This is a genomic window from Planctomycetaceae bacterium, from assembly GCA_039680605.1.
Taxonomy (GTDB): Bacteria; Planctomycetota; Phycisphaerae; order SM23-33; family SM23-33; genus JAJFUU01.
In genome coordinates this window covers 1-57,671 of record JBDKTA010000041.1, presented here as the reverse complement: position 1 = coordinate 57,671, position 57,671 = coordinate 1, and the positions used below count along the sequence as shown (strand labels likewise).

Here is a 57,671-nt window from a genome sequence, read left to right as displayed (position 1 = left end):
ATGGTACAGTTGAGCGAGACGCTGGATAACCTGAACCATGATCGAATCGGTTAAATTCGAGAACTTCAAAGTCCTCCGCGATGCGGTTCTTCCGCTAAGTCGCTTGACGCTGCTGGTGGGACCCAATGGGTCTGGCAAGAGCACCGCCATTCAAGGACTGCGTGGAGCATCTACTCCAGAGAAATGGTCGCACCAGCAAGTTATTTCTGCGGCCTTGCGCAACTCGGCCGATCCTCCTGCCGTCCGTATTTCAGCCATGTGGCAGTCATCTTCCGAACGACAGAAGGTCTCTATTGCTGAATGGAAGGCAGGCGCGCCGCGTGGGAGTCGAATGGAGAGAGGGTTGACGCCTCTGGATTCAAAGAAACTCAGCAGCCTTAGATTTTTTGCCTTCGAGGCGTCACGCGTGGCCAGCACGGTGCAGCTAAGTCCGTCAGCAGAAATGGAGTCTGATGGCGCCAATCTTGTCGTGGTGATGGACCGTCTTCGAGATCGTAACCCTGAGCGATTTGAAGCCCTCAACATGGAGCTGCGTGCCTGGATGCCGGAATTCGACCGCATCTTGTTTGAGACACCTCACCCAGGGATGCGTTCCTTTCAATTGCGAGCACGGGTTGGACACCACACCATCGATGCGGCTGACCTCTCTCAAGGAACCGTATTTGCCCTTGCTGTGCTGACTCTTGCCTACATTGCTGCCCCCCCCGCGATTCTTTGCCTTGAGGAGCCAGATCGGGGAATCCATCCTCGTTTGTTGAGAGATATCAAAGACGCTTTATACAGGCTGGCTTACCCTGAGAGTTGTGGAGAGAAACGGGATCCAGTGCAGGTAGTAGCCACGACACACTCACCATATCTTCTGGATCTGTTTCGAGACCATCCAGAAGAAGTTGTCATTTGCGAGAAGCTTATTGAAGAGCGGGAACGGGAACACAACATCCGTTTCACGCGCCTGTCTGACCGTTCAGACTTGGACCAGATCCTTCAGGACGCTCATCTGGGCGATGCATGGTACAGCGGCGTCCTTGGCGGAGTGCCGGATAATCGATGAAACTGGCCGTGCTAAGTGAATCGAGCGCCGACGAGGCGATCATTCGCGCCTTTGCCGAAAACATTCTCGGCAGATAAACCCAATCTCCCGAAATGCCCAGATTGCGATCCCGCGGATGGCCTTCTGTGAAGGCATCGCTGCCGGCAGTGATCAAGCACCTTCATTATCAGACAGACGCAGATTGCCTGATCGTGGTAGCCGATTCAAATCACTCGCCCCCTCACCGAGGTGATGACTGCATCGAGAAGGGGCTATGCCGACTGTGCGCCTTGAGACAGCTTGCCGAGCATACTTCTCAATATCTTGGCGTGGTGCGTGGCCGAACTCAACTCCAAGTCATTGTTGGAGTCGCTGTTCCTGCAATAGAGGCTTGGTGCATCGGGGACATGATCCCCGACGTGAGCGAGCATACATGGGCTGCGGGATTTGAGAAAAATGAGTGGCCCTATAACAAGAACAAGCTCAAGGATGTTGTATATGGCACTGATAGGCCTTCTCTGCAATTGGAGACAGAAAAGGGCCTCACCGCCGCAAGGATCGCCTGCCAGAACCTTGGCCGTATTGAACAGCGGTTCCCTTTTGGTTTCGGGACAATGGCAGCCATGTTGCGCCGTCTCTAGTTGTGCTCCTTCCAATCATCGCACCCATCTCGCTTCCTTGACCTTCATCTCACGCGAGTTCATCGACCTTGTGCTGCAGAGGCAAATTGTCGATAATCCAGACGAGCAAAGCCCCTACGGGAGAAATGATGAGCAGCAAGCCTCACGGACTTTTTGACTGCCGATGCACCAGTTGTGGGACCGTCTTCAAGACGCAACGCCACATGGCCGGGCGCAAGACCGCCTGCCCGAGCTGCCAGGCGGTCATCGTCATCCCCCCGATGGCCTCGGAAGAAGAACTCTCCGGCGAGCAGCGCAAGCCCTTCTGGCACGAGTGCGCCAAGTGCGGCTCCATCCTTCAGTCGCTGGCCGAGGGCGGCACGGTCGATAAATGCCCCGTCTGCGCCACGCCCTTCCGCGTGCCCATGACCAGCGAAGACATCGCCCGCCGCCGCGCCGAACAGGAACGCCTGCTGCAGGAGCAGGAGGCCGCCGAGTTGCGGCGACAACAGGAAGAACAAGCCCAGCGCCAGGCCCAGGAGGCCCAGCGGCAAGCCCAGATCGCCCAGCAGCGGCTCCAGCGCCATCGCGAGCACCTGCAGATGCTCCGCCGCGAAGCCGCCCTCGACTGCGGCAGCCTCGCCGTCTCCGAAGCGCTGCATTTCGAAGACATCCGCATGGACAAGCTCTGCCGGCAGGGCTGCGACCTGCTGGGCCAGATCCGCCGAAATCACGACGAACTGCCCCATCTGCAGGACCTGATGGGGCGGATCGATCCCGACCTCGAGCGCGGGCGACTGGCCCAGACCCGCCAGCGGTTGCGCCAACTGCAGGACCTCATCGCCCGCGACACCCAGACGCTCAAAGATGCCCAGGTCGCCTTGGGGGAGATGATCCTCAAGACCCGCATCATGCCCGAGAAGTTCGGCCTGTTCTTCCAGCGACTCGATTCGCCGCAGGAAGAAACGGCCGAAGAGGCCGCCGACGAGGTGCTGCCTATCGCCGACGACGCCCAGGCGAGCCAGCCCGCCGGTCCGCTGTGGTACTGCCAGTGCCGCGGCCAGCAGTTCGGCCCCGTCGGCGAAGATCAGATCTTCCAGTGGATCGCCGAGAAGCGTCTGGCGCCGACCGACCTGGTCTGGACGGACGGAATGGCCGACTGGGCGCCGATCCTGAACACGCCGCCGTTTGGGGGTTAGCGGCGGGGCTTGCCCCGCGCGGTTGTTGGGTTCAGGGAAACAACCGCGTCGAGCAAGCTCGACCGCTAACGTTCCCAATAAAAGCGCCCGATCTTTCGACCGGGCGCTTCTGTTTTCTCACTCACCACCCGCCTTCGCCGAGGCTACGGCGGGCAGGCTCACCACTGACGCTTAAAACATCCCCACGACCTGGCCGTTGTCGTCGAGGTCGACGTCCATGAACGCCGGGCGGCTGGGCAGTCCGGGCATGGTGCGCATCGTGCCCAGCAGCGGGTAGAGGAACCCGGCGCCGGCGGCGGCCCGGACTTCCATGACCGGCACGGTGAAACCGGTCGGGACGCCCTTGAGCGTCGGGTCGTGCGAGAGCGACAGGTGCGTCTTGGCCATGCACATGGGCAGGTGGCTCAGTCCGGCCCGCTCGTAGGAGGCGATCTGCGCCTCGGCCTTGGGCGAGTAGGTCACGCCGGCGCCCTGATAGATTTCCTTGACGACGGTCTCGATCTTGGCCTTGATCGAGATGTTGTCGGGGTAGAGCAGCTTGAAGTTGGAGGGCTTTTCGCAGGCGGCCACAACCGCTTCGGCGAGTTTCTTGGCGCCCTTTCCGCCCTTGGCCCAGTGCTCGGCCACAACGGCGTCTTCGGCCCCGGCGGCGATGGCGGCCTTGCGCGCCTGCTCGACCTCGGCCTTGGTGTCGGCGGGGAAGCAGTTGATCGCCACGACGACCGGCACGCCGAACTTCTTGGCGATGGCGATGTTGCGGGCGAGGTTGCACGTGCCCTTTTCCAGCAGGGCCAGGTTCTCGGTGACGTACGCTTCGGGCAGGGGCTTGCCGGGGGTCACCTTGGGCCCGCCGCCGTGCATCTTCAGGGCGCGGATGGTGGCCACCAGCACCACGCAATTGGGCACCAGGCCCGAGGCGCGGCACTTGATGTCGAAGAACTTCTCCATGCCGATGTCGGCCCCGAAGCCGCTCTCGGTCACCACGTAGTCCGCCAGCTTCAGCGCAATGCGGTCGGCGATGATCGAGTTGTTGCCCTGGGCGATATTGGCGAAGGGTCCGGCGTGGACGAATGCCGGCTGGCCTTCCAGCGTCTGCATCAGGTTGGGCTTGATGGCGTCCTTCATCAGGACCATCATCGCCCCGGCGACGCCGAGGTCCTCTGCCGTGACGGGCTTGCCGTCCTTGTTCATCGCGACGATGATGCGTCCGAGGCGGGCGCGCATGTCTTTGACATCCGTCGCCAGGGCGAGGATCGCCATGATCTCGCTGGCCACGGAGATGTCAAAGCCGGTCTTGCGCTGCGGGCCGTCCATCCAATTCTCGCTCTGTCCGGTCTCGATGAAGCGCAGGGCCGCATCGTTGACGTCGACCACGCGGCGCCAGGTGATGGTCTCGGCGTCGATGTTGAGGCGCTTGAGCCCAGCCTTAGCCAGTTCGGCGTCGCTGGTGTGGGCCTCGTGGCGCAGGCGGGCGTCGATCGCCGCGGCCAGCAGGTTGTTGGCGATGGACACGGCGTGGATGTCGCCGGTGAGGTGCAGGTTGAACTCTTCCATCGGGATGACCTGGCTGTATCCGCCGCCGGCGGCGCCGCCCTTGATCCCGAACGTCGGGCCCATCGACGGCTGGCGGATGCACAGGAACACATCCTTGCCGATGACCCCCAGGGCCTGCGTCAGACCGACCGAGGTGGTGGTCTTGCCTTCGCCCAGCGGGGTGGGCGTGATGGCCGTCACGTCGATGTACTTGCCCTGCTTGCGGCGTTTGAGGAACTCGAGGATCTCGAGCTTGACCTTGGCTTTGACGTCGCCATACGGTTCGAGGTACTTGGCGGGGATGCCGGCCCGCTTGGCCACCTCGGTGATCTTCATCGGTTTGGCAGCGCGTGAAATATCAATGTCGGACGGAACTTTCGCCATGGAATCCATCTCCTGTTAGGTCAGCGATAAGAGCGGTAGACTACAACCGCCCGGCCCTGTGGGGCAAGAGCAAAATGCCCGCACCCGGCTGTTCCCTGTTACCCCGCGGGCGGGTAAACTGCTTAGTGCTTTTACGGGAAGGATTTTCATGAGCAAGATGATGAAGGCATTAGTTAAGGCCAAACCGGAGACAGGCCTGTGGCTGCAGGACGTTCCGGTCCCCAGCGTCGGCGTCAACGACGTGCTGATCCGGATTCTCAAGACGAGCATCTGCGGCACCGACGTTCACATCTGGAACTGGGACGCCTGGGCGCAGAAGACCATCCCCGTCCCGATGACCGTCGGGCACGAGTTCGTCGGCAGGATCGAGTCGATCGGCGCCAACGTCAAGGACTACCACAAGGGCGATCTCGTCAGCGGCGAAGGGCACGTCGTCTGCGGGCGCTGCCGCAACTGCCTGGCCGGGCGGCGCCACCTCTGCCCCAACACCAGCGGCGTCGGCGTCAACCGCGACGGCGCCTTTGCCGAATATCTCTCCCTGCCGGTGACCAACGTCTGGCCGGCCGAGGCGTCCATCCCCCTCGAGGTCACCAGTTGCTTCGACCCGCTGGGCAATGCCACGCACACGGCGCTGTCCTTCGACCTGCTGGGCGAGGACGTGTTGATCACCGGCGCCGGTCCCATCGGGATCATGGCCGTGGCCATCGCCCGCCACTGCGGGGCGCGGCACGTGGTCATCACCGACGTCAACGAGTACCGCCTGGACCTGGCCAAGCGCATGGGCGCCAGCGTGGCACTGAACATCCGCGAGGGCAAGACGCTCAAGCAGGCCCAGGCCGACCTGGGCATGCGAGAGGGATTCGACGTCGGCATGGAGATGTCCGGAAACCCCAACGCCTTCCGCGACATGCTGGCCAACATGTGCCACGGCGGAAAGATCGCCCTGCTGGGCATCCTGCCCACCACCGAGATCGACTGGGACCTGATCGTCTTCAACAGCCTGACGATCAAGGGAATCTACGGCCGCGAGATGTACGAGACCTGGTACAAGATGACCTCGATGATCCAGACGGGCCTGGACATCACGCCGGTTATCACGCACCGCTGCGCGTACACGGACTTCGAAGAAGGCTTCACCGTCATGCGAAGCGGCAAGAGCGGCAAAGTCGTCCTGACCTGGTCGGAGTAATGCCTTGCGGCGATTTGGCCGTCCTGAAAGGCCCGCGCCGTTCTGCGGCCTGAAGGGCCGCCGGTCGTCAGCCCAGGGCGAAGCCCTGGGTACGCGACGCGCTGTTCCCGCGGCCTGAAGGGCCGGGACTTGCGCGGCGACACGAGGAGAACAAACAATGGGGCAATCACTCTCGAAGGTACTCGTTCACCTGATCTTCAGCACCAAAAACCGCCAGGCGCTCCTGGCTGATTCCGTTCGCGAGGAGCTGAAGGCGTACCTGATCGGCATCCTTCGAAATCTCGATTCGCCATCGCTCCAACTGGAGGCTGTCGAGGACCACGTCCACATCCTGTTCCTGTTGTCCCGCAAGACCAGCCAGAGCGAAATCGTGGAACATCTCAAGACGGCGTCATCTAAATGGATCAAGACCAAGGGCCGCCAGTACGCAGGGTTTCATTGGCAGAACGGATACGGGGCATTTTCCGTGAGCGAATCCTCAATTCGGCAGGTGAGAGACTACATCCTCAACCAGCCTGAACACCACGAGAAGATTTCCTTCCAAGACGAATACCGAGCGTTTCTCAAACGGCATAACATCGAATATGATGAGCGCTATGTCTGGGACTGAATATCTGCCGCCCTTTCAGGGCTTGGGTCATGTGGGGGATTGCCACCCAGGGCTGCGCCCTGGGCTGACGAATACCGGCCCTTTGGGCCGGGGAAGAACCAGGCTCACGCCGAGGGGCGATGGCCCTTTGCGCGGTTGCCCCGGGCTGGCGCATGCCGGCCGTTGGGCTGGGGAAATATCGTGAGAGTTGCCAAACGATACGTGTGGAGAAACCGTTGTGTTTGATTCCATGAAATCGCACATTGCGCAGGTGTTACAGGACATTCGCTCGCAGGGGCTGTACAAGGACGAGCGGGTGATCGTCTCGCCGCAGGGGGCGGTGATCGCCGTGGCGCCGGACGGGCGGCAGGTGCTCAATTTCTGCGCGAACAACTACCTGGGCCTGGCGGATGATCCGCGGGTGATCGAGGCCGCCCGGCGGGCCCTGGAGAAATGGGGCTACGGCCTGTCCAGCGTGCGGTTCATCTGCGGCACGCAGGAGTTGCACAAGCAGCTCGAGGCCGCCCTGTCGCGATTCCTCGGCTGCGAGGATACCATCCTCTATAGCTCCTGCTTCGACGCCAACGGCGGGCTCTTCGAGACGCTGCTGGGCGAAGAAGACGCCGTCATCAGCGACCAGCTCAACCACGCCAGCATCATCGACGGCATCCGCCTGTGCAAAGCCCAGCGCCTGCGATACGCCCACTGCGACATGGCCGACCTCGAGGCCCGCCTGCGCGAGGCCGCCGGCGCACGCCTGCGCCTGATCGCCACCGACGGCGTGTTCTCCATGGACGGAACCGTCGCGCCGCTGGATGAGATCTGCGACCTGGCGGACAAGTACGATGCGGCCGTCATGGTCGACGACTCGCACGCCACGGGCTTCTTCGGGCCGACGGGGCGCGGGTCCATCGAATATCGCGGCGTCATCGGGCGCGTCGACATCGTGACCAGCACGCTGGGCAAAGCCCTCGGCGGCGCCAGCGGCGGGTTCACGGCCGCCCGGCGCGAGATCGTCGAACTGCTTCGCCAGCGCAGCCGCCCGTACCTGTTCTCCAACACGCTGGCCCCGGTGATCGCCGCGACGAGCCTGGCGGTGCTGGAGATTCTCAGCGCCTCTACCGCCCTGCGCGACACGCTGGCCGCCAACACGAAACACTTCCGCGACGGCATGGCCGCACGCGGGTTCAACATCGCCGCCGGCGACCACCCCATCGTGCCCATCATGCTCGGCGAAGCCGCCCTGGCGACAAAGATGGCCTCGTTGATGCTCGCCGAAGGCATCTACGTGATCGGCTTCTCGTATCCGGTGGTGCCGCAAGGCCAGGCCCGCATCCGCGTGCAGATTTCAGCCGCCCACACCACCGAGCAACTCGACGCCTGCATGGACGCCTTCGCCAAAGTGCGCCAGGCCTGCGCGAAGTGACGCACGCCCATGGCGACCCAATTGGAAATTCCAAATTGGAAATTGGAAATTGCTACGCCTGCGTCAGCGTGTCGCGGATCTGCTGGGCGGCGGCGCGGGGGTTGTCGGCCTTGATGACGCTGGAGCAGACGGCCGCCCGGGTGGCGCCGGCGGCTCGGACTTGCGCGACGTTGGCGGCCGTGATTCCGCCGACGGGCACCACCGGCACCTGCACTTCGGCCAGAACCTGCTTGAGCAACTCGACGCCCACCGGCGGTCCGGCGTCTTTGGTCGCCGTGGCGAAGATGGGGCCTACGGCGATGTAGTCGGCGCCTTCGGTCACCGCGGCGCGGGCCTGTTCGATGGTGTGCGTGCTCTTGCCGACCAGGGCGCCCGGTCGCAGCAGGCGCCGGGCCTCGGCGACAGGCAGGTCGTGCTGCCCGACGTGCAAGCCGTCGGCGCCGACCATGGCAGCGATGTCCGCCCGGTCGTTGATGATAAGCATCTTGCCCGTCTCGTCGGTCAGGTCGCGCATCTCTGCCGCCAGGGCCAGGAACTGCGCGTCGGGGATGTTTTTCTCGCGCACCTGGATGACGTCGGTCTGCCCGGCGATGGCGGCGCGGGCGATCTCGCGCACCGACCCGCGGCACATCGAGCTGTCGACCAGCACGTACAGGTGAATGTCGGCGAAGAACCGCCGCACGAACAGCCGCCCCAACAGGCGCTGCTCGAGCGTGTAGGCGTTGTACCGCATGCGCTCGACGTCGAGCGTCTTGGCCGGGGCGACGACCTTGCTGTATTCCTCGATCGACCGCAGCGATTCGCCCAGGCGCTTCATCGCGGCGATGGCCACGTCGCTCATGTCGGCCCGCTTGAGTTCGGTCGGGCTGGTAAGATCCGTGCCGATGTCGCCGGGGGTGTCGCGGCTTGCCACCATCTCCATCAGCGGGATATCGCTCAGCAGCCCCTGCAGGTCGCTGCGCATGTGCTTGGCCATGACGGTGATCGCCACGTCGTTGAGGGCGAATCGCCCGCAATCTTCGGCCACGCGAAGGGCTTCGCGGGCCCGGTTGAAATTGGCGTCCAGGATTCGGTAGATCTCACGCATGTCGGCCTCGTCACGTAGCAGGTGGCACAGCCTTTCCAGGCTGTGGGCCACAGGCTGGAAAGCCTGTGCCACGACTAATAGCTGCTGTTGGGCACGGGATGGGCGCGGCAGATTTCTTCGACGCCTTCGCTCACCTTGGTAATGATATCTTCGTTGCCGCCGCTGGTCAGGATCTGGTCGATCCACGCAGCGATTTGTTTCATGTCGCGCGGGGTCAGGCCGCGGGTGGTCACGGCCGGCGTTCCCAGGCGGATGCCCGACGGTCGCAGCGGCGAGCGCGTGTCGAAGGGGATGGCGTTCTTGTTGCACACGATCGACGCCTGCGACAGCCAGATCGCGGCCATGTGTCCGTCGATGTCTTCAAAACGGCTGCGCAGGTCGATCAGCACCATGTGGTTGTCGGTGCCGCCGGTGACCAGGCGCCACCCCAGGCTCATCAGCGCCTCGGACAGGGCCTTGGCGTTGGCGATGATGGCCGAGGCATAGTTCATGAACGTCGGGTGCGACGCTTCTTCCAGCGCGACGGCCTTGGCGGCGATCACGTGCTCCAGCGGTCCGCCCTGGATGCCGGGGAAGACCGCCGCGTCGAGCTTGTCGGCCCAGATGGCCTTGGAAAGGATGATGCCGCCGCGCGGGCCTCGCAGGGTCTTGTGGTTGGTCGTGGTGACGAAATCGCTCACCGGCACCGGGTCCGGGTGTACGCCGCCGACGACCAGGCCCGCAATGTGGGCGATGTCGCACAGCAGCGGACAGCCGACCTCGCGGGCGATCTGCCCGAAGGCCGCGAAGTCGATCGTGCGAGGATAGCTCGACGCGCCGCAGACGAGCATGTCGGGCTTTTCCTTCAAGGCCTGCTCGCGCACGAGGTTCATGTCGAGCGTCTCGGTGCCCTCGCTGACGCCGTAATGCACCGCCTTGTAGAACATGCCCGAGATGTTCTGCTTGCGGCCGTGCGAGAGGTGCCCGCCGTGGGCGAGGTTCATGCCCATGATTTTCGCGCCGGGCTGGAGAGCGGCCATGTAGACCGCCAGGTTGGCGCTGGTGCCGCTGTGTGGCTGCACGTTGGCGTGCTCGGCGTGGAAAAGCTTCTTCGCGCGGTCAATGCAGAGCTGCTCGATGGAGTCCATGTTCTCGCAACCGCAGTACCATCGCCGCCCGGGGTAGCCCTCGGCGTACTTGTCGGTCAGGACGGTGCCCATGGCTTCGAGCACGGCCGCCGAGACGTGGTTCTCGGAGGCGATCAGTTCGAGCGTCGTCGCCTGGCGTTTTCGCTCGGCATGAATGATCCGCGCCACTTCCGGGTCGACCCGTTCCAGAAAGTCCATTGCACGTTCTCCTCTGTCAGAGTTCAGTCCGGCAGTCTACCGCGCCTGCGGCGGCACGCAAGACCCTGCGAAAGTTGTGAGTGGTGAGTGGTGAGTGGTGAGAAGAAACGTGCCAGACTGGGTGCCATGGCGGCCGTTTTCAAGCCGCCATGTCCCCGACCGTTCAGCGAGCATGGCGGCTGAGAAACGACCGCCATGGCACCCGGCGCTCTCACCACTCACCACTCACAACTCACCACTATTCTTTGATCCCGCCGAGCATGATGCCTTTGACGAAGTAGCGCTGCACGAAAGGATAGACGATCAGGATCGGCATGACGGTGATGACGACGGTGGCGGCCTTGATCGTCGCGGTCGAGTAGTCGACCATCTTGGTCAGGCCCATGTCGAGCATGGCCGTGCTGCCCTGGATGACGATGCGCTGCAGGAACGCCTGGAGCATCTGGCGCGAGTCGTCGTTGATATAGATCATGGCGTCGAGCCACTGGTTCCAATGCGCCACGGCCGTCCACAGCGCCACGGTGGCCAACACGGGTTTGGCCAGCGGGACGTAGATCCGCCAGAGGATGGTCCACTCGGAGGCGCCCTCGACGCGGGCAGCCTCGCCGTAGCTCTCGGGGATCGCCTGGAAGAAGTTCTTCATAATGATGATGTTGAACGCCGAGAGCATGGTCGGCACCACCAGCGCCCAGATCGAGTTCATCAGGCCCAGGCCCTTGATGAGCAGGTACATCGGCACCATCCCGCCGCTGAAGATCATCGTAAAGAGCACCAGGAACATCACCATCCCGCGGTGGGGCAGATTCTTGCGAGCCAGCGGATACGCCGCCAGGCACGTCATGAACAGCGTCAACACCGTCCCCAGGGCAGTACGCACCAGCGAGTTGACAAAACCCGTGCGTATCTGGGTATTGCCCAGGACCACCTTGTACGCCGCCAGCGACACCTCGCGCGGCCACAGGTGCCAGCCTTCGCGGGCGGCCTCGACATTGCTGCTCAGCGAGATCGACAACGTGTAGATAAACGGATAGATCGCAATCAACGCCACGATGATCATGACGATGATGTTGAACACGTTGAAAATCTTTTCGCCTGTTGTGCGGCCGACCATTTCAACTCCACCGCCAGAAGAAGTTGTGAGTTGTGTGTTGTGAGTTGTGAGATCCCGGCCGCGGAGTCTTTCCGCTGTTTCTCACCACACACCACTCACAACTCACCACTGGTTTCACCATATTCCCTGTTCTCCGCGCGACATTCGCCGGGCGCCCCAGTTGGCCGCGACGATCAGCGCCATGCCCACCACCGACTTAAACATGCCCGCCGCGGTCGCCAGCGAGAAGTCCATCGCAATCAGCCGCCGCAGCACGTACGTGTCGATGATGTCCGCCGAGACGTACACGCTGGGATTGTACATGTTGAAGACCTGGTCGAACCCGGCGTTGAGAATCCCGCCCAGCGAGAGGATGAACAGCACGATCATCGTCGGCACCAGGCACGGCAGCGTCACGTGCAGCGTCTGCCGCCAGCGCGACGCCCCGTCGACCGCCGCGGCCTCGTACAGGTTCGGATCGATCGTTGCCAGCGCCGCCAGGTAGATCACGGCAGCATGCCCGGCGCCCTGCCAGATGCCCGTGGCCACCAGCACCACGACGAACCATACCGGGTCCGAGAGGAACTCGACGCGCCCGGCCCCCGCGCTGCGCACGGCCGAGTCGATCGGCCCCCCGCCGGTCAGCATCATGATGAAGATGCCGCCCAGGATCACCCACGAGAAAAAGTACGGGACATACGTCAGCGTCTGAACCGACTTCTTCAGCAGCGTCAGACGCAGTTCGTTGAGCATCAGCGCCAGAATCACCGGCACGAAGAACCCGAAGCCCAGCCGCAGCACGCTGATGATCACCGTGTTCCGCAAGGCGCGGAGAAACTCCGGACCGCTGAAGAGGCGGTAGAAGTTCTCCAGACCCACCCACTGGCTGGCCAGCATGCCGTCCTTCATCGCGAAGTTCTTGAAGGCGATGATCAGCCCGACCATCGGCACGTAGTTGAACAGCACGAGGACCGCCAGCGGCAAGGCGATCATCCGGATCAGCCCCGCGTGGCGGCGATACGGCGCCCAGCCGCTGCGCCGGGCAGCAAGGGTGCCGTGGCGGGAGGGCTTCAGCCCGACAGCCACGACTTCGCCGCCGCCCTTGGTGGCGCTGTCACTCATGGCCGCGCCTCCCGCGTTGCAGGCTGCGTCGCAGCGGTCGCACCGACCTGGCGATAGATGTCGCCCATGATGGCGTAGAGTTCGTTGGCCTCGCGCGTGAGCAGGTCGCCCCCCCGCTGCTTCCACTGCTCGACGAACGTGTCGAAGTCGTCCAGTGGCCTCTTGCCGCGAATGATGTCGGTATACACTTCCGTCTGCAGTTGCCGCAGGTCGTCGAGGTTCCGACCGGCAGAGTCCACCACGTCGCTCTTGCCGATGGCGTTCATCAGCCCGTACTCCGTGCGGCGGTACTTCGCGCGGAACTCCTTGATGCTCGCCGGCAGGTACGGATTCGTCACTTCCAGCGGGGCCGACGAGAACGAGTAGAACCCGTAAGCGTTCTCCAGCCCCCAGAACGCCAGCAGGTTCCGCGCGTCCTGGCCGGTCTCGCTGTAGGGATACAGCGGCACCACGCCCTGGCGGGCGTCCCACTTCCAGTGCGTCCCTTCCTCCCCGATGCGCGACTCGACAAACAACCGCCCATTGGCGGGCTTGCACAATTCCTCGAACATGTGAAGCGTCCGCAGCACCTTCTCGGGCGTCTTGGCCATGTGCTGGCCGAACCAGATCGAGTGCGCCGGCCCGCCCCAGAACCGGTAGCGACGCTTGCCGTCGATCCCGCGCGGCGGCGCGGCCGGCACCAGTTGGGCAACCGTGTTCTCCTGGCCGTTCTTTCGGCGGATCGCGTTGAGCTCCAGCAGATCGGCAAAGAGCGAGTGCGGATACGCGCTGTCGCACTGGCGGTCATCTACGTAGGTGATGTATCCCGTGCGGCCGTTCTTGAACCGGTCTATGCTCAAGTCCGTGAACGAATTGGCCGCGATGTAGTCCGGATCGATCAGTTCCTCGGCGTACCACTGCCGCAGCACCGCCAGGGCCTGCCTGGCCTCGGGCGTGACGCCGCCCCAGACGACGCGGCCGTCCCGCTCGACGAAATCCTGCGGCAGGACGTTGAACGCGGCGAAGACGTCGATGAAGGCGATCGACCAGTGCGCGCCGGGGCAGAACGCGTAGGTGTCTTTCTTGCCGTTGCGGTCGGGGTCGTTGTGGCGGAAGCGGTAGAACGCCTCGTGCATCTCATCGAGCGTGTCGGGCACCTTCGCGATGGCGACGTTGTCCAGCCAGTCCTTGCGCCACGCCATGGCCGGGGGGTAGATGTCCGACGCCGCCAGCGTCGGCACGCCGTAGTTGCGACCGCGATAGTACGTGTACAGCCACGCCTTGGGGCAGTACGTGTTGATCATCTTGACGTACTGCGGGGCGTGCTTGAGGAGCACTTCGTAGGGCAGTTCCATCACGAAGCCCTGGTCGACGTTGCGGCGGAACGGCAGCGGGTCGCCGTCCCAGACCACGTCCGGAACGTCGCCGGACATGAACATCAGCGGGCGGTTCTGCCCGAACGCCGCCCCGTCCAGAAAGATCCCGCGCAGATCGACGTTGAACGCCTTCTCCAGCCGCCGCTCGATCCAAGTGCCCTTCTTCGCCCCAGGCATGATCGGCGGCCCCAGCCACGAGAGCGTGACGCACTTGGAGCGATCGTCGGTGGCCGCATCCCACTGCTCCAGCGACAACCCCGCCGCCGGCGCCGGCGGCCGCGTGGGCACCAAAGCAATGCCACCCGCCACCGCGGCCACCACGCAGAGCAAGAAGATGATCTCATTTCGCGTCACGCGACCATTGTCGCTTCGCGGCCGCCGAAGCCGCAAGGGTGAATTGCTATTGCTGACGGAGAAAGTCTGTTAATGTCTCCAGACTGTGACCGCCTGTGAACGGGACAGCGCAAAGGACCTGCAGACCGCCTATCGTCAAGAGGTGCAGTGGCATGCCAACAGAATACGATTCCTCAAAAGGCGTCGGGGGGGAATGCGCCGAGCGGTTTGCCAATCTCTCATGCTCATGTTCGGTGGACTGGGCGGCGTTTCTGGGGCGCCACGATCTGGTCTGGCAGCGCCTGCCGGACCTCTGGACGCAAGGGGCCTTTGTCGGCAACGGGCGTCTGGGGGCCATGATCTACCGCGGCTGTGGCGAAGCCGACCCGCCCGCCGACGTGCTGGGCTGGACGATCGGCCGCAGCGACGTCTACGACAACCGCGACCGTGACTATCAGGCCAGCGAGTGGTCGATCTTCGATCACTACCGCCTGCCGATCGGGCGATTCGAGCTGTGTCCCGTCGGCCAGAGCGCCGGCGGCACGATGCGGCTGGACCTCTGGAACGCCCATGCCTGCGGCGTCATCGGCAGCGACCGTGGCGAGATCCGCTGGCGCTCGTGGGTGCAAAGCGGCGATGCCGCCCAGATCGTGGCGATCGAGCTCGACGCCGACCCGGGCCAGCGCGACGCAACCCTGCAGTGGCGGCCGTCGCGGGCGATCTGCCCTCGCATGCACAAGGCGCCCGAGCCGGGCTACGTGCCCAACCCCGACGGCCGGCTGGAAACCCGCGGCGAGACGCACGTCTGGATTCAGCCCCTGCTCGTCGGCGGCGACTATGCCACCGCCTGGCGCGAAGTGTCGCTGGGACCGGCGAAGCGTATCCTCTATGTCGCCGTTGGCTACGCCCTGTTCGCCGGCGGTGCAGCGGCCGAGGCATGCGCGGCGGTCGACCGCGCAGCCGCCGCCGGGCCCGACGCCCTGCAGCGCACGCACCGAACCTGGTGGCACGAGTTCTACCCGCGCAGTTTCCTGAGCGTGCCCGACGGCCGCATCGAGAGCCATTATTGGATCCAGCTCTACAAGCTGGCCTCGGCCACCCGCAGGGGCGGCGTGATCGTCGACACGTGCGGGCCCTGGCTCACATGCGACACCCCGTGGCCGGCGACGTGGTGGAACCTCAACGTCCAGTTGCTGCACTATCCGATCCCGGTGGCCAACCAATCGTCGCTGAGCGAACCGCTGTTCGATCTGCTCAGGCAGGAGCTGGCCAACGGCCACCTGATCGACAACGCCCCGCCGGAGATGCGGCACGACTCGGCGTACTTCGGCAACCCGACGACGACCAGCGAGATGATCAACCGCGACGTGTACTGGGAGGGCGTCAACGTCGACGGCGGGCCCAGCCGCCGCGGCGCCCGGCTCAACCAATTGCCCTGGATCTGCCACACGTGGTGGGAGCATTACCGCCGCGAGATGGACGACCGCGTCTTGCGCGGCGGCCTGTTCGAGCTGACGCGCCGGGCGTACAGCTTCATCTTTCACTTCCTGATCGAAGGCGACGACGGCCGCCTGCACGTGAAGGAAATCTACAGCTCCGAATACGGCGGCGCCGACGACGCCAACGAGGCCCTGGCGATGATCCGATGGGGCTGCCGCGCGCTGCTGTGGATGTGCGATCGCCTGGGCATCGACGACGCAGACATCCCTCGCTGGCGCGACATCCTCGCGCGACTGGCGCCCCCGCCGTGCGATGAGACCGGCCTGCGCATCGGCTCGGATGTGGCACTGGCCGTCTCCCACCGCCACTACGCGCACCTGATGGAGCTGGTGCCGTTCCGCACGTGGGACTTTAACGGCCGGGCCGCCCGCGAGCTGGCACTGCGGTCGATCAACCACTGGCTCTCGCTGTCAGAGGCCCTGGCAGGCTACAGCTACACCGGAGGATCGTCGATGTTCGCCGCACTGGGCGACGGCGCCGCGGCCCTGCGGTGCCTGCGCGAGTTCCTCGCGCGATTCGACAACCCCAACACCATGTACGTCGAGTGGGGTCCGGTCATGGAGACGCCCCCCTCCGCCGCCCGCTGCGTGCAGGACATGCTGCTGCAAAGCCACGATGTGATCCGCATCTTCCCGGCCGTGCCGCCGCAGTGGGCCGACGCCGCCTTCCACGACCTGCTGGCCGAAGGCGCGTTCCTCGTCAGCGCCGTACGCAGCGGCGGGCAGACGCGGTTCGTCCGCATCAAGAGCCTCGCCGGCGAACCCTGCCGCGTGAAAACCGACCTCGTCAAGCCCACGCTGCAAACCCCCGCCGGCCCCACGCCCATCGCCCCAGCCGCCGACGGCGTCATCACGCTTGATCTGCCAAAAGGCGCCGAGGCGGTGCTGACAGCCGCCGACTACGCCGGCCCCCTCACGATCCACCCACTCCCCCTGCCGCCGCAGGAATGCAACTATTACGGTCTGAAGTGCTGAGCGATAAGGCTTTGCGATGTAACTGATTTATTCGCAGAATGTTATACCTGAGCCCGTGTTGAATTAAGACATAAGTCATTACCAAATAATCATTTATGACTGAGATCACTAACTTTAGTGCCTTGAAGAGCGGGCGGATGGATGGGCTTCCCTGCAGATCGCTGTGAAAAGTACAACAAAGTGCAAGGAAGTGGAATTGTGGTATGGGCCGTACCGCTTTCGGCAGGCGAAGATCTTGCGACACAGAGACGCAGAGAAAACGGGGGCAGCAAAAGCTTCCTAAGTCCAGTTGCTTTTCTCGTTTTTCTCTGCGGCTCTGTGTGGCATACTCCCTTACTTCTTCTTGAACCGGTCTGCCCACTTCTTCTTCATCGCCTTCATCTCGGCGTTGAGTTTGACACCCTTGCCGGGGCATTGGGCTTTCTTGTCGATGATCCAGTTGCCGGCCGTGTCTCGCTTGACGGGCATGCGCTTGGCTACCGGCGGCGGAGTCTTGGCGCGGGTGGGCTTGGCGGCGTACCAGTACGCCACCGAGCAGACGTCGCTGGCGAGGTGGTTGCCGTGGCCGACCTCGATGGTGGCCTTGATCTCCTTCTCGAAGCGGATCGGGTTTTCCACGTGGAACACGTAGCTGGTCTGGTAGCCGCCCTGGGCCCGCCAGTCGGTGTTGGTGCCGGTGCGCCGGTCGTGCTCCCAGATCGTCGAGCCGCAGCGCCAGTACCGCGTGTCCTGCATGCCCCAGGCGTGCGAGAGGTAGTCTTCGCTGCCGGTGCCGTGCAGGTCCGGCGGCCACTTGTAGCCGTCGACCCAGATCATGTCGTCGCCCTCGCCCCACCACGTGCCGCTGAAGTTGGTGACGCTGAGGTTGCAGCCGATGTACTGCCCGCAGCCCTTGGTCTCGAGGATGACGTAGTTGTTGTCCCAGGCCTCGCGCTCGACGTTGACGATGTTGGCCTCGGCGGTGTTGACGCCGACCTCCGGCCCCCATCCGCCGAAGGGATACGCCCGGCGGAACTCGGCGTGGAAGTAGCCTGTGTCCTCGGGCATCTCGGGCACGGTCTCGTAGTCGACGTAGAACCAGAACCAGTGGTCCTGCTGGCTCTCGTTGACCAGCTCGATCTTCGCCCGCTTGGCAAAGGGCATGGGGATGTAGCAGTTGAACGCCGTGCTGCCGTTGAACTGGTACGGCATGTTCGTCGAGGAGGAGAAGAACGCCGAGTCGAAGTCGTTCACGAGGCCGTGGCCCATGCAGAAGAAGTCGCCGATGGGAGCGATGACGCTCGGGGCGGCCGCGTCGTCCCAGGTGATCTTGATGAGCACCTCGCGCAGGCGCGCGTGCTGGGCGGTCCAGATGTGGGTGATCTTGCCCGGTCCGGCGATGTCGGCCATCACGACCGTCTCGCCGGGTTTGGCGACGAACCAGTCGCTGTTGCGTCCTTCGCGGTCCCAGCTTGAACAGCGGAGCGAGCGGTGCCCGCGGCGGATGCGCGTCAAGTCATCGAACATGGTCTTTCCTTTCATAGAAGACGGGCGACATTATACGCTCCGCCGGCCGCGGGGGAAGATGTTCTGACGCCGTGATCGCAAATGCGCCCGTGAAAATTGGAAACGTCGATTATCCCTGGCTAGTGTTTCGCATCGATATAAGAGAACAATCGCCTTGAACGACCAGCCGAGAATCCCACAGGCATCGATGCAGGACACCAACCGAACGGTGGTCATCCCGCAGAAGGGCTGGCTGCGGCGGCTGCTGGCCTTTGCCGGACCGGCGTACATGGTGGCGGTGGGGTACATGGACCCGGGCAACTGGGCGACCGATCTGGCGGGCGGGTCGAATTTGGGTTACACGCTGCTGTGGGTGTTGCTGATGAGCAACGCGATGGCGGTGCTGCTCCAGACGCTCTCGGCGCGCCTGGGCCTGGTGACGGGTCGGGACCTGGCGCAGGCCTGCCGCGACGAGTACCGCCCGGCAGTGCGTTACCTGCTGTTCTTCCTGTGCGAGATCGCCATCATCGCCTGCGACCTGGCCGAACTGCTGGGGTCGGCGGTGGGCATCACGCTGCTGTCGGGCGGGTCCATTCCGATACAACTGGCGGTGCTGGTTACGGGGCTGGACGTGCTGGTGCTGCTGGCGATCCAGCGCGGCGGCATCCGCAAGATGGAAGCCCTCATCGTCGCCCTGATCTCGATCATCGGCATCTGCTTCATCGTCGAGGTCTTCCTCAGCCATCCGCAGTGGCTTGGGACCGGCGGCGTGGTTGGCGGTTTGCTCCCGACACGGCAGTCCTTATCGGGTCCGGGGCTTTATATCGCCATCGGAATCCTCGGCGCCACCGTCATGCCGCACAACCTGTACCTGCATTCTGCACTGGTGCAGAGCCGTGATGTGCGTCACAGCGTCGCCAGTGTCGTTCAGGCCTGCCGGTACAACCTCATCGACTCGCTGTTCGCCATGAACGGGGCTTTCCTGATCAACGCGGCGATCCTGATCGTCGCGGCGGCCGTCTTTCACACGCGCGGCCAGAGCGTCGAGGAACTGGACCAGGCACACAGACTGCTGGAGAAGCTGCTGGGCAGCCGCGTGGCGCCGGTGGCATTCGCCCTGGCGCTGCTGGCGGCAGGGCAGAGCTCGACCATGACCGGAACTCTGGCCGGGCAGATCACGATGGAGGGCTTCCTGAGCATCCGCATCCGCCCCTGGCTGCGGCGACTGGTCACCCGCGCCCTGGCGATCGTACCTGCCGTCATTGTCGTGATGATCTCGGGCGAGCGCGGCATCTACTCGCTGCTGATCTTCAGCCAGGTGGTACTGAGCCTGCAGTTGCCCTTCGCCGTCGTGCCGCTGGTGCGCTTCACGTCCAGCCGCCGCAAGATGGGCCCCTTCGCCAGCGGTCTGTGGCTCAAGAGCGCGGCTTGGCTGGTCACGACCATCATCCTCGTTCTCAACGTGCAACTGATCGGACAGCAGCTCTACGGGCAGATCCTGTCGGCAGGTTTGGCCGGAGGGATCTTCGTCGCGGTCGGAGGCGCGGTAGCACTGTCGCTGGCGGGATTGCTGGCGTGGATGATCTTCCGCCCCGAGACGCCAGAGCCCCGGGCCGCCAAGCCCGTGTCGGCGCAGGAGGTGCTCGACGCGGCGTCGGTGCTCGATCGGCGCTTCCGCCGCATCGGCGTGGCGCTGGAGGCCAAGGCACACGACGCCGCGGTGATCGCCCAGGCGGTGGGGCTGGCCAAGGCCCAGCAGTCCGAGTTGGTCCTCATGCACGTCGTCGAGGGCGTCGGCGGGCAGTGGTACGGGCCACAGACCGGCGATATGGAGAGCCGCCAGGATGAAACCTATCTGGCCACGCTGGCGGCAAAGCTGGGCCAGGAACTCACCGCCTCGGGCGTGGTCGTACGCTCAGTGCTGGGCTACGGCGACGTGCCCAAGCAGCTCATCATGCTCGCGCGGCGCGAAGGCGTCGATCTGCTGATCATGGGCACGCACGGCCACAAGGGCCTGGGCGACGTGATGCATGGATCGACCATCTCCGCCGTGCGGCATGGGGTGGATGTGCCGATATTTGCGGTTCGCTGACCCGCAAGCATTTCAAGCCCCGCCGCTAACGAACGCGGGAGCGTTTTGTTGTTCAATTGGAAATTGCCAATCGCAAATTGGAAATGCTCTTCACCACCCCCACCAGCGCCGGCGTCTGCGGCGCTGGGGCGCGGGGGGCGTCCAATGCACGTAGATGATCTGGGCCAGTTCGTGGTCGACGGTGAACTGGCTGTATCCGACCTGGAAGACGTAGGAGGGGAAGCGACGGATGAGGTGCACGTCGGCGCCGGGCAGGACGCCCATGGCCATGAGTTTCTGCACCTGGCGGTCGTCTCGCGTGGTGAGGTAGGCGACGGTTCCGCTCTCGCCGGGGCGTCCGTCGCAGAGGGCGCGGACTTCGGCGAAGGTTTCCTCGGCGGCCGCCCGGCAGCAGGCGCCCTGGGGAATGGGCTTTCCGTGCGGGCAGGTTCGCGGATGGCCGAGCAGGGCACAGATGCGGTCGTCGAGACCGTTGAGCAGCAGGTGCTCGAACCGGCAGGCGTCGGCGTCGACGTCGGGGCTGGCCAGCACGTTGCGCAGCAGGCACTCGGCCAAGCGGTGGCGGCGGACGACGTCGCGTCCGGCGGCCTCGCCGGTTTCGGTCAGGCGGCACTGCCCGTCGGCGCAGACGACGTATCCCGCGGCGGTCGCATCGGCCAGCGCGGGGGCGATGAGGGCCTGCGAAGGATATTCATCCTTCTCGAACTGCCACTCGTAGAGGCTTTCCATCAATTCTTCAACGGACGGCGTGGTCATGGCGTTTCTCGTGTGGCATGGGCGTCTCGCCCATGCTCTTGCTGTGTGGCATGGGCGTCTCGCCCATGCTCCCCGACCCTGAGGTCAGGGACACGCACAACGAAAGTTGTGCGTGGCACCGGTGTGGCCCATGCTTTTGCCGCTGGCGGGCGAGACGCCCGCCAGCGCATGGCCGAGACGGCCATGCCACAAAGCTACCGCTTCTTCCATAGTTTCCGCAGCCATTTTACCAGGCGCGGTTCCTCGGGCATCTCGTAATCGCAGTGCGGGCACTTGAGCTTCCGGCAGCCGCCCATCAGGCTGCAGCCGCCGCAGGACTTGCGGGCGGCGGCCTCGTCAAACTCCTTGCCGCAGAACGAGCAGATCACAGTGTCACCTGGAAGATATTCAACAAAGCGTTGGCCGACCATCCAGCGGCCAAGGCGATCACGCAGACCGCCGCCGCGGTGGCGAGCATCATCTTGAAGCCCTGCTCCTTCTTGAGGATCAGCAATTGGGCGATGCAGGGCAGGAAGAGCGTCATGGTGATGGCGGCGACGACGCGCTGGTTGTTCGTGAGCGTGCCGACGATGTTGACGTCGGTCAACCCGGCGGCGCCGTAATCGCGGCGGAAGAATCCGAACAGGAACGCGGTGGCCGACCCGTCAGGCAGCCCGATGGCGCGGACGAGGGGCTTGAGGATATCGACAGCCACCTCGAAGATCCCGGTGAGCTGCCCCAGCCAGATCAGCACGCTGGCCAGCACGAACAGGGGCAGCACTTCCTTGAAGTACCAGACCATGCGCGAGTAGGTTTTGACCAGCACGTTGCCGACGCGCGGAAGGCGCAGGGGGGGCAGTTCCATGTAGAAGCTCGGGCGAGGCCCGGGCAGCAGGCGCGCCCCGAGCAGCCCGGCCAGCAGGAACGTTCCGGCGATGAACGCCGCCCACATGGCCAGGCCCGCCGGCGTGTCTTTCAGGAGCATGAGGATCACGCCCAGTTGGGCCGAGCACGGAATCGCCAACGCCAGCAGCAGCGAGGCGATGAGCTTCTCGCGCCGGGTCTCGAGCGTGCGCGTGACCATGGTGGCCATCGTGTCGCATCCGAAGCCCAGGACGATCGGGATGACGGCCCGGCCGTTGAGGCCGATCTTCTTGAACACGCGGTCGATCAGCATCGCCAGGCGCGGCAGATAGCCGCTGTCTTCGAGGATCGAGAAGGCGATGAAGAACGTCGCGACGATCGGCAGCACGATGGCCACCGCGTAGCGGATGCCCAGCGTGACGATGCCGTAGTCGCCCACGAACAAGTCGCGCCAGACCTGCCAGGGAAGCATCGCGTTGATGGCATTCTCAACGTGGGGCGTGATGTACTGGTCGAAGATCGTGCTCTGAATGAAGTCCACCATCGTGCCGGCGCCGAACTTGCCCACAAACACGTACAGACCGAAATACAGCACCGCCGCCAGCAGCGGCAAGCCCGTCAGCGGATGCATGCACAGGCGGCTGATCGTCTCGCGCAGCGGACGGTGACCCTTGGGCGGAAAACAGACCGCCTCGTCGAGGATGCTGTCGGTGCGGCCGCGAAGGGCCAGCGTGGCATAGTAGTGCGGCGAATGCTTCAACAAGGCCCTGGCGCTGTGCAGGGCGTGCAGGACGGCGTCGGTATGCTCGGGCAGGCGTCGCCCCAGAACGCGTGACGCCTCGGCGGGGTCTTCCTGCAACAACAGCAGCGCCCGCGTGCGGCGCGACACGCCGTGGTCGTCGCCCAGCGTCGGGGCCACCGTGCCGACGGCCCGTTCCAGCGCCGGGCCGTAATCGACCGGCACGGCCGAGGGGGCGTCGCGGCGGGTCTGGGCCAGCGACTCGATGGCCTGCGCCAGCTCACCCATGCCGTCGCCGCTGATGGCGATAGTCTCAACAACCGGGATGCCCAGGATGTGCGAGAGGCGGTCGGCGTCGATGGCGATCCGCAACTGCCGCGCCTCGTCGGCCATGTTCAGCACCAGCACGACCGGCAGGTTGGCCTCGATCAACTGCAGCGTCAGGCCGAGCATGCGGCGGATGTTCTTGGCGTCAACGACGTGGACGACGGCATGGGCCTGCTCCGTCAGCACCAGCCGGCAGGCGACGCGCTCCTCGTCGGTGATCGGGCAGAGCGAATAGATGCCCGGCGTGTCGATGACCTCGAAGTGCCGCTGAAGAATGCTCGAACGACCGCGGCAGATCTCCACCGTCGTTCCGGGATAATTCGAGACCGTCACGTACTGACCCGTGAGGCGGTTGAACAGGGCGCTCTTGCCCACGTTAGGGCTACCGACGATCAGGATCTTGCCCAGAGCGGTTGCAGCCGCAGGCGCGGGCGCCCTCTTGCGGCTGCGCCCGAATAACCCAAGCATTCCTCGCGTGGCCAAAGTATGCTCCAGTCAAAGTTCACCTATGTGAACAATATATCTTTTAACAAACAATATGCCCCATTTCTCGAAAATTCCGATAAAACTTCAGCAGCCCCTTTCGCCGCAGGCATGGATGCCCTTGCCGAAGACGGACTGCATCTGTCTATCGTGCCGGAATGAATATCGCCCTGATCAATCCGCCGTTCCTGTTCCCCTGCCGCCAGGAGATCGCCCTGTCGCACTGCCTGGGGCTGCGCAGCATCAGCGCCTCGCTCAAGGCCCGCTCACATCGCGTGCAGTTCATCGACGCCCTCGCCGGCGGGATCGATCACAGCGAGCCCTTCGCCGGCGGCGTGCTGGTCGGTCAGCCGATCGGGCAGATCGTCGCCCAACTCCGCAGCGATACGGACCTGGTGGGCGTCTCGGTGCCCTTCAGCCAGTTGGCCCACGTGGGTCACCGCCTCGTCGCTGCCGCCATCGAGCGCCTGCCGCGAGCCCGCGTCATCCTGGGCGGGGTCTATCCCTCGACCCAGCCGGACCTGGCCCTGCGGGCGGGAGCCCACGCTATCGTCGTCGGCGAGGGTGAGGGCGTGATGTCCGCCATCGCCGGCGGGGCCGCCCTGGAGCAAATCGCCGGCGTCTACACCCGCCCCCTTGCGCCGCCTCAGCGGTACGTCTCGGCCGTAGCGGCAGAAGACCTGGACCTGCTTCCGCGCGTCGACGACGACATCCCGCACCTGGAGGCGTATTTCGAGTTCTCTCCGCGGGCGGCCCGCGGGCGGAGGGTCGCATCGATCATCACTTCTCGCGGCTGTCCGTTTGACTGCGAGTTCTGCAGCGTACATCCGGTGTGCGGGCGGCGATGGCGGGCGATGAGCGCCGAGCGGGTCGTGGACGACGTAGACTACCTCATGTCCAGGCACCGGGTCCGCGAGTTGGAGATCGAGGACGACAACTTCACCCTCGACGCCTCGCGCGCCTGCGAAGTCCTCGAAGGGTTCATCCGTCTGGGACAGCGCCACGGACCGCTGGCCTGGCGGGCGCCTAACGGAATCCGCATCGATACGATCGACGCGCCGCTGGCCGGGCTTATCGCACGCTCCAACTGCACGTCCCTGAGCGTCGCGCTGGAACACGGCGACGGCGAGATGCTGGAGATCATGAACAAGCGGCTCGACCCCGGCCGCGCGTACGAGGCCCTGCGACTGCTGACCACCGCGGGGGTGCGGCAGATCGTGGTCTTCGTCATCGTGGGCTATCCCGGCGAAACGGCCCAGCGGTTCGAGCGGTCGCTGGCATACCTGCGGCGGATCCGCAAGCTCAGCCGGCGGATCATCCCCTGCGTGAACATCGCCCAGCCGTATCCGGGCACGCGGTTGCTGGAGCGGTGCCTGTCGGAGGGGATCATCGTCTCGAGCGAGTTCGCCGATTTCGCCGCCAGCCCGCGGCTCTTGAGCACCAACGCCACGGTGCCCATCGAGACGGCGGATTTCGACGCGGCCGAGGTCTTTCGCCGCCGGCGGCGGATCTGCCGCGCCATGCCGGCGCTGTCCTTGCCGGCCCGGATCGCCAACCGCATCCGGCGCGCATGCCCTCAGTTATGGGGGAAAAGTCGCGGCCGAGGCACTGAATGAAGAAGTAATTTCGTGGTGTGAAATTACTTCTTCATTTGGTGCCGTGTGCCCTATCCAGCGCAAGTACTCATCAAAGCCACACAACGGCTTTGATGAATACTTGGTGCCTCCGCCGCGACTTTTCCCGCATGGCAAAAGCATTACTGCGGCGCGCAGTTGACCGCGGCAGGGCCGGGCTCTAGAATACCTGTGGAAGACTCCGCACAACCACACCCCGAAGGGAGCCCGCCGTGCGACAATCTCCTGCCCAATCCGCTGACCGAGGCTTTACGATGGTCGAACTGCTTGTCGTCATCGCCATCATTGCCGTCCTGGTGGGCATCCTGGTGCCTTCATTCATGTATGTCCGCCAGCAGTCGATGGTGGCCGGATGCCTCAACCGCATCCGGGTGATCAGCGACGGGATCACGAATTACCGCAGCGACAAGATGTACCTGCCCGGTTCGTACAAGGATAGCACCACCAAGTGGTACGAGGTCTCGCCGCTGGCGTCGCTGTACACCTCCAACGCTCTGGTCTGTCCCGGCGACGCGACAGCCAACGTCATGTGCGGCGCCGGCGCCGGCGGATCGATCGACGCCGACGCGACAGTCTTTCGCTCCAGCTATGCCATGAACTACTGGGTGGACCACAACACGCCCAAAGCCTTCAGCCGCAACTACGGTCACCCCGACGAAGCCAACACGATTCTCTTCGGCGAAAGCGAGTGGGGCTGCTATCGCAACGGCGAAGACCTCGGCGAAGTCGCCCAGACGGCGACCTTCCCCCGCGACCGCCATGCCAGCACGCTGAACTTCCTGATGTTCGACCTGTCGGCCCGGTCGGTCACGAGCGAGCCCGTCTCGGCCGATTGCGGCGCCCCGGGTCTCGAAGGCGACTGGGGAGCCCACTTGTGCCTGTACGGTTCCGACGGGATCAGTTGGACCGACCCCTTGAGCAAGTGAGAGAGCACGCTTTGGATGATGACTGAAGGCTGATAGCTGAAAGCTTGATTTGATAGCTGCTGGCAAATCGCCGCGTGCCTTGATAGTATCATACAAAATCGAGGCGATGACATGACGACAGACACCGGCGCATTTGCCGCCCTGGGGCTCAACGGGCCCAGGCTTCAGGCCTTGGAACACATGGGCTGGACCACACCGACGGAGATCCAGATCAAGCTCATCCCGCCGGCGCTGGCCGGGCAGGACATCCTCGGCCAGGCGCAGACCGGCACGGGCAAGACGGCGGCCTTCGGGCTGCCCATTCTGCAGAATCTCCAGGGCGGTCACGGCGTACGCTGTCTGATCCTGGCGCCGACGCGCGAGCTGGCGGCGCAGGTGGCGGGAGAAATGCGCCTGCTGGGGCGCTTCGGCGAGCACAAGATCGCCACCGTCTACGGCGGCGCTCGGATGAAGACTCAGGTGCAGGACCTCAAAGCCGGCGCGAGCATCGTCGTCGGAACGCCCGGGCGCGTGATGGACATGATGCAGCGGCGGCTGCTGAGCCTGGAGCACGTGTCGTTTGTGGTGCTGGACGAAGTGGACCGCATGCTGGACATCGGCTTTCGCGAGGATGTGCGGCACATTCTCTCGCACGCCGCCACGCAGCGCCAGACGATTTTCGTCTCGGCCACCATCCACGAGGAGATCAACCGCCTGGCGCGGCAGTACATGCGTCACCCGGTGGAGGTGTTCTGCGCGCCGGACAAGCTGACGGTCGACCAGATCGATCAATGCTACGTCAGTGTGGCGCCCGAGGACAAGAAACGCCTGCTGGTACACCTGCTGAAAGTCGAAAAGCCCAGCCTGGCGCTGGTGTTCACCCGCACCAAGCGCGACGCGGCCAAGGTGGCCCACCTGCTGCGAGAGGAAGGCGTCAATGCCCGCGAGATCCACGGCGATCTCGAGCAGCGCGACCGCGACAAGGTCATGAAACGATTCCGCGAGGGCGAGCTGCACGTGCTGGTCGCCACGGACCTGGCCAGCCGCGGCATCGACGTCGACGACATCTCACACGTGATCAACTACGAGTTGCCCGACGATCCGGAAGTCTACGTTCACCGCGTCGGCCGAACCGCCCGCATGGGCGCCGCGGGAAAAGCCTTCACGTTCGTCACCCCCGACAAGGGCCGCGAACTGACTCAGATCGAGATCCTCATCAACCGCGAACTGCCCGGCCGCATCATCGAAGGCTTCACGCCCTCGCAGCCCCCCGCCGGCGCTGCCTCAGGCCCGGCCGCCATGCGCGCCGTCGCCCTGCGCCGCCCCAACCGCCGTCCCGTTCGACGTCGCCGTTAGCTTCCGTAATTCTCTGTAAGTCTTTTCATTCAAAATGCCTCTGCGGTCTCTGCGACCTCCGCGGTGAAATATCCGGGCTAGCCGTGAAACCAAGCGAACCTCCGCTAAAAATTCGGGCAATAGGGTGTTGACAGCCCGCGCGGCAGTGTCGACAATGTCGCCGACAGAAGTTCCGGTCCGGGGCTGGAAGCGTTTCCCGCCGCCGCCGGAAGAGACCCGGGTGGGGTCCGGGTAGCGAGTAGATCGATTCACGTGTTGGCACGTCATTACAAGAATCACCGGCCTCGGTGGCCGGAACCCCAGCGCCTTGCACCCCATGACACGGGAATGCAGGGACGGCGTGTCTAGTTTTCTGAAGGAGTTTTTCGATGGCAAGCGGCACAGTAAAGTGGTTCAACAACACCAAGGGCTATGGATTCATCACCACTGAAGATGGCAAGGATGTCTTCGTTCACTACAACGACATCGTCGGCGAAGGGTTCAAGACCCTGGACGAAGGACAGGGCGTCGAGTTCGAGGTCGAAGAAGGCTCCAAGGGCCCCAAGGCCGTCAACGTCAAGCTGAGCTAACCCTCGCTGACGCCGACAAGTTGAATTTCCAGCCAGCGCCGCGGACACCCCGCGGCGCTGGCTTTTTATTCAGCGCCCATGTTCTCCGGCAGGATTGGGCGGAGGCGGGGGCTCAGCCGACGACCCTGCGGTCGCCCGCGGCGGCACGATCTTGACTCGCTCGGGCTGCGTTGCCCCCACGCTGCGCGGATGCACGTACTCGGGCGTATCCTTCGCCTCTCGGGCATCCGGAGGCGTGCTCGATGTGCCTGTGGCGCCCTCGCGAGGAGCCTCCCATCTTCCGCGTTCTTCACGGAGCTTCCGCGCCTCGTCGGCGCCGCTGAGAATCCTGCGGCGATCTTCAGGCTTCATCTGCCCGTACTTCAAGGCCGTGTCCCGCTCGGCGATAACGGTCCCCAGGGGCTTGGCCAGTTCCATCTCCCTTCGCTGGTCGGGCGGCATGCGCCCGACGCTGTTTTCCAGATCGCGATACGTCCGCGGGGGGCGCAGGTCCTTTTCGCCGCGGCGGCGCTCGTAAAGCTCCCGCCGGTGCTCGCGCCAGCGACGGTCGGCACTTTCGTAGCGCCATCGGTCATAGACGTAGATCGGGTCGTACCACGTGGGGTAGCGGTCGCTCTGGAACAGCGGGTAGATGCCCTGGCGCGTGTAGGCGTCGGCGTAGTAGTCGCCGAAGTAGTAGTGCCGGTATCGAGGAGAGGCGAACAGGTTCGCCGACATCGCCCCCAGATCGATCGCGATGCTCGGCGAGTAGCTGTACTGCCGTTGCCGGTAGAGGGCCTGGGGGAAATATACCGGCGCGAACAGCACGCCGCGGCGCTGCAGCGGATAGTCCCAATATCCCTCGGTAAAGACGTACCCGCGCGGCGTCCAGTTGTAGTGCGAGGGAACCCAGACCCAGTCACGCTGCTGCCGAAGCCAATAGCCTCCCCGACGCACGTAACGGCCCTGCTCCCAGCGCCAGATCCCCGGCACCCACACCGCGTCGGCAGCCGGCGCCCGCCCGGGCGCTTGCAGGTCGAACGGAGGCGGCGGGGCAGGAAGATACTCGATCACCTGATCGCTCAGCGACGCCCAGAATCCGCTGATCCACTCCCAACCGGCCGGGGCGGGGGCTTCGCGGTCGCCGACATGGACGCCCAGGCCGCGCCCGATCTGCACGTCCACCCTTCCCCCGCCGACGCGGACGCCGATACCGCCCACGCCGATGTTCACGCCCCCGCGGGCGGCTTCCTTGGGATCGTACACCGGCGCCCAGTAGCCCGGCACCCAATAACGGTTGGGCGGGCTCTGTCGCCAGCAGGCACTGACCCAGATAAAGTCGTTGCGGTCAGTGTCCCAGTTCCAGTAGCCCGGAATCCAGACGAACCCCGGACCTTGAGGACGGTCCAGCGGCGGAATTTCCTCGATGCTCGGTGGCGGCTGATTGGGAACGATCAGGCCCGCCTGAGGGCGCAGCGAAACGGGTTCTGCAAACGCCTCATGCACCGGTCCCCGGGTCAGCACGACCGGCTGCTCGACCGGCGGAGGAGGCGGCTGCGCGATAGCGAAACCTGCCAAGGCAACGAGACCGGCGACGAACGCGGCAACTGGTGCGAGCTTCATGACTGTCCCCTCCTACAACATCATAGCCCTTGCAGAAGGGGGATGACTACTCGCACAGCCCGGGGCGCCGCGCCTGGATGACCGCTTTGGCCGCTTTGAGCGATGACGACTGCGCCGTCAGCGTCACAGGCCCCGCCCGCCCTGTCGATTGCACGATGACCTGGCACAGTCCGGCGAAAGCGTTGCGTCTGTCGGCCTTGTCGCTCTCGTGGCTGGATGGGTTCCCGTTGCCCACGCCGATGATGCGCCCGCCGGCGGTGGCTGCAAAGTGGACCTCGTTCTCGGCGCCGGGGACGACGCGGCCCCTGCCATCGACCACGGCCGCGTTGATCACCACGGCGTCGCGGTTATCCGCGGCCATGGTTTTGCGGTCGGGCATCAGAACGATCGCGGCCGGCTCGCCGGCGGTCTCGACTGCGTCGCGAGCGATCACCTTGCCGTCGCGATAGCCGCGGGCCTCGAGTTTGCCCGGGCGGTACGGCACCTTCCACTCGGCGTGCCCTTGCGGCTCGACGCCGCGGCGGCCAAGCGATTGCCCATCGAGCAGCAGGTCAACCTCCGGGCAGTTCGTGTGTACCCAGACTTCGATCTCCTGCCCTTGGCGGCCGGGCCAGGTCCAGTGCGGCAGAATATGCACCAGCGGCTCGCTGCCCCACCACGCCTTGTAGTAATAGAACGTGTCCTTGGGGAACCCGCAGGTGTCCATGATGCCGAAGTGGCTGTTGATGCACGGCCAGCGATTGTACGGCGTGGGCTCGCCGCGATAGTCGAAGCCCGTCCAGACGAACGCGCCGCCGCACCAGGGGCGCGCCACGTCGTGCTTCCACATCTCCTCTGGGCTCGATCCCCAGCTTGGCACCTCGCGCCCGTAGGCCGTCACGTAACACTTTTCTTCGTCGATGGCGTACTGCCCGCGCGTGCAGAGCGTGCTGGCCGACTCGCTGTACAGCACCGGCATGGCCGGGAACTTCTCGTGGAAGGCGTCGATATTGCCGCACTTGATGTAGTTGCAGCCCTGCACGTCCAGGGTGTGCGTGAACCCCTCGCCCCAGCGGCCGTTCATCGCCTGCGTCACGGCGCGGCTGGGGTCGAGGCTCTTGACGATCCGGTACATCCGCCGCGCGATCCGCCGCCCAACATCCGTGCCCTGGATCGCCATCTCCTCGTTGCCGATGGACCACAGCACCACGCACGGGCGGTTGCGGTCGCGCAGCACCATCGTGCGCAGCTCGGCCAGCGTGTCGTCGTCGGTCCCCATGCGGCGGGTCTCGTCCATCACCAGCATGCCCAGGCGGTCGCAGGCGTCGAGCAGCTCGGCCGTGGGCAGGTTGTGGCTGGTGCGCAGGGCGTTGCAACCCATGTCCTTGAGCCGGCGGATGCGATACTCCTGCAGGCTGTCAGGCAGCGCCGCCCCGACGCCGGCGTGGTCCTGGTGGCAGCAGACGCCCTTGAGCTTCATTCGCTTGCCGTTGAGGGCAAAGCCGGTTTTCGCCGAGAACGCCACCGTGCGAATGCCAAACGGCGTGCGTGTTTCGTCGATCAGCTTGGAACTCTCGCGCACCTGCGTCACCAGCGTGTAACGCTGCGGCGTATCGAGCGACCAAAGCGCCGGCCGCGCCACGCGGGCCTTCTGCACCAGCTCGCGCGTCGCATCCGCCGCCACGCGCAGCGAGCCCTGGACCTTCGCGACGGTCTTGCCCGCCGGGTCGAGAATGATCGAAGTCACTCGACACGCAGCCGCGCGCTCACTGCAATTGCACACGCTGGTCTGGATCGTCAGCGCCGCCCCGCCCTTGCCGACCTTGGCCCGCACGAACGCGCCATGCGGCGCCACGTGCAGCGGCGCCGTCTTGCTCAGCCACACGTGGCGATAGATGCCCGCCCCTTCGTAGAACCAGCCTTCGTCCTTCGACACGTCCACGCGGACGGCCAGCACATTGCGACCGCCGTAGTTGGTTTGGGCGCTCACGTCGATGCGGAAGCTGTTGTACCCGCCGAAATTGCCGCCCATGTAGTGGCCGTTGAACCAGACCACGCAGTTGCGGAACACCCCGTCGAACTCGATCGCCAGGCACGAGCCCTCGTCGCCGGCCGGCAGATCAAACGCGCGGCGGTACCATCCCACCGAGTTCTCCGGGCACTGCCACCCGGCGGCCTTGAACCCGTGGGCGACATCGCCACGCGGATCGAAGGGCAGCTCGACCGCCCAGTCGTGCGGCAGGTCGATGTTGCGCCACGCCGCGTCGTCAAAGTCCGGCACGCCGGGCCCCTGCGAGCAACCGGTCTTGCGAAACAGCCCGTCCTTGCCATAGCCGAAATCTTTCTCCACGTCGGCGGCGTGTCCCAACGCGAACTTCCAACCCTGGTCGAGCGAGAGGCGATGGCGCATCGTCGTCATGATCGTTTCTCCAGCAAAGGAACTCTTGAGCGGCGGATATGATACTGGTTAACTGGTGGATTGGTTAACTGGTTAATTGGTGGATCGGCTTAATTGACCGGCCGCCATGGCACCTGGCTTTTTGGAGTTCGTCCATGCCGGACAAACGAATTCTCTCGCTCATCATGTTCGCAATGGCGGCCGCTGGGTGCGGACCCGAGCGTCAGCCGCTGGCTAACCCGCTGCAGGTCGGGCGCATACTGTACGTCTCCAACGGCGCCAACCGCACCGAGTTCCGCACGATCCAGTCCGCCGTCGACGCCGCCGACTCCAAGATCGAAGGCTGGACGCAGATCCTCGTCCTGCCGGGTATCTACGACGAGAACGTCGTCATCGGGCCCGACAAGGCCCGGATCATCCTGACCGGGCACAACCGCGCCGGCACGGTGCTCATGCGGGGCAAGCTATCGAAGGAGGATGGCCCGCCGCATGGAGAAATTCCCCTGACCGTCCGCGGGCGCGATATCCTTGTCCGCAACATCCGCCTCTGGAACGCCGCCCGCCCCGAGGGCACGCAGCACGAGACGGCCCTGAAGCTCGCCGGCGATCGCATCATCGTGCAGAACGTCGAGATCAAAGGCGACCGCGAGGCCCTGGTGGCGGAGGGGCCCGGTCGGTTCTTCATCACGCTGAGCACGATCGAAGGCCGCCACGACCTGGCCCGCGCCGCCTGCGGCGGCGTCATCACCCTGACCACGTTGCGAGCCCTCGATGCGCCCAAAGAAGGCGGCTACATGCTCCGTGCCTGCCGCAGCGCCGCCCCCGCCACGCAGCCCGCCGGCGCAGCGGCGCCGGTGGGACAAGTCGCCGCCACGCCGCCGAACCTGCCCTGCCCGCTGATCGTGCGCAGTTGCGTCTTCACCGGCGACGCCGACGCCTCGCGTCTCACCGCGGCGGACCTGACGGACGCTGCGGTGCTGTACCTGGTCAGCAACACGTTTGAAAGCCGCATCGGCGTCGGCAAACCTGCCGCCTCATTGGCCGCGGACGCCACGCTGCTGCCTTTCGAAAACAGCGCCGGCAAAGACAAACTGCAGTGGCCCGCCACCCCGCCAGGCCGCATCGCCAAACCTCAGCAGAAGACGCTGGCGGAAATGCTCAACTGGGACGCCGAGGCCATCATGCGGGCGTTTGATTAAGATCCGGCAGTGCGATTGTCAGGATCGGAACGTCAGCGATCGAGCTTGCTCGAGGGGTTCCTTGTTTCTTCCCCATTCGTGACACTCGTGACACCCGCCTTCGCCGAGGCTTCGGCGGGCAGGTTCGTGGACGTAATCTCCCTGATCCCGGAACCCGCGGGCAGACACTACAGTTCCACGCTCTTGCCCGTCCGGGCGGACTCCATCGCCGCGCGATACAGTCTCAGGGTGTCGCGACCGTCGCGGGCGCTGGTGATCGGCGTCAGTCCCTGCTCGACGCAGCGGAAGAAATGCTGCTGGATCGTCTCGTTGGGGTTGTCGACGCGGGCGATCTTGCCAGCCTGGTCGCGCTGTCCGAGGTTGCCCGAAGGATCGATCGCCGTGGCGGCCTGCACGTCGAGCACTTGCTCGTCGGAGCCGTCGAGTTTCTTGCGCACCGCGCCGTCGCGCCCGACGATGATCGCGCCTTTGGTGCCTACCACGCCCACCGAACTCTCGCTCAGGTGCGACCACCAGCTCATCTCCGTGCTGGCGGCCCCGCCGTTGGCGAAGTTCATCATCAGCAGCCCGTGCTCCTGTGCGTCCATCTTCGGCTGAATCTGCCGCGCGAAGCACATCACGTTCTTGACCGGCCCGCCCAGCCATTGCAGCCAGTTGATATCGTGGCTGCCGAAGTCCAGCACCACCCCGCCGGACGTTTCCTGGTGCCCATACCACCGCGCCACGGACATGTCAAAGGGCATGAACCGCCGCGTCCAGGCGGTCACCAGGTCGCCCAGTTCGCCGCTGGCCAGCGTGTCGCGCATGATGCGGTACGGCTGCGTGTATCGCAGCACGTACCCGAGCATGTAGGTGACGCCGGCCTTCTCTGCCGCGGCGATCATCGTGTCGGCGTCGTCGGGGCTGATGCAGATGGGCTTTTCGGTAAAGATGTGCTTGCCCGCAGCGGCGGCCGCGGTGACGATCTCGACGCGGTTGAACGGTTCGGTGCAGACCCAGACGGCGTCGCAGCCGGCGAGCAGCTCGCGGAACTTGAGGGTGTACGGCGCGCCGGTGATCTTTGAGACGCTCTTGGCCTTGTCCTCGATCAGGTCGCACACGCCGGTGATCTTGACGTTGGGCATCTTGGAAAGAATGCCCGCGTGATGATGTCCCATCCCGCCCAGACCGATCATCGCCAGTTTTATCATCGATTGACTCCTGTAGAAGCACAGACGGTATGAATGGCGGGCGGCAAAGTCAAGGCGGCAGCAAGTAATAGCCGCTGAGGTCGCTGAGGACGCTGAGGAAGAATGGATGGTTGGATGATTGGATAATTGGATGAATGATTGGCTGGACGATCCGGCGTCCCACACATCCATTCATCCTTCCATGCATCCATCCTTCTGGTTTCTTCGTCTTCTTCCTTCCTCAGCGTCCTCTGCGACCTCAGCGGCCCATTTGTCCCCTTGCACCGAGGCGGACCATGAGTGCATCCCTTTTCGTCCTCGTCGTCCTCGTCCTCGTCGTCGGTTTTTCTTTGACCGTAGGACAAAAAAAGGGCATAGAATGCTCTTTTGGCCAAAGGAGAGGACGTTGACCGCCACGCAGACCGCCCAGCAGTCCCAGGATCTGGTCCAGAAGCGTATCGAACTGGCCCGGCAGATTGCCGAGCACACCGTGCAATCCCTCGCCCAGACGCCCCCCGAGATCCGCCCGCAGGGGCTCATCGCCGGACCCATGCGGCGCACCTGCTCCCAAGGTATGAACTGGGGCGCCGACAACCTGCATTACCCCATGGACGTCCGCACCCTGCTGCGCCTGGGCGTCAGCGGCATCGCCGCAACGGCACGGGAAAATGCCACGCGGCTGGCGCCCGAGCAGGCCGACTACCTCCGCAACATCGCATGCGTGTACGAGGCCATCGCCTCGTTCATCGCCGCACACGCCAGGCTGGCCCAGGATCAGATGACCGGCGCCACCACGGCCGAGCGGCACCGGCTCAAGGCCATCGCCGAAAACTGCGCCGCCCTGGCCGCCGGGCCGCCGGCGACCTTCGCCCAGGCAGTGCAGCTTTTCTGGTTCATCCACTCCATGCGCGGGATGTACAACGTCTCCAGCACGATCGGCCGGCTCGACCAGCACCTCAACCCCTTCTACGTTGCCGACGTGGCGGCCGGGCGGCTGACGCGCGACGAGGCGCTGGAGCTGACGTGCGAGCTGTGGCGGCTACTGAATATCGTCGTCGACCACCCGGCGATGGGGCTGATGAACCTGATGGTCGGCGGGCAGGACGCCGCCGGCAACGACGCCACCAACGATGTGTCGTATCTGCTGATCGACACGGCCATCGCCGTCAATGACACCAACCCGTTCCTCAGCGCCCGTATCCACGCGCGAACGCCGGCGGCGTTTATCGACAAAGTCGTCGAGCTGCAGCTCGTCGGCCACGGGCAGGGCACCATTTATAATGATGAGTTGATCATCCCCTCGCTGGTGAACTACGGCGTGCCGATCGAGCTGGCCCGCAACTTCGCCAACGACGGCTGCAACGAAGTCACGATCGACGGCCAATCGACGATCACCTTCACCATCGTCGACGCGCTCAAGAGCCTGGAGCTGGCGATCTTCAACGGCAAAGACTGCCCCTCCTGCCGCCAGGCCCCCAAGCAGAGCCTGCGCAAGGATGAGCAGGCGCATGACTTCTCCGGCATGGCCGAGGCGGGACTGTGCACGGGCGACTTCGCCGAGATGACCAGCTTCGACCAGTTCTTCGATGCCTTCTGGACGCAGTTCAAGCACCAGATCGAGACGCGCCTCGAGCAGCAGAACACAGGCTGGCGAGCGGCCATGGACCATGGCATCTCCTCGCCGGTGATGGCCGGCACGTTCAAGACGGTGCTCGAGACGGGTCTGGATCCTTTCCGCGGCGGCGTCGAGACGCCGATTCTGGGTATCTTCCTGGGAACGCTGGGCACGGCAGGCGACTGCCTGGCCGCCATTCGGAAGGTGATTTTCGAAGACAAAGCCGCCACGGCCGACCAGCTTCGCCAGGCCCTTGCCGCCGACTGGAAAGGCTTCGAGCCCCTCCGCCGCCAGTGCCTGGCCGCCCCCAAGTACGGCAACGACGATGATTACGTCGATCGCATTATCGCCGAGGCCGCACGGCGCGCCATCGACTGCGTGCGCCACTATCCTTCCGCTACGGGGCGAGGGAACTGGCCATGCCTGTTCAACCACAGCTTCCTGCCCACGGCCCAGAACTGCGGCGCCACCGCCGACGGGCGAAAGTGGATGGAACCGGTGGGCGAGCACTTTTCGCCCACGCCCGGCCGGGCGATCAGCGGCCCCACTGCCGTCATCCGCTCGGCCACCAAGAGCCCGCTTCACGAAGCCGTCGGCGTGGCGATTTTCCACGTGGGCCTCTCTCGCGACATGGCCCCCAGAAACTCCGCCGGAGCCGCCCTGGTCAAGAGTCTTCTGCAAGCGGGCCTGAAGATGGGCGCCACGACGATGAACACGGCGATCTACGACATCGAAACGCTCAAAGCCGCCAAGGCCCACCCCGAGAAGTACGCCGACTTGATCGTGCGAGTCTGGGGCTACTCCGCGCGGTTCACGGGCCTGTCTGAAGAAATGCAGGACCACATCATCGCCCGCGCGGTCAGGGATAAGAACTGACCACAGAGGCACAGAGGCGGATGAGGTAGAAACAAAGACTTTGCCACAAAGAGCACAAAGAACACGAAGAAGATAAGGACGAAGGAGTCTTGATCCCTGTCTCTTTCTGTATTTTTGGTGACCTTTGTGGCGAAGCTTCTTCTTTCTTCTTACGAGTGCATACGATGAACACGCGAAATGGTCTGGTGGCATTATCGGTGATCGTTCTTCTGGCCGCTTGCGGCTTCGCGGATGGGCCCAAGGTCCCCCCGCCGCTCGGAGCGCCGCTGGCGGCGAAGTGGGAATACAGCCGCGACGGCGGCAAGACGTTCTCGCCCGAGGCGCCGACGGTGACGGTGACGGGGCATCCGGATGCCAAAAATGCCTGTGTCGCGCGGGCGACGTTCACCATCGACGACACCGCCAGGATCGGGGCTGTCAAGATCGTGACAGCGTCGGGGACTGGGGCCTTCGCCCTGACCGACGCCGACAGCGTCCAGCGGCGGTACGTCGGAGCCTGCCCCACCCTCGTCAACGTCAAGCTGGCTGTCAACGGCAAGGAGACCGACGCGGGGCACTTCCCCTCGCGCCTGTACAACTATCTCACCATCGACCCTGACCTGCTGCACAAAGGCGCCAACACGCTGACGGTGGCGGCCGTGCTGTGGGCGCCGCCGTCTTCCAAGAGCGACGCCCCTGCGGCACTTGCCCTGGAGACGCTCGGGGCCGACCTGGTCTCGCTCGACCGCGGGCCGACGCTGGGGCCCATCGGCGAGGACTACTTCACCTTCACCGCCCGAGCGGTGACGGCGTGCGATTTCACGGTGACGGTCAAACCGCTCGAACCTGCCGGGGCGCAAACACAGCAGGCCTTGCCCAAGACGCGATTGCTGCGGGCGAAGGCGGCGATCCCCAAGGGGACGAAGAAGTTCGCCTACACACTGACGGCCAAGTCCTCAGCCGGGGCGACCAAGGCGTACGGGCCTTACGAAGTGGTCGTGCCGGTCTTCGGCGAGGGGTTCAAGTTCGTCGCCGCGGCCAACACGTACATCTACGGCCATCATCCCGAGGAGCTCAAGGCATTCTTCGCCAAGCTGCCGGCCTCGGGCGGACAGATCTTCGTGCATGGCGGCGTGATGCAGAACGTGGCCACCCACGACCAGATGTGGACGAACGACTTCTTCTACTACAGCCGCGAGGCGCTGGCCCGCATGCCGATGTACGCCGTGCCGGGCTACCCCGACACGTACTCGATGGAGGCCTGGGGCAGCGAGTTCTACTTCCCCACTGCCGACGGGACATGGAATTACTGGACGCAGGCGCTGGGCAAGGTGCGGCTGATCGGGATCGAGGCGATGTCGATGATGGAGGACAAGGGCGCCGGCAAGGCCTGGCTGGAGGATGTGCTCAAGAACGCCAAGGAAGATTACGTCATCGTCTTCAACTCGCAGACGCCCAACTGCTCGGGGCAGAACGCCAAGTATTTTTCAAAGCCGGCGGTGGAGTACATCGCCAAGAATATCAGCCCGCTGCTGGTGAAGTACAAGGTCACGGCCACCATAGGCAGCTACCACTACAGCTACCAGCGCAACGAGCCGGCGGCCGACGAGAGCGTCACGACGATCATGACCAGCCGCGCCGGCGGGCTGGGCTGGCCGCTGCGCAGCGACATGGTGGCCGCCAACAAAGCCTCGAAAGTCGCCATCGGCGACAAGAACCACTACTGCCTCTTCGAAGTGACCAAAGACGCTTTGCAGATGCAGGCGGTGGCGTACGAGACCGGCGAGGTCATCGACAAGGTGACGTTCAAACCGCGCGGGAAGAACTGAGTTGTGAGTGGTGAGTGGTGAGATTTCCCTGCTTGCAGCGTAACATCTTTCGGTAACGCGCCTTCGGTCAGGGACTCGCGAGTCACTTCGAATCATCCGCGCCGCGTTCTTCCATTCTTCCTCTTTTCCATCATTCCATTGTTCCATCCTTCCTTCTTCCTCTGCGGTCTCTGCGGTCTCTGCGGTCTCTGCGGTGAATCCTCCCCCGCTGGGGCAAGCAGGTAGTGCATCCGCAGGCGTTCGGCGTCGGTGCGGGCGACGGGGATGGCATTGCCCTGCGGGTCGATTCCGGCGTAGAACATCGCCGCGGCGACCGTGCCCGGCAGCGGGATGAAGCACTGCACCTGCTGGGGCTTCCACCCGCGCTGCTTGAGCCACGCGGCAAGCTGCCGCATGTCGGCGTCGGTGCATCCGGGAAAGGCGCTGATCAGGTACGGCACGACGAACTGCTCCTTGCCCGCGCGCCGGCAGAGCCGCTCGAACAGCTCGAGGAACTTCTCGAAGGCCTCGGCGGGCGGCTTGCGCATCAGGCGCAGGACGCGGTCGGCGATGTGCTCGGGGGCGATCTTGAGCTGGCCGCCGACGAACTGGCCGATCAGCGTTTCGAGGTACGCGCTGGATCGCATCGCCAGGTCGTACCGCACGCCGCTGGCCACGCGGACGTTCTTGACGCCGCTGGTGGTCCGCACGCGTTCGAGCAAGCCCGCGTTGGCGCCCTGGGCGTCGACGAAGTGGCGGCAGATCGCCGGCGTCAGGCAACTTGGGCGCGTGCAGGTCGATGGGTCGCCGCTGCAGCGGGCGCCCCACATGTTGGCGGTCGGCCCACCGACGTCGCTGATCGAGCCCTTCCACCGCGCGTGGCGCGTCATCGCTCGCGCCTCGGCTTCGATTGAGCCCTCGCTTCGCGAGGCGATGCGCCGCCCCTGGTGCGCCGCCAAGCCGCAGAACGAACACCCGCCCGCGCAGCCGCGATGGCTGGTGATGCTGAAGCGGATCATGTCCGCGGCCGGCACGCTCTGGCGGTACGACGGGTGCGGCTCGCGCGTGAACGGCATGGCATAGATCGCGTCGAGCTCGGGTGGCACAGCCTTTCCAGGCTGTGAGTCACAGGCTGGAAAGCCTGTGCCACCGGGCGGCGTGAGGATGAGGCTGCGGCCTTCGACGCTCTGCACCGCCCAGGCGCCCTGGTGTACCTGGCGCTCTTGGGCCAGCGCCGCGTCCATCAACGCGGCCGGCCGCGCCAGCATCTCCTCATGCGAGGGCAGGCGGATGACGGCCGACCCTTCCGGGATGTCGCTCTCGCTGCCGAAGAACGCCGCGCCGCCGATAGCTGCAAATGCGCGACTGCGCGCGGCGCGATCGATCTCGCCGGTGAGCGTTTCAAACGCCGCCGCCGCGGCCAGGATCGACCGCTCGGCCATCCCGTACAGCAGCAAATCGGCCTTGGCGTCGAGCAGGATCGAGCGGCGGAGCTTGTCGGTCCAGAAGTCGTAATGCGTGATTCGCCGCAGCGAGGCCTCAATACCCCCCAGAACGACCGGCAGGCCGGGCATGGAGCCCTTGACCAGCCCCGCGTAGACCAGCGTTGCGCGGTTAGGCCGCCGCCCCGCCGCCCCGCCGGGCGTGTAGGCGTCGTCGCTGCGCTTCTTGCGAAACGCCGTGTAGTGCGCCAGCATCGAATCCAGCGCCCCGGCCGTCACGCCGGCAAAAAGCCGCGGGCGGCCCATCGCGAGGATGTCGTCAGACCGGTCCCACCGCGGTTGCGCGACGATTCCCACGCGGTACCCGTGCGTCGCCAGCCACCGCCCCAGCACCGCCACGCCAAACGACGGATGATCAACATACGCGTCGCCGCTGACGAGCAGCACATCGAGCTCGCGCCAGCCCAGGCGGTCCATCTCGCCGCGCGTCATCGGCAGCACGCCGCTGTAAGGTTTACCGTGATCAGTCATTGAAGGGCTCATTATCGTTTGTACGACCGGGAATGGGAACGGGGAAGGGTTCGTCCACGAATGTCACGAATGGCACTAATGAAGAAGAAACAACCGAACGCCGCTAACACAGCTACAGAATCTATTTCTTCTCCCCGTCCATTCGTGTCATTCGTGACATCCGCCTTCGCCAAGGCTCCGGCGGACAGGTTCGTGGACTAATTTCCCAGAACCGTCACAGCGTACATTCACCGCTAAACACTTCCACCGCCGGGCCGGTCATGTAGACGCGGCTGTCGGCCATGTGCCAATCGAGCTTCAGGTCGCCGCCGGGCAAATGGGCGGTGATGTCGCGGCCGGTGCGGCTGGTCAGCACTCCGGCCACGCACACGGCGCAGGCGCCGGTGCCGCAGGCCAGCGTCACGCCGCTGCCGCGTTCCCAAGTGCGCATCGTCACTTCGTTGGGCGTCTGCACCTGCACGAAATGCACGTTCACGCGCTGCGGGAAGAGCGTGTGGTTCTCGATCGCCGGGCCGATGCGGTCCAGATCCACGGCCGCCACGTCGTCCACGAAAATCACCGCGTGCGGGTTGCCCATCGACACGCAGGTCATCTTGTACGTCGCGCCGGCAGCCGTGATGGGCGCATCGACGACCGGCTCGGCGTCGATGGTCACCGGGATCTCGCGCCCGCGCAGGATCGGCTCGCCCATGTCGACGGTGGCGGTCGCGACCTTGCCGGCGGCGTCCAGCGACAGCGAGATGGTCTTGATCCCCGCGTTGGTCGCCACGCGCATGGGGTTGGCTCGCGTGCGGCCGTGATCGTAGGCGTACTTGGCGACGCAGCGCACGCCGTTGCCGCACATTTGCGACTCGCTGCCGTCGGCGTTGAACATGCGCATCCGCACGTCGGCGGTATCTGAAGGCAGCACGAGAATCAGCCCGTCGCCGCCGATGCCGAAATGGCGGTCGCTGACCCGCACGGCCAGGGCGGCCGGGTCGTCCACGCGCTGGTCGAAGCAGTCGACGTAAACGTAATCGTTGCCGATGCCATGCATCTTCGTAAATCGCATAAAAAGAACCTTTCGTGTTCGCCGGGCATTATAGCTCCGCTGCGGCCCAAGCGACAACGCCGGTCTGTTCGAATTGCGCTGCACGCCCTACCGGCTGAGGCCGCACGGGGGTATAATCGCAAGTTGCTATCCCATGACCCAAGAGAACACACCAACGCGCAGCCTCGATGGTCTGCTGAAACCGTGCGGGCGGCGGTTCGAAGTCGACCTGTCCCGCTGGCTGGTCGAGCCGTCGACCCCCGCCGCCCTGGCGGCGGCGATGCGCTACTGCACCGAAGGCGGCAAGCGGCTGCGCCCGTCGCTGGTTTACCTTGCGGCCGAAGCTTCGTGCGCGGCCGGCCGGGCGCCGGAAGAGATGGTCGGTCGCTGCGCCGTGGCGGTGGAGTTGATCCACTGCTACAGCCTGGTGCATGACGATCTTCCGGCGATGGACGACGACGCGCTGCGGCGCGGGAGGGCGACCGCCCACGTCAAGTTCGGCGAGGCGATGGCGATTCTGACCGGCGACGCGCTGCTGACGCGGGCGTTCGGCCTGCTCGGCGGCGCCGGACTTTGCGCGGGGCGCCTGGTGGACGAATTGGCCGCAGCGGCCGGCGGCGCCGCTCTGATCGCCGGGCAGGTGGCCGACATGAACCTCTGCCCCACCGCGGAGGGCATCGAGGGTCTGCAGGACATCCACCGGCGCAAGACCGCTTCGCTGATTTCGGCGTCGACTGTTCTTGGAGCCATCTGCGGCGGCGCAGCCGATACAATAGTGCAGGCCTTGCGCACCTACGGGCAGGTGCTGGGCCTGGCGTTCCAGGTCGTCGACGACATCCTGGACGTCACCGGCAGCGCCGGCGAACTGGGCAAGACACCCGGAAAAGACAGCCGCCAGGCCAAGCGAACTGCCGTGACGGAACTGGGCATGGAGGGGGCGGTTGAACTGGCCGACTCGCTGGCCCGCCAGGCCGCGGCGGCCCTGGCGCCGCTGGGGGCGCGCGGCGCCGACCTGGCGCTCCTGGCGGACCTGCTGACGCGGCGGACGAATTAGCGAGGGCGTTATGGGTGCCGTGGCGGGAGGGCTTTAGCCCGACAGCCACGACGGCGTTCAGGGATCGGGGCTCTCCGGGCCTGCGGCCCTGCGCGCCACGGCACCGGCGACGACGAATTAAAGCAGCACGGGCGCCTCGCCTGTGTTTGAGGATGAACTTGATGCCACAGCAACGGTTGCTCGACAGGATCGTGACGCCGCACCAGCTTCGCCGGCTCAATGAAGACCAGCTCGTGCAGGTCGCCGAGGAGCTTCGCGAGCGGATCATCGCCGTCGTCTCGAAAAACGGCGGGCACCTGGCCAGCAACCTGGGCATTACGGAGCTCACCGTCGCGCTGCACAACGTCTTCGACTTCTCCCACGACCGCCTGCTCTGGGACGTCGGCCACCAGTGCTATGCCCACAAGCTGCTGACCGGTCGCGGCGAGCGGTTCAGCACGCTGCGCCAGGCCGGCGGGATCAGCGGATTTCCCGCTCCCAGCGAGAGCCCGTATGATCTGTTTGCCACCGGCCACGCCGGCACGGCGATATCGACCGCGGCGGGGATGGCGTGGGCGGACCACGTCGCCGGGCGCGACACGCGCGTGGTGGCGGTGGTCGGCGATGGCAGCATCGTCAACGGCCTGTCGCTGGAGGGGCTCAACAACGCGGCGCTGCTCAAGCGGCAGTTCCTGATCGTGCTCAACGACAACTCGATGTCGATCGACCCCTCGCAGGGCGCCCTGGCGGGCATGCTCGACCGCGTCCGCATGTCGCACACCTACAGCGACATCAAACAGTCCACCGAGACCATGCTCCAGCGCCTGCCCCTGGGCGAGGAGATCTCCGAAGCCATCCGCCAGATCAAGGCCGGCCTGCGCACCACGCTGCACGGGGGCAGTTTCTTCGAGTCGCTGGGCATCGCGTACTTCGGACCCGTCGATGGGCACAATATCCACGCCCTGGTCCACATCATGGGCCGCCTGGCCAGCGTCAACCAGCCGGTTATCCTGCACGTCCACACGCAGAAAGGGCGCGGCTGCCAGTACGCCGTCGAAGACCCTTGCCGCTTTCATAGCCCGCCGGCATACACCATCGAACAAGGCAAAGCCGTCTTCGCCCAGACCGCCAAGGCGTCGTGGACGGCGGCGTTCTCGAAGGTGCTGGTGGACCTGGCCGCCGATGACGAACGGATCATGGCCATCACCGCCGCCATGCCCGACGGCACGGGGCTGGTGGAGTTCCGCTCGGCGTACCCCAAACGCTTCGTCGACGTGGGCATCAGCGAGTCGCACGCGGTGGCGATGGCCGCGGGCCTGTCGCGCGCGGGGCTGCGGCCCGTCGTGGCGATCTACTCGACCTTCATGCAGCGCGCGGTCGACCAGGTCTTCCAGGAGTTGGCGCTGCAGAAACTCCCCGCGGTGTTGTGCATGGACCGCGCGGGCCTGGTCGGCTCGGACGGCGCCGTCCACCAGGGCTTCATGGACATCGCGATGTTCCGCTCGATCCCGGGCATGGTGCTGATGGCCCCCGGCGACGCCGAGGAACTTCGCGCCGCCATGACGCTGGCCCTGTCGCTGGATGGGCCGGCCGCCATCCGATATCCGCGAGACGAGATCCCCCAACCGCTGGAGGGCCCGTGCCCGCCGTTCGAACTGGGCAAGAGCCGGTGCGTCCGCCAAGGCCGCGACGCCGCCGTCTTCGCCTATGGCGCGATGGTGGAGCAGGCGCTCGAAGCCGCCGCCGAACTGGCCTCGAACGGGATCGAAACCGCTGTCTACAGCGCCCGCTTCGCCAAGCCACTCGATGCGGCTACCCTTACCGAGCTGATCGCCAGCCGCCGCCCGCTGCTGGTGGTGGAAGATCACGCCGTCGCCGGCGGATTGGGCTCAGCCGTGCTGGAACTGGCTGCGCAGAAAGGGCTCGACGCCTCGACCGTGCGCCTGGCGGGCCTGCCCGACCGGTTCGTCTCGCACGCCTCTCGCGGCGAGCAACTGGCCCGCGTCGGCCTGGACGGCGCCCACCTGGCCGCGACGCTGCGCGACATGCTCCGCAAGACCGCCCCCGGCGCGACGGCCAGCGGGTTCGTCAGGGGGCCGGTTCGTTCTTCTGACTCGCCAGGCGCGGCTTGAGTTCTGCCGGCCACGACAGCATCAGCAGGTCGCCCCCGACGGTCAGCACGGCGCAGCGCCCCTCGATGGGCACCGGGTCGTACACCAGGACATTCCCCCGCGGGCAGCCCTGCCGCTGACCGGCGATGTATACCAGCGGCACGCTGGGGTCGCTGACGCTGAACAGGGCGTGCCCGGGCAGATCGCGCAGGTCCGCCAGTTCCGGCGGAAACCTTCCCACGTGGTCCCGGGCGTATCCCAGCAGCGTCATGTGGATCACGCGCAGATTATTCTGGGCCATCACGGTCGGCAATTCCGCGCCGGCAATGTCAATCGGCATGCCCCCGCCGCCACCGTCGGCGTCGGAACTGGAATCGAACCATGAGATCCTCATCATGTCCAACACCCCGTCGCCGCACAGCGCCGCCCACCCCGTCAGCGACAGGCCGGCCAGGACCGCGATGATGGCCGTTGACCGCAGCGGCTTGTGGACGGCCGGAAGCGACTCGATCACGTCCGGGCAGTAGCGGCCCAGCATGCCGACGCAGCGAAACTGCATGCAGTACACCGTTACCTGGGTGGCCATCACAATCGACGCCCCTGCCGCGAATACCAGCGCCGCCAGCAGAATCCCCAGGCACCCGGCGTATAGCGCCAGGCCGCAAACCGCGACGATCCACCCGCCGGCCACGACCACCACGCCGCCGCCGACTCCCCACATCAGCAGCATCATCCAGAGCATGCCCAGCCATTTCGTATGTCGGCGCGCGGCGCGCAATGCCCAGAAGACGTCGCAGCAGCGAGCGTCGTCGGTAACGGTGAACGCCAGCAGCCCCAGCGGCAGCAGCGGCAGCGTGACGATCGGCAGCACGTACACGCAGGCGATGATCAGACCCCAGACGCCCAGGCGGAAGAACTCGCGCACTTGCAGCGATGGACAGTCGGGCGCTTCGTCGAGTCCCTCCAGAGACCCGATCACCGTGTCGAGATAGAACCGCAGCGAGAAGCCCGACAGCACCAGGGCGGCCACGCCCGGGATCGTCATGAACACCACATTCATGATGTCGCCGCCGAACATCATCATCCCCATCGGCGAGTTCAAGACGGCGAACATGATGGCCGTCACGATGATCCAGACCGTCCAGCAGGTCGTGAGCTTGAAGCTGGCGCGGAAATTGCTCGTGCCGTACCGCCAGGCCGAGAGGCACTTGTCGACAAACTGGTCCATCGCCATCATGACGACCGGCTGCTGGGGGACACTAAATGCCGCTGCCGGCAGCGTTGGCGGCGCCTCGGGCTCGCTCAGTTCATACGGTCCTTCGCCGGCCACCGGCCACAGCGACGCGCCGGCCTGGACGTCGAAACCGCACTTGAGGCACAGCAGCGCCCCGTCGGCCAAGGGCTCGCCGCACTCGGGGCACGTCCGGCCGGAATGAGGTGTCGCTTCAGACATCAGAGCTAATGATACCGCTGGGAGTTCGAAGTTCGAAGGTCGAACTTCGAAGCGGCACGAGAGGGACGCCCGTACTCGTTAGCGGTCGAGCTTGCTCGACGCGGTTGTTCTCCCCGAACGCGCGGAGCAAGCTCCGCCGCTAATCTTCAACCCCTTCGAACTTCGCACTCCGATCTTCGAAATGCTTTACAGCAGCTTGAGCAGGTCGATCGGGTTGGCCAGCAGGGTCCGCGCTCCATTGGCGGTCAGTTCGGCGGCCTGGCGGAAACCCCACAGGACCCCCACAGCATGCATACCGGCGCCGACAGCGGTCTGCATGTCGGTATTGGTGTCGCCGAGATAGAGCACGTCGCTGCAGGGAACGTTGAGGCGGGCAGCGATAGCCATCGCGGCGGCGGGGTCGGGCTTGCGAGGCACGCCGTCCTGGGCGCCCTCGACGGCTGCAAAACTCCATTGCCCCAGCAACTGGTGTACGCACTTGAGCGTGAAGGGGTGGGGCTTGTTGCTCAACACGGCTATGGGGATGCCGCGCGCGGTCAGGGCGTCGAGCAAGTCGGAAATTCCGGGGTACGGGCGAGTGCGATCGGCCCAGCAGCGGCTGTAGCGGTCGCGCTGCAGCTCGATGGTCCGGCGCACCAGTTCGTCATCGCCCCCGCGCGGGCCCAGGGAGCGGCGGGTGAAGACTTCCAGCCCGTCGCCGACGAAGACCTTGAAGGCCTCCAGCGGATGGGTAGGCAACCCCTGGGCGGCCAGGGCCGTATTCATCGAATCGGCCAGGTCTTCCAGCGTGTCCAGCAGCGTTCCATCGAGGTCGAAGATAACAGCGGCGTATTTCATAAGGCACGGAATCATACTGCATTTAGTTCGGAGATCGAAGTTCGAAGTTCGAAGCAGCACGGGCTCGTCGTGCTCGGGTGTGCGACCATGGCGACCCGCTGCGCGTGTCGCCATGCCACCCGACAGTGTGGACGGCGTGGGCGTCCACTTGGTCCGCAGGGTCCACAATGTCCACATCCGTTGTACAATACTGTAATGGACGTCTGGCTGGATATGCGCAAGATGCTCGAGGATCTGGCGGCCAACAATCTGTTGCGCCGGGCGGTGATCCTCGACTCCGCGGCAGGACCCCGCATCAGCGTGGCGGGGCGGACGCTGCTGTGTCTGTGCAGCAACGACTATCTCGGACTGGCCAATGACCCGGCGGTTCGAGCGGCCGCCCAGGAGGCGCTGCAGCGATGGGGCGTGGGGACCGGCGCCAGCCGCCTGGTCAGCGGGACTACGGCGTTGCACGTGCAGCTTGAGGAGCGGCTGGCGGCATTCAAGGGCGTCGCGGGCGCCCTGGTGACCAGCACCGGATGGATGGCCAATCACGTCGCGGTGCATGCGCTAGCCGGACCGGGCGACCTGGTGCTGTGCGACAAGCTCAACCACGCCAGCATTCTCGACGCGGCCCGCTCGAGCGGGGCAACGATGCGATGCTATCTCCATGCGGACCTCGACCGCCTGGAAGGCCTTCTCAAGAAGCATCGCGGCGGGCACGGGCGGTGCCTCATCGCCACCGACTCGCTCTTCTCGATGGACGGCGACCTGGCCCCGCTGGCGCAGCTTGTCGAGCTCAAGGTCCGCTACGACGCGCAGCTTCTGGTTGACGAAGCCCACGCCACCGGCGTGATCGGCCCGCGCGGGCGCGGCGTTGCCGAGGCCCTGGGCGTCGAGGAGCACGTGGACGCCACCGTTGGAACGCTCAGCAAGGCCCTGGGCGCCATGGGCGGGTTCGTCGCCGGGCGCGCCGAGTTGATCGACACCATCCGCAACACCGGCCGCGCGTACATCTACACCACCGCCCTTCCGGCGATGATCTGTGCCGCGGCGATCGCGGCGCTGGACATCGTGGAGTCGCAGCCGCAGCGGCGGACGACGCTGCTGGCGCTGGGGGGGCAGCTTCGCTCGGGCCTGGCGGCGATGGGCATTGACACCGGACAGTCCGCCAGCCAGATCTGCCCGGTGATGATCGGTTCGGCGGCGCGGGCGCTGACGGTCAGCGCAGGCCTCATGGAGCGAGGGTTCTTTGTCGTGGCCATCCGCCCCCCCACCGTTCCGCGCGGGACCAGCCGCCTGCGCATCAGCCTCTCGACCGCCCACAGCGCCCAGGACGTAAGCGGGCTCATCGAGGCCATCGGCGCCGTCACCGCCGGCAGCGCCGTGCTCCCGTAGACGCCGCTTTTTTTTGATCCCGCCGTTAGCACCGGCGATCTGCTTTGCGTTACACTTACTATCAGCCCGCGGCGGCGTCATTCTCACGGCATGAGGCGCCGCGGCGGCCCAACCTTTTGGAGTAAATCGATGATGCGCGGCGCATCGGTGCTTGCAGGGCTTCTGTGCGTTCTCTGTGCCGCCCTTGGGGCCGCCGAGCCCGCCTCGCCTGACGATAAAGCAGCCATCGGGGCCATTAACGACGCCAGGGATATCGCCGCGGCCGGCGACGCACTGGCCGAGGCGCAGAAGCGCCATCCCAATAATCCCAAAGTTCTCGACGCCTACCTCCGCCGCGCCGTCGCGTTGGGAAAGCCGCAGAAAGCCTTCGCCGCCGCAGAGCAGCTCGCCGCACTCCAGAGCGATCACGCCCTCGCCCAGGGGTTGCTGGGATACTGCCTGGCGATGCGAAACTCGCCGATGGAAGCCTCGGTCGCGACGATCAGGGCCGCTATCATCGCCCCCGACAATAGCGGCATCATGTTCAACGCCGGCGTGCTGGCCAAGTGGAAAGATGCCGACCCCACGCGCGCGCAGATCTCTCCCGTTGTCGCCGGCATCCTGCAGTCCAACCTGGCACAGTGGCGCAGCCGGACCGGGTTCGCCGAGGGCGCCGACGCCGCCGACAAGGCTCTGGCCCTGAGGAGCCAACGCGCCATGCAGGTCCAGGAGAAGATCGACGCCGCACAGAAGAAACTGGACGCCCTTGACAAACCCAAGCCCCTCCAGGGCAAGGGCCGCAAAGCGAAGCCCGTCGTCGATCCGGTCGAGGCCCTGCGCGCCAAGGCGGCCAAGGAACAGCAAGCCGCCGAGAAACAGATGGCCGCCGCCTCGCAGGCTATCCAGAAGATCCGCACCAACACCCCTCGCAACGCCGACAAGAAGACTATCGAGGGCGCCGTTGCCGCCATTCAGAAACAGCAACTGGCATATATTAAGGCCCAGAACGCGCGGAACGACGCCGTTCGTCGAGCCAAAGCCGCCGAGGCAGAGATCGCCCAGCAGCAGGCCCCGCTCAAGAGCGCCAAGGCCGCTGTCGAAAATCTCCGTAAGGAGATGGATCGTGTCGCCACGGCCGTACCGGTGATGGAGTGGCGCCCGCCGACGGTCGACGGACAGGCCTTCGTCGACAAAGATTCGCCGTTCGCCCCCGCCGCCGGCAAGGGCGAGGCGGCCTCGGACGACGGGACATCGAAACTTGAAGCGGCCAAGGCCCTGATCCGGAACAACCGCCCGGAGGCGGCGGTCAAGATCCTCGGCGACATCATCGACCGAAATGCCGATTCCAGCGCCGCGACCGAAGCGCGGACTCTGCTCGATCAAATCACCCAGCAGCACAAGTAGCCCAGCCCCCGCCGCTCCGGATTACTGATCACACTGATTACTGATCACTGATTACTGATCACTGTTTACAGATTACTGCTTTCTCCTCAATACAGCATGTGCTCGCGGTAGACGTCCAGCGAGAAGCGGAAGTCGTCGTAGTCGACGTTCGTCGAGATCGAATGGTCTGAGGCATAAACGTACTTGGCGTTGCAGGCCTTCATGCCTTCGATCAGGGCGGTCACTTCCTTGCGGATGTGGTCGCGGTCGTGGCTCTCGAGGATGCGCGCGTCCAGCCCGCCGATCAGGCACAGCTTGTCGCCGTAGTTCTTCGCGATGCGTAGCGGATCGTTGCCGGCCTTGACTTCCATCGGGTGCAGACCGTCGAACCCGGCATCGACGATCATGTCCAGCGCCGGCTCGGTGAACCCGCACGTATGCAGCACCACCGGCAGGTCAAAGCTGTGGCAGAATTCCACCAGCTCGGCGAAGTACGGGAAGATCAGTTCCTTCAGGACTTCGGGGTTGGCGAAGAGGCGGTGCTTGTAGCCGAGGTCTTCATAGATCCAGACGCCGTCGGGGCGGGCGGGGGAGTCGAAGATTTTGCCCCAGCACGCCTTGTACATGTCGGTGTAGCAGCGGCAGATGTCGTGGATCCACTCCTTGTCCGTCAACAGCGACATGTACATCGTGTAGTCGCCCAGGCTGGCCCGCATGTTCTCCCAGATGAACTGGTTGCCCACGAAGCCCCACCAGTCGCCGTTGGCATGCACCTTGGCGATCGCGTCGGCCGACCACTTGACCCCGTCGTCATTGATGCGAGCCCCGGGGTCCTTGACGATGGCCGGGCGGTAGTCGCGGTCCCAGATCTCGCGGCTGGTAATGCTGAAGTCGACATGCTCGGGCGTTCCGGACTTGTTCTTCCACCACTTCAGGTGCGCTCCGGCGCCGTTCTTGACGATCTTCCACTCGTCGGTTTCCTCGATCGTCACGTCGGTGCCCGGAAACGGCTGCCAGTTGAACCATCCGCCCGTGCCGCGCATGTCGAAGCCGAAGTGGTCGGCCACGTCAACGGCGTTGCCCTTGTCGTCGGCGGGCAGGCCCTGCTTGATCCACTTGGCGACGGTGTCGCCCCAGGGACTGTCGTTAAGCCCGACGCGGTCGGCGCCGTTGCCGCGAAGCAGATTGTCGATCACCTGGCGGGGAGTCTGCATGTCATCGTCTCCATAAGAAGGGATGGATGGATGAATGGATGCGTGGATGGATGGCAATTCCCAACCATCCATTCATCCACCCATCCAACCATCCATTCCGGAGTATCCATCAGATCGAGGGAACCGAAGGTTAGAGTTGCGACACTCGTTGTGCGATCTGCACGTACTGCATCCGCACCTGGTAGAGGGCCTCGTCGAGGAGTTTCTTTTCCTCGTCGGTAATGTTGCCCTTGGTCTTTTCTTCGAGCATCGCCAGCGTGTCGATGTGGTGCTTGGCCAGCGCCAGGTCGACGACCGGGCGCTTGGTCTGCGGGTCCTGCATGCCGCCCAGCGACATCATGACCTGCATCGCCAGCGAGCTGACCAGGGTCGAGAAGCTGGCCGGCGGAATCCGGCGCGGTCCGCGCCCGCCGCCGGCGCCGCTTTCTTCCACTTCCTTGTCGAGCTTTTCCTTTTCGGCCTGGGCCTGCTTCTTCCAGTCCGAATCGACGATGATCTTGGGTTCTTCGCCGCCCTTGTCCTTATCGTTCTCAGCCATTGCGGTAGCTCCATGTGGTTAGGGGTCGAATCTTATACCCGCGGCGGCGCCAATGGAAGAAGAAGATCCTCGGTCGCAGATCCTCGATCCTCGAGTGAAGAATCATCTGTTACCCTGGGATCTGGGACCGAGGATCGAGGATCTGTCTTTTTGCGTTTGTCCGCTGCGCCCTGGCGGCTTACCATTATCCATATGAACTACATCTCCACACGCGGCGGCGTGACGCCCATCGCGTTTCAGGACGCGGTGATGATGGGGCTGGCCGACGACGGCGGGCTGCTCGTGCCCGAGTCGATCCCCGACGTGCGCGCCCGCTTCGAGACGTGGCGCCAGTTGGCGTACGCTGACCTGGCGATGGAAATCATCGGTCTCTACGTGGACGACATTCCCAAGACCGAGCTCAACGCGCTGATCCAGCGGACCTATCTGAGCCCGCAGGTGTTCGACCCGGCCCCGGCCCCGCTGGCGCGCGTGGGCGATATCTTCGTGCTCGAGCTCTGGCACGGGCCGACGCTGTCGTTCAAGGACATCGCCCTGCAGTTTCTGGGCAACCTGTTCGAGTACATCCTGAGCCGCCGCGGCGGGCGGCTGAACATTCTCGGCGCCACCAGCGGCGACACCGGCAGTGCCGCCATCTGCGGCGTCCGCGGCCGCAAGGGGATCGACATCTTCATGATGCACCCGGCGGGCCGAGTCTCGGCCATCCAGCAGCGACAGATGACCACGGTGCTGGACGACAACGTGCATAACATCGCCGTCGACGGCACGTTCGACGACTGCCAAGGGATCATGAAGACTCTCGCGGCCGATCTGGATTTCAAGCGCCGCTACGGCATCGGCGCGGTCAACTCGGTGAACTGGGCCCGCGTGCTGGCGCAGATCGTGTACTACTTCCATGCGGCCTTCGAGGCCCAGCGGCTCACCGGCGCCGCCAACGTCCGCTTCGCCGTTCCGACGGGCAACTTCGGCGACGTGCTGGCCGGATGGTACGCCATGCAGATGGGCGCCCCCATCGACACGCTCATCCTGGCCACCAACGAGAACGACATCCTCGCGCGGTTCTTCAACAGCGGCACATACAGCCGCGGCAGCGTCGCACACACCATCAGCCCCGCGATGGACATCCAGGTCGCCAGCAACTTCGAGCGATACCTTTTCCACAAAATAGGCCGCGACAGCGCCAAGCTGCGCGAGCTGATGCAGCAGTTCGCCGCCACCGGCAGCCTGAGCATCCCGACCGCCCCCGGCGGCCGCGTGGACGAATCCATCCTCGCCAGCGCCGGCACCACCGACCAGTGCCTGGCCACCATCGCCAAATACTACAAGCAACACCACTACGTCCTCGACCCCCACACGGCAGTGGCCGTCAGCGTGGCCGAGCGCCTGGGTGCCATGGCGGCCGTTTCCCAGCCGTCATGCCCCACGATTTGCCTGTCCACTGCCCACGGTTCCAAATTCCCCGACGCCATCCGCCAAGCCACCGCCGCCGATCCCACGCACCATCCCTCGATCGACGCCCTGGCTAACTTACCTGAGCGATGTGCAAAGCTGCCGAACGATCCGGCCGCCGTACGCGAATTCATCGCCAAGACAGTAAAGCTTCAAACAAATTGCTGACCCGCCCGCGCAGCGGGCGACTGTAGATAGCCTCGGGCGCGAGCCCGTGGAACGGGATGCAAAACGGGAACAGAGCCCCCACAGGGGGCGATTGAACGGGAACGCAATGGCCGGCCACACATTCTCACATCACGTTCTCCACGTCGTCTTTAGCACCAAGCAGCGCCGTCCCCTCATCCGGCCAGACTGGCGCACGCGCCTGTACGAATACCTCTGCGGGATCGCGCGACAGGAGTTCGGCTGCGCGCTGGCCGTCGGCGGAACGGACAATCACGTTCATGGACTGCTTTCCATCCGCACAGACGTGGCCGTTGCAGACGCCCTGCGAAAATGGAAGAGCTTATCCAGCAAATGGGTCCACGAGACGTTTCCGGGCGAGCGGATCTTCGGCTGGCAGGCCGGGTATGGTTCCTTCGGCGTCAGTTCCTCCAATGAGGAAAAGGTGAAGGCGTACATCCTCGACCAGGAGCAACATCATCATGCGCGCACGTTCGAAGAAGAATTCCTCGAATTGCTGCGGCTACATAAGGTCGATTATGATCCAAGGTACGTATTCGATTGAGTTCAGTCGCCCCCTGCGGGGGCTCCGTCGCATCGGGCGACGATTTCCACGGGCTGGCGCCCGAGGCTATCTACAATTGCCCGCGATGCGGGCAAAGAGTTAATCCCTGTGGACATGGAAACCTTTCGTGCGTTCGGCGAGGCGGCGGTCAGCATTTTTGCCATCGTCAACCCCGTTGGCTCCCTGCCGATACTGATCTCCCTGACAGCCGACACTTCGGACCTCGATCGACGAAAGCTCTTGCGCGTGGCAGGCGTGGCGGCCTTGGCGATCATCCTGTCGATGGCGCTGGCGGGGCAGTTCCTGCTGACGAAGGTTTTTCAGATCGGCATGGACGAGCTGACCTTTGGCGGCGGGCTGATGCTCGTGGTCATCGGCATTCGCTACATCGTCCAGGGTTCGCAGCAGCGCCAGCGGGCGGCCACGCAGGATGTCAAAGCCGCCGACCAGATCGGCATGGCGATCTCGCCCATCGCCTCGCCGCTGCTGGTGGGTCCGGGCACGATCGTCACGGTGATGCTCATTGTCTCGCGGCACGGTCCGCTGTTTGGCCTGGCCGCGTGCCTGACGGCCTTCGTTGGCGTGATCCTCATCCTCAATTACGCCAACGTCCTCTACCGTCTGATGGGCCCGCTGGTCTCACTGGCCGTCGGGCGCGTGATGGAAATCTTCATCGTCGCCATCGGCGTGAAGTTCTGCTTCTCGGCCGCAGCGCACGTCTTCCCGGGATTGATGCGGTAAAGACAGAGAGTGCGGGATTTCGGGATTGAACGGATTAAGAGGATGGCGTGTCGCCATGCCACCCCTTCTTCGACCCCCTCGTTCCTCAGCGTCCTCAGCGACCTCAGCGGCTACCAAATCCCCCAAACGCACGGTAACATCCTGCCATGAAATCGACTCACCTGATCTGCAATGCGCACCTGGACCCCGTGTGGCTGTGGCAGTGGCAGGAAGGCGCCGCCGAGGCGATCTCGACCTTCCGGACGGCCGCGGATTTCTGCGAGCAGTTCGACGGCTTCGTGTTCAACCACAACGAGGCCATCCTCTATCGATGGGTCGAAGAGTACGAACCGCAGCTCTTTGCCCGCATCCAGCGGCTGGTCAAACAGGGGCGCTGGCACATCATGGGCGGATGGCACTTGCAGCCGGACTGCAACATGCCCAGCGGCGAATCGTTCGTGCGGCAGATCCTCGCCGGGCGCGAGTACTTCGCCAGCCGCTTCGGCGCCGCGCCGACGACGGCGATCAACTTCGACCCCTTCGGTCACACGCGGGGTCTGGTGCAGATTCTCGCCAAGTGCGGTTTCGACTCGTACATCTTCTGCCGCCCGGACAAGAACGACTGCCCGCTGCCGGGCGACGACTTCACCTGGGTCGGCTACGACGGTTCGACACTGACCGGCCACCGCGCATGGGGGCACTATCTCGCCGCGCGCGGGCAGGCGGCAAAGAAGGTGCGCGACTACATCGCCGCCAGGCCGGACAAGGACATCGGCCTGCTGCTCTGGGGCGTGGGCAATCACGGCGGCGGGCCTTCGCGCGTGGATATCGAGCAGATCAACGCCCTGGCGGCCGAACTCGCGCCAGCGGGCATCTGCCACTCGACGCCGGAAGCTTACTTCGCAGAGCTGAAATCCGCCGGCGCCGCCCTGCCCCGCCACGAGGGCGACCTCAACGCCTGGGCGCCGGGCTGCTATACCTCGCAGGTACTCGTCAAACAGAAGCACCGCCGCTTGGAAAATGCCCTGTTTGCGGCCGAGAAGATGCTCTCGCATGCCTCGCTGGCTGGGTTGATTGAATATCCCGCCGAAGACCTGAACCAGGCAACGGAGGATTTGCTCACCGCCGAGTTCCATGACATTCTGCCCGGTTCTTCGATCGAGCCGGTCGAGCAGGCGGCACTGCGGCTGATGGATCACGGCCTGGAGATTCTCTCGCGCCTCGAGGCCCGGGCGTTCTTCGCGCTGTGCCGCGGGCAAGACGCCGCCCCGCAGGGGCAGATCCCGATTCTCGCATACAACCCGCACCCGTGGCCGGTAAAGGGCGTCTTCGAGTGCGAGTTCCAACTGGCCGACCAGGACTGGACCGGCCAGTTCACGCAACCGACCGTCCATCAGGACGGCCATCCGTTGCCTTGCCAGGTCGAGAAGGAAGACTCCAACCTCAGCCTCGACTGGCGCAAGCGCGTCGCGTTCTATGCCGAACTCCAGCCGCTCCAGGTGAACCGCTTCGACTGCACGCTGGAGGTTCTGCCCGGCGGAAAACCCAAACCCGAGCTGATTGAGAAGGACGGCGCCTTCACGTTCCGCAGCGAGCGACTGGAAGTGGTCATCAACGCCGGCACCGGTTTGATGGACCGCTACCGTGTCGACGGGGTCGACTATCTCGCCGGCGGCGCGATGGCCCCGCTGGTGATGAAGGACACCGACGACCCATGGATCGTCACGGGCAAGCAGAGCTTCGCCGACATCGCCGGGCGGTTCGAGCTGATGAGCCCCGAGGCGGGCACAGCGTTCTCCGGCGTGCGAGGAAAGACCCTGCCGTCGGTGCGCGTCATCGAGGACGGACCGGTGCGAACCGTGATCGAGGCCGTACTGTCGTATGGGCACTCGTTCATCTGCCAGCGTTACAAGCTGCCGAAGGTCGGCGCCGAGATCGAGGTCGAGACGCGCGTGCTTTGGAATGAAAAGACGGCCATGCTCAAACTCGCCCTGCCGACGACGCTGGGCCAGTCGCGTTACGCCGGCCAGGTAGCGTACGGCACGGCAGAGCTGGTGGCACAGACTTTCCAGCCTGTGCTGACACAGCCTGGAAAGGCTGTGCCACGTAAAGAGGTTGTCGCTCAGAAATGGACGGCCGCCGTCTGCGCCGCCAGCGGCCGCGCCGTCAGCGTGATCAACGAAGGCATTTACGGCAGCGATTTTTGCGACGGCGAGATCCGCCTGTCGCTGCTGCGTTCGCCGGCGTATTCGGCGCATCCGATTGCCGACCGTCCCCTGACGCCGGACGACCGGTTCACGCCGCGCATCGACCAGGGCCAGCGGCTCTTCCGCATCTGGATCAACGCCGGCGAGGTCGCGGCCCGCATGGCGACGGTCGACAGCGAAGCCCTGGCCCGCAACGAACAGCCGTTCGTGCTGTCGTTCTTCCCCGCCGGCGGCGGCGAAAAGCCGGCCCCGCTGGCGACGATCGACGACCCGTCCGTCTTAATGACGGCTTTCAAGAAGGCCCGCAGCGGCGACGACTACATCATCCGCCTTTTCGAGCCGACCGGTCAGGCGCGCAACACGACGCTGCGCCTGCCGGGCATGGGCGTCGCCCAGGACGTTTCGCTGACGCCGTTTGAAATTCAGACACTGCGGTTGAACGTCAACAGCAAGTCGCTCGCGGTGACAGGCCTGATGGAATTAGTGGAAAAAGTGCAGGCTTGACGATACATATGAAGAGGTGGCCCTATGGTTCAGATAGATATACCCCGTGAGGCACTTCAAGCGTTCTGCCGCCGAAATCACATTCGCCGGCTGGCGTTGTTCGGTTCGGTGCTGCGCGATGATTTCCGCGCCGACAGCGATGTGGACGTGTTGGTGGAGTTTGAGCCAGGTATCCGCGTGGGGCTGACCTTCTTTGATTTGCAGGATGAGCTTTCCGAAATCCTCGGCAGAAAAGTCGATCTGAATACTACCGGGTTCCTCAGCAAATACTTTCGGGATGAAGTGGCGCAAGAGGCGGAAGTAGTGTATGACGCGGCATGATCCGACAGTCGTCTTGCTCACGGTTATGATGCAGTCAACTTTGACATCCTCTGGGCGATCATAAGACAAGATCTTCCGCCCCTCATTGCCCGCCTTCAGGAGATTCTTCGAGAAAGCTAGCCCAACTTCCGCAGTTGGCGACGTAAGTGCTTTATTATCAAGGGCAGCGCCCTGAAAGTCTTCACTACATCGCTACGAAGCAGTCAGCGGCGGGGGCATGATCTTCATCCTCGACGGCAGGT

The 57,671-nt window shown here is 64.7% G+C and carries 43 protein-coding genes and 1 pseudogene; 25 read left to right on the top strand and 19 right to left on the bottom strand.

Going from position 1 to position 57,671, the window contains the following annotated elements; translation table 11 throughout:
* The first annotated feature begins 37 nt into the window (after nucleotides 1–37).
* The 3 genes from ABFD92_11930 (at nucleotide 38) to ABFD92_11920 (ending at nucleotide 2,849) form a co-directional block, all read left to right on the top strand.
* A complete protein-coding gene (locus ABFD92_11930) occupies nucleotides 38–1,051 on the top strand; it encodes an AAA family ATPase (protein MEN6505244.1) in 1,014 nt (337 codons plus the stop codon).
* Nucleotides 1,052–1,176: 125 nt separating this feature from the next.
* Nucleotides 1,177–1,671, top strand: coding sequence for a hypothetical protein (locus tag ABFD92_11925; protein ID MEN6505243.1), 495 nt, complete (start codon nucleotides 1,177–1,179; stop codon nucleotides 1,669–1,671).
* Nucleotides 1,672–1,799: 128 nt separating this feature from the next.
* A complete protein-coding gene (locus ABFD92_11920) occupies nucleotides 1,800–2,849 on the top strand; it encodes a GYF domain-containing protein (protein MEN6505242.1) in 1,050 nt (349 codons plus the stop codon).
* 171 nt (nucleotides 2,850–3,020) lie between these two features.
* Here ABFD92_11920 and ABFD92_11915 read toward each other — a convergent pair whose 3' ends face one another.
* Nucleotides 3,021–4,766, bottom strand: coding sequence for a formate--tetrahydrofolate ligase (locus ABFD92_11915; protein ID MEN6505241.1), 1,746 nt, complete (start codon nucleotides 4,764–4,766; stop codon nucleotides 3,021–3,023).
* Between the two features lie 148 nt (nucleotides 4,767–4,914).
* Between ABFD92_11915 and tdh the strand changes: the two genes are divergently transcribed.
* From tdh to kbl, 3 genes are all read left to right on the top strand, one after another.
* Nucleotides 4,915–5,955: an L-threonine 3-dehydrogenase gene (tdh, locus tag ABFD92_11910; GenBank protein ID MEN6505240.1), complete on the top strand. Its 1,041-nt coding sequence runs from the start codon at nucleotides 4,915–4,917 to the stop codon at nucleotides 5,953–5,955.
* 157 nt (nucleotides 5,956–6,112) lie between these two features.
* Nucleotides 6,113–6,565, top strand: coding sequence for an IS200/IS605 family transposase (tnpA, locus tag ABFD92_11905; protein MEN6505239.1), 453 nt, complete (start codon nucleotides 6,113–6,115; stop codon nucleotides 6,563–6,565).
* Nucleotides 6,566–6,782: 217 nt separating this feature from the next.
* Nucleotides 6,783–7,970 carry a glycine C-acetyltransferase gene (kbl, locus tag ABFD92_11900; GenBank protein ID MEN6505238.1) on the top strand — a complete coding sequence of 396 codons (1,188 nt, stop codon included), beginning with the start codon at nucleotides 6,783–6,785 and terminating at the stop codon, nucleotides 7,968–7,970.
* A gap of 52 nt (nucleotides 7,971–8,022) precedes the next feature.
* Here the strand turns inward: kbl and ABFD92_11895 are convergent, their stop codons facing one another.
* The 5 genes from ABFD92_11895 to ABFD92_11875 all read right to left on the bottom strand — a co-directional run bounded on the left by ABFD92_11895 (nucleotide 8,023) and on the right by ABFD92_11875 (nucleotide 14,303).
* Nucleotides 8,023–9,057: a thiamine phosphate synthase gene (locus ABFD92_11895; protein MEN6505237.1), complete on the bottom strand. Its 1,035-nt coding sequence runs from the start codon at nucleotides 9,055–9,057 to the stop codon at nucleotides 8,023–8,025.
* A gap of 74 nt (nucleotides 9,058–9,131) precedes the next feature.
* A complete protein-coding gene (glyA, locus tag ABFD92_11890; GenBank protein ID MEN6505236.1) occupies nucleotides 9,132–10,382 on the bottom strand; it encodes a serine hydroxymethyltransferase in 1,251 nt (416 codons plus the stop codon).
* A gap of 238 nt (nucleotides 10,383–10,620) precedes the next feature.
* Nucleotides 10,621–11,493, bottom strand: coding sequence for a carbohydrate ABC transporter permease (locus ABFD92_11885; GenBank protein ID MEN6505235.1), 873 nt, complete (start codon nucleotides 11,491–11,493; stop codon nucleotides 10,621–10,623).
* Between the two features lie 114 nt (nucleotides 11,494–11,607).
* Nucleotides 11,608–12,594 (bottom strand): ABC transporter permease subunit, encoded by a 987-nt coding sequence (locus tag ABFD92_11880; GenBank protein ID MEN6505234.1) that lies wholly within the window; start codon nucleotides 12,592–12,594, stop codon nucleotides 11,608–11,610.
* Entirely contained in the window at nucleotides 12,591–14,303 is a 1,713-nt protein-coding gene (locus ABFD92_11875; GenBank protein ID MEN6505233.1) for an extracellular solute-binding protein, read from the bottom strand. Before ABFD92_11875 ends, ABFD92_11880 begins: the two co-directional genes overlap by 4 nt.
* 152 nt (nucleotides 14,304–14,455) lie before the next feature.
* Between ABFD92_11875 and ABFD92_11870 the strand changes: the two genes are divergently transcribed.
* Nucleotides 14,456–16,756 (top strand): glycoside hydrolase family 95-like protein, encoded by a 2,301-nt coding sequence (locus tag ABFD92_11870; protein ID MEN6505232.1) that lies wholly within the window; start codon nucleotides 14,456–14,458, stop codon nucleotides 16,754–16,756.
* Between the two features lie 333 nt (nucleotides 16,757–17,089).
* Here ABFD92_11870 and ABFD92_11865 read toward each other — a convergent pair whose 3' ends face one another.
* On the bottom strand, nucleotides 17,090–18,262 hold the full coding sequence (locus tag ABFD92_11865; protein MEN6505231.1) for a glycoside hydrolase family 172 protein: 1,173 nt from the start codon (nucleotides 18,260–18,262) through the stop codon (nucleotides 17,090–17,092).
* A gap of 154 nt (nucleotides 18,263–18,416) precedes the next feature.
* Here ABFD92_11865 and ABFD92_11860 point away from each other — a divergent pair, with 154 nt between their 5' ends.
* Nucleotides 18,417–20,333, top strand: a complete 1,917-nt coding sequence (locus ABFD92_11860; protein ID MEN6505230.1) for an Nramp family divalent metal transporter — start codon at nucleotides 18,417–18,419, stop codon at nucleotides 20,331–20,333.
* A gap of 90 nt (nucleotides 20,334–20,423) precedes the next feature.
* Here the strand turns inward: ABFD92_11860 and ABFD92_11855 are convergent, their stop codons facing one another.
* The 3 genes from ABFD92_11855 to feoB form a co-directional block, all read right to left on the bottom strand.
* The gene (locus ABFD92_11855; protein MEN6505229.1) at nucleotides 20,424–21,089 is read right to left on the bottom strand and encodes a metal-dependent transcriptional regulator; all 666 of its coding nucleotides are present in this window, start codon (nucleotides 21,087–21,089) and stop codon (nucleotides 20,424–20,426) included.
* A gap of 194 nt (nucleotides 21,090–21,283) precedes the next feature.
* Complete coding sequence (locus ABFD92_11850) at nucleotides 21,284–21,457, bottom strand: hypothetical protein (GenBank protein ID MEN6505228.1); 174 nt, start codon at nucleotides 21,455–21,457, stop codon at nucleotides 21,284–21,286.
* Nucleotides 21,454–23,481: a ferrous iron transport protein B gene (gene feoB / locus ABFD92_11845; GenBank protein ID MEN6505227.1), complete on the bottom strand. Its 2,028-nt coding sequence runs from the start codon at nucleotides 23,479–23,481 to the stop codon at nucleotides 21,454–21,456. Before feoB ends, ABFD92_11850 begins: the two co-directional genes overlap by 4 nt.
* A gap of 158 nt (nucleotides 23,482–23,639) precedes the next feature.
* Here feoB and ABFD92_11840 point away from each other — a divergent pair, with 158 nt between their 5' ends.
* From ABFD92_11840 to ABFD92_11825, 4 genes are all read left to right on the top strand, one after another.
* Nucleotides 23,640–25,097 carry a radical SAM protein gene (locus tag ABFD92_11840; GenBank protein MEN6505226.1) on the top strand — a complete coding sequence of 486 codons (1,458 nt, stop codon included), beginning with the start codon at nucleotides 23,640–23,642 and terminating at the stop codon, nucleotides 25,095–25,097.
* 230 nt (nucleotides 25,098–25,327) lie between these two features.
* Nucleotides 25,328–26,041 carry a type II secretion system protein gene (locus ABFD92_11835; protein ID MEN6505225.1) on the top strand — a complete coding sequence of 238 codons (714 nt, stop codon included), beginning with the start codon at nucleotides 25,328–25,330 and terminating at the stop codon, nucleotides 26,039–26,041.
* Between the two features lie 111 nt (nucleotides 26,042–26,152).
* The gene (locus ABFD92_11830; GenBank protein MEN6505224.1) at nucleotides 26,153–27,376 is read left to right on the top strand and encodes a DEAD/DEAH box helicase; all 1,224 of its coding nucleotides are present in this window, start codon (nucleotides 26,153–26,155) and stop codon (nucleotides 27,374–27,376) included.
* A 368-nt stretch (nucleotides 27,377–27,744) separates the two neighbouring features.
* Entirely contained in the window at nucleotides 27,745–27,945 is a 201-nt protein-coding gene (locus tag ABFD92_11825) for a cold-shock protein (protein ID MEN6505223.1), read from the top strand.
* Between the two features lie 69 nt (nucleotides 27,946–28,014).
* Here the strand turns inward: ABFD92_11825 and ABFD92_11820 are convergent, their stop codons facing one another.
* Complete coding sequence (locus ABFD92_11820) at nucleotides 28,015–29,547, bottom strand: hypothetical protein (GenBank protein ID MEN6505222.1); 1,533 nt, start codon at nucleotides 29,545–29,547, stop codon at nucleotides 28,015–28,017.
* 46 nt (nucleotides 29,548–29,593) lie between these two features.
* Entirely contained in the window at nucleotides 29,594–31,945 is a 2,352-nt protein-coding gene (gene galA / locus ABFD92_11815) for a beta-galactosidase GalA (GenBank protein MEN6505221.1), read from the bottom strand.
* A 134-nt stretch (nucleotides 31,946–32,079) separates the two neighbouring features.
* Here galA and ABFD92_11810 point away from each other — a divergent pair, with 134 nt between their 5' ends.
* Nucleotides 32,080–33,123, top strand: a complete 1,044-nt coding sequence (locus tag ABFD92_11810) for a pectinesterase family protein (GenBank protein ID MEN6505220.1) — start codon at nucleotides 32,080–32,082, stop codon at nucleotides 33,121–33,123.
* Between the two features lie 167 nt (nucleotides 33,124–33,290).
* Here ABFD92_11810 and ABFD92_11805 read toward each other — a convergent pair whose 3' ends face one another.
* Complete coding sequence (locus ABFD92_11805) at nucleotides 33,291–34,313, bottom strand: Gfo/Idh/MocA family oxidoreductase (GenBank protein MEN6505219.1); 1,023 nt, start codon at nucleotides 34,311–34,313, stop codon at nucleotides 33,291–33,293.
* 385 nt (nucleotides 34,314–34,698) lie between these two features.
* On the opposite strand from ABFD92_11805, the gene ABFD92_11800 reads away from it, so the two are divergent.
* Both ABFD92_11800 and ABFD92_11795 read left to right on the top strand, forming a co-directional pair.
* A complete protein-coding gene (locus tag ABFD92_11800; GenBank protein ID MEN6505218.1) occupies nucleotides 34,699–36,783 on the top strand; it encodes a pyruvate formate lyase family protein in 2,085 nt (694 codons plus the stop codon).
* 164 nt (nucleotides 36,784–36,947) lie between these two features.
* Entirely contained in the window at nucleotides 36,948–38,591 is a 1,644-nt protein-coding gene (locus ABFD92_11795) for a hypothetical protein (GenBank protein ID MEN6505217.1), read from the top strand.
* A 92-nt stretch (nucleotides 38,592–38,683) separates the two neighbouring features.
* Here ABFD92_11795 and ABFD92_11790 read toward each other — a convergent pair whose 3' ends face one another.
* Nucleotides 38,684–40,543 carry a YgiQ family radical SAM protein gene (locus tag ABFD92_11790; GenBank protein ID MEN6505216.1) on the bottom strand — a complete coding sequence of 620 codons (1,860 nt, stop codon included), beginning with the start codon at nucleotides 40,541–40,543 and terminating at the stop codon, nucleotides 38,684–38,686.
* Between the two features lie 214 nt (nucleotides 40,544–40,757).
* Nucleotides 40,758–41,594 (bottom strand): diaminopimelate epimerase, encoded by an 837-nt coding sequence (gene dapF, locus ABFD92_11785; GenBank protein ID MEN6505215.1) that lies wholly within the window; start codon nucleotides 41,592–41,594, stop codon nucleotides 40,758–40,760.
* Nucleotides 41,595–41,727: 133 nt separating this feature from the next.
* Between dapF and ABFD92_11780 the strand changes: the two genes are divergently transcribed.
* A complete protein-coding gene (locus tag ABFD92_11780; GenBank protein ID MEN6505214.1) occupies nucleotides 41,728–42,627 on the top strand; it encodes a polyprenyl synthetase family protein in 900 nt (299 codons plus the stop codon).
* Between the two features lie 161 nt (nucleotides 42,628–42,788).
* Nucleotides 42,789–44,738 carry a 1-deoxy-D-xylulose-5-phosphate synthase gene (gene dxs, locus ABFD92_11775; GenBank protein MEN6505213.1) on the top strand — a complete coding sequence of 650 codons (1,950 nt, stop codon included), beginning with the start codon at nucleotides 42,789–42,791 and terminating at the stop codon, nucleotides 44,736–44,738.
* Here dxs and ABFD92_11770 read toward each other — a convergent pair.
* Nucleotides 44,695–46,170, bottom strand: a complete 1,476-nt coding sequence (locus tag ABFD92_11770) for a zinc ribbon domain-containing protein (protein ID MEN6505212.1) — start codon at nucleotides 46,168–46,170, stop codon at nucleotides 44,695–44,697. The two genes, dxs and ABFD92_11770, sit on opposite strands and share 44 nt — an antisense overlap.
* Nucleotides 46,171–46,356: 186 nt before the next feature.
* Complete coding sequence (locus tag ABFD92_11765) at nucleotides 46,357–47,007, bottom strand: HAD family hydrolase (protein ID MEN6505211.1); 651 nt, start codon at nucleotides 47,005–47,007, stop codon at nucleotides 46,357–46,359.
* Nucleotides 47,008–47,202: 195 nt separating this feature from the next.
* Between ABFD92_11765 and bioF the strand changes: the two genes are divergently transcribed.
* A complete protein-coding gene (gene bioF, locus ABFD92_11760) occupies nucleotides 47,203–48,384 on the top strand; it encodes an 8-amino-7-oxononanoate synthase (GenBank protein MEN6505210.1) in 1,182 nt (393 codons plus the stop codon).
* Nucleotides 48,385–48,513: 129 nt separating this feature from the next.
* A complete protein-coding gene (locus tag ABFD92_11755; GenBank protein ID MEN6505209.1) occupies nucleotides 48,514–49,767 on the top strand; it encodes a hypothetical protein in 1,254 nt (417 codons plus the stop codon).
* An 86-nt stretch (nucleotides 49,768–49,853) separates the two neighbouring features.
* Here ABFD92_11755 and ABFD92_11750 read toward each other — a convergent pair whose 3' ends face one another.
* A complete protein-coding gene (locus ABFD92_11750; GenBank protein MEN6505208.1) occupies nucleotides 49,854–50,960 on the bottom strand; it encodes a uroporphyrinogen decarboxylase family protein in 1,107 nt (368 codons plus the stop codon).
* A gap of 130 nt (nucleotides 50,961–51,090) precedes the next feature.
* Nucleotides 51,091–51,498, bottom strand: a complete 408-nt coding sequence (locus ABFD92_11745; GenBank protein MEN6505207.1) for a DUF1844 domain-containing protein — start codon at nucleotides 51,496–51,498, stop codon at nucleotides 51,091–51,093.
* Between the two features lie 192 nt (nucleotides 51,499–51,690).
* Here ABFD92_11745 and thrC point away from each other — a divergent pair, with 192 nt between their 5' ends.
* The 6 genes and pseudogenes from thrC to ABFD92_11715 all read left to right on the top strand — a co-directional run bounded on the left by thrC (nucleotide 51,691) and on the right by ABFD92_11715 (nucleotide 57,549).
* Nucleotides 51,691–53,115, top strand: a complete 1,425-nt coding sequence (thrC, locus tag ABFD92_11740) for a threonine synthase (protein ID MEN6505206.1) — start codon at nucleotides 51,691–51,693, stop codon at nucleotides 53,113–53,115.
* A gap of 106 nt (nucleotides 53,116–53,221) precedes the next feature.
* A complete protein-coding gene (locus ABFD92_11735) occupies nucleotides 53,222–53,677 on the top strand; it encodes a transposase (protein ID MEN6505205.1) in 456 nt (151 codons plus the stop codon).
* Between the two features lie 114 nt (nucleotides 53,678–53,791).
* Complete coding sequence (locus tag ABFD92_11730) at nucleotides 53,792–54,418, top strand: MarC family protein (GenBank protein MEN6505204.1); 627 nt, start codon at nucleotides 53,792–53,794, stop codon at nucleotides 54,416–54,418.
* A 146-nt stretch (nucleotides 54,419–54,564) separates the two neighbouring features.
* Nucleotides 54,565–57,108, top strand: coding sequence for a glycoside hydrolase family 38 C-terminal domain-containing protein (locus ABFD92_11725; GenBank protein MEN6505203.1), 2,544 nt, complete (start codon nucleotides 54,565–54,567; stop codon nucleotides 57,106–57,108).
* A 24-nt stretch (nucleotides 57,109–57,132) separates the two neighbouring features.
* Complete coding sequence (locus tag ABFD92_11720; protein ID MEN6505202.1) at nucleotides 57,133–57,429, top strand: nucleotidyltransferase family protein; 297 nt, start codon at nucleotides 57,133–57,135, stop codon at nucleotides 57,427–57,429.
* 21 nt (nucleotides 57,430–57,450) lie between these two features.
* Nucleotides 57,451–57,549 (top strand): annotated as a pseudogene (locus ABFD92_11715) (hypothetical protein).
* Nucleotides 57,550–57,671 lie beyond the last annotated feature (122 nt).

Bases quoted from the DNA above. Each gene is read 5' to 3' on its own strand.
- ABFD92_11930 (MEN6505244.1), top strand. From the start codon at position 38: ATGATCGAATCGGTTAAATTCGAGAACTTCAAAGTCCTCCGCGATGCG.
- ABFD92_11920 (MEN6505242.1), top strand. From the start codon at position 1,800: ATGAGCAGCAAGCCTCACGGACTTTTTGACTGCCGATGCACCAGTTGT.
- ABFD92_11915 (MEN6505241.1), bottom strand. From the start codon at position 4,766: ATGGCGAAAGTTCCGTCCGACATTGATATTTCACGCGCTGCCAAACCG.
- tdh (MEN6505240.1), top strand. From the start codon at position 4,915: ATGAGCAAGATGATGAAGGCATTAGTTAAGGCCAAACCGGAGACAGGC.
- tnpA (MEN6505239.1), top strand. From the start codon at position 6,113: ATGGGGCAATCACTCTCGAAGGTACTCGTTCACCTGATCTTCAGCACC.
- ABFD92_11895 (MEN6505237.1), bottom strand. From the start codon at position 9,057: ATGCGTGAGATCTACCGAATCCTGGACGCCAATTTCAACCGGGCCCGC.
- glyA (MEN6505236.1), bottom strand. From the start codon at position 10,382: ATGGACTTTCTGGAACGGGTCGACCCGGAAGTGGCGCGGATCATTCAT.
- ABFD92_11885 (MEN6505235.1), bottom strand. From the start codon at position 11,493: ATGGTCGGCCGCACAACAGGCGAAAAGATTTTCAACGTGTTCAACATC.
- ABFD92_11880 (MEN6505234.1), bottom strand. From the start codon at position 12,594: ATGAGTGACAGCGCCACCAAGGGCGGCGGCGAAGTCGTGGCTGTCGGG.
- ABFD92_11870 (MEN6505232.1), top strand. From the start codon at position 14,456: ATGCCAACAGAATACGATTCCTCAAAAGGCGTCGGGGGGGAATGCGCC.
- ABFD92_11865 (MEN6505231.1), bottom strand. From the start codon at position 18,262: ATGTTCGATGACTTGACGCGCATCCGCCGCGGGCACCGCTCGCTCCGC.
- ABFD92_11855 (MEN6505229.1), bottom strand. From the start codon at position 21,089: ATGACCACGCCGTCCGTTGAAGAATTGATGGAAAGCCTCTACGAGTGG.
- ABFD92_11840 (MEN6505226.1), top strand. From the start codon at position 23,640: ATGAATATCGCCCTGATCAATCCGCCGTTCCTGTTCCCCTGCCGCCAG.
- ABFD92_11830 (MEN6505224.1), top strand. From the start codon at position 26,153: ATGACGACAGACACCGGCGCATTTGCCGCCCTGGGGCTCAACGGGCCC.
- ABFD92_11825 (MEN6505223.1), top strand. From the start codon at position 27,745: ATGGCAAGCGGCACAGTAAAGTGGTTCAACAACACCAAGGGCTATGGA.
- ABFD92_11820 (MEN6505222.1), bottom strand. From the start codon at position 29,547: ATGAAGCTCGCACCAGTTGCCGCGTTCGTCGCCGGTCTCGTTGCCTTG.
- galA (MEN6505221.1), bottom strand. From the start codon at position 31,945: ATGACGACGATGCGCCATCGCCTCTCGCTCGACCAGGGTTGGAAGTTC.
- ABFD92_11810 (MEN6505220.1), top strand. From the start codon at position 32,080: ATGCCGGACAAACGAATTCTCTCGCTCATCATGTTCGCAATGGCGGCC.
- ABFD92_11805 (MEN6505219.1), bottom strand. From the start codon at position 34,313: ATGATAAAACTGGCGATGATCGGTCTGGGCGGGATGGGACATCATCAC.
- ABFD92_11795 (MEN6505217.1), top strand. From the start codon at position 36,948: ATGAACACGCGAAATGGTCTGGTGGCATTATCGGTGATCGTTCTTCTG.
- ABFD92_11790 (MEN6505216.1), bottom strand. From the start codon at position 40,543: ATGACTGATCACGGTAAACCTTACAGCGGCGTGCTGCCGATGACGCGC.
- dapF (MEN6505215.1), bottom strand. From the start codon at position 41,594: ATGCGATTTACGAAGATGCATGGCATCGGCAACGATTACGTTTACGTC.
- ABFD92_11780 (MEN6505214.1), top strand. From the start codon at position 41,728: ATGACCCAAGAGAACACACCAACGCGCAGCCTCGATGGTCTGCTGAAA.
- dxs (MEN6505213.1), top strand. From the start codon at position 42,789: ATGCCACAGCAACGGTTGCTCGACAGGATCGTGACGCCGCACCAGCTT.
- ABFD92_11770 (MEN6505212.1), bottom strand. From the start codon at position 46,170: ATGTCTGAAGCGACACCTCATTCCGGCCGGACGTGCCCCGAGTGCGGC.
- ABFD92_11765 (MEN6505211.1), bottom strand. From the start codon at position 47,007: ATGAAATACGCCGCTGTTATCTTCGACCTCGATGGAACGCTGCTGGAC.
- bioF (MEN6505210.1), top strand. From the start codon at position 47,203: ATGGACGTCTGGCTGGATATGCGCAAGATGCTCGAGGATCTGGCGGCC.
- ABFD92_11755 (MEN6505209.1), top strand. From the start codon at position 48,514: ATGATGCGCGGCGCATCGGTGCTTGCAGGGCTTCTGTGCGTTCTCTGT.
- ABFD92_11750 (MEN6505208.1), bottom strand. From the start codon at position 50,960: ATGCAGACTCCCCGCCAGGTGATCGACAATCTGCTTCGCGGCAACGGC.
- ABFD92_11745 (MEN6505207.1), bottom strand. From the start codon at position 51,498: ATGGCTGAGAACGATAAGGACAAGGGCGGCGAAGAACCCAAGATCATC.
- thrC (MEN6505206.1), top strand. From the start codon at position 51,691: ATGAACTACATCTCCACACGCGGCGGCGTGACGCCCATCGCGTTTCAG.
- ABFD92_11735 (MEN6505205.1), top strand. From the start codon at position 53,222: ATGGCCGGCCACACATTCTCACATCACGTTCTCCACGTCGTCTTTAGC.
- ABFD92_11730 (MEN6505204.1), top strand. From the start codon at position 53,792: ATGGAAACCTTTCGTGCGTTCGGCGAGGCGGCGGTCAGCATTTTTGCC.
- ABFD92_11725 (MEN6505203.1), top strand. From the start codon at position 54,565: ATGAAATCGACTCACCTGATCTGCAATGCGCACCTGGACCCCGTGTGG.
- ABFD92_11720 (MEN6505202.1), top strand. From the start codon at position 57,133: ATGGTTCAGATAGATATACCCCGTGAGGCACTTCAAGCGTTCTGCCGC.